This is a genomic window from Kribbella sp. VKM Ac-2566 (assembly GCF_004366005.1).
GTDB lineage: Bacteria > Actinomycetota > Actinomycetes > Propionibacteriales > Kribbellaceae > Kribbella > Kribbella pratensis.
The window spans coordinates 434382-492052 of sequence record NZ_SODT01000010.1 but is presented as its reverse complement, the minus strand read 5'-3'; the positions used below and the strand labels follow the sequence as shown (position 1 = coordinate 492052).

General features: G+C 68.2%; 51 protein-coding genes (1 of these 51 only partly in view). 31 read left to right on the top strand and 20 right to left on the bottom strand.

The annotated features are described in order from the left end of the window. Positions 1-2602 carry the 3' portion of a GH116 family glycosyl hydrolase gene (locus EV647_RS20715; protein WP_134005285.1) on the top strand. Its footprint begins 1019 nt before the window's first position, so the window shows 2602 of its 3621 coding nt (coding positions 1020-3621); the start codon falls outside the window, past its left edge; its stop codon occupies positions 2600-2602. On the opposite strand, the gene EV647_RS20710 is transcribed toward EV647_RS20715, so the two are convergent. The 7 genes from EV647_RS20710 to EV647_RS20680 all read right to left on the bottom strand — a co-directional run bounded on the left by EV647_RS20710 (position 2595) and on the right by EV647_RS20680 (position 10275). Continuing rightward, positions 2595-3542 (bottom strand): phosphotransferase family protein, encoded by a 948-nt coding sequence (locus EV647_RS20710; RefSeq protein ID WP_134005284.1) that lies wholly within the window; start codon positions 3540-3542, stop codon positions 2595-2597. The genes EV647_RS20715 and EV647_RS20710 overlap by 8 nt on opposite strands. Positions 3543-3618: 76 nt before the next feature. After that, positions 3619-4644, bottom strand: a complete 1026-nt coding sequence (locus EV647_RS20705; protein WP_238177310.1) for an ABC transporter ATP-binding protein — start codon at positions 4642-4644, stop codon at positions 3619-3621. Then, on the bottom strand, positions 4641-5627 hold the full coding sequence (locus EV647_RS20700; protein WP_238177309.1) for an ABC transporter ATP-binding protein: 987 nt from the start codon (positions 5625-5627) through the stop codon (positions 4641-4643). Before EV647_RS20700 ends, EV647_RS20705 begins: the two co-directional genes overlap by 4 nt. Further along, positions 5614-6540, bottom strand: coding sequence for an ABC transporter permease (locus tag EV647_RS20695; RefSeq protein ID WP_134005280.1), 927 nt, complete (start codon positions 6538-6540; stop codon positions 5614-5616). The genes EV647_RS20700 and EV647_RS20695 overlap by 14 nt, the downstream gene beginning before the upstream one ends. Positions 6541-6543: 3 nt before the next feature. After that, positions 6544-7542, bottom strand: a complete 999-nt coding sequence (locus tag EV647_RS20690) for an ABC transporter permease (RefSeq protein WP_134005278.1) — start codon at positions 7540-7542, stop codon at positions 6544-6546. Positions 7543-7594: 52 nt separating this feature from the next. Next, the gene (locus EV647_RS20685; RefSeq protein ID WP_134005276.1) at positions 7595-9310 is read right to left on the bottom strand and encodes an ABC transporter substrate-binding protein; all 1716 of its coding nucleotides are present in this window, start codon (positions 9308-9310) and stop codon (positions 7595-7597) included. Positions 9311-9342: 32 nt separating this feature from the next. Continuing rightward, the gene (locus tag EV647_RS20680) at positions 9343-10275 is read right to left on the bottom strand and encodes an ROK family protein (RefSeq protein WP_134005274.1); all 933 of its coding nucleotides are present in this window, start codon (positions 10273-10275) and stop codon (positions 9343-9345) included. A 131-nt stretch (positions 10276-10406) separates the two neighbouring features. Here EV647_RS20680 and EV647_RS20675 point away from each other — a divergent pair, with 131 nt between their 5' ends. Genes EV647_RS20675 through EV647_RS20665 form a run of 3 tightly spaced genes read left to right on the top strand, consistent with a single transcriptional unit; the run spans position 10407 to position 12430 of the window. Beyond that, a complete protein-coding gene (locus EV647_RS20675; RefSeq protein ID WP_134005272.1) occupies positions 10407-11609 on the top strand; it encodes an ROK family transcriptional regulator in 1203 nt (400 codons plus the stop codon). A gap of 41 nt (positions 11610-11650) precedes the next feature. Beyond that, positions 11651-12010, top strand: a complete 360-nt coding sequence (locus EV647_RS20670) for a VOC family protein (RefSeq protein WP_134005270.1) — start codon at positions 11651-11653, stop codon at positions 12008-12010. Between the two features lie 15 nt (positions 12011-12025). Next, positions 12026-12430 carry a hypothetical protein gene (locus EV647_RS20665; protein ID WP_134005268.1) on the top strand — a complete coding sequence of 135 codons (405 nt, stop codon included), beginning with the start codon at positions 12026-12028 and terminating at the stop codon, positions 12428-12430. Here EV647_RS20665 and EV647_RS20660 read toward each other — a convergent pair. Continuing rightward, a complete protein-coding gene (locus EV647_RS20660; RefSeq protein ID WP_134005266.1) occupies positions 12407-12913 on the bottom strand; it encodes a helix-turn-helix domain-containing protein in 507 nt (168 codons plus the stop codon). The genes EV647_RS20665 and EV647_RS20660 overlap by 24 nt on opposite strands. A 52-nt stretch (positions 12914-12965) precedes the next feature. Here EV647_RS20660 and EV647_RS20655 point away from each other — a divergent pair, with 52 nt between their 5' ends. From EV647_RS20655 to EV647_RS20635, 5 genes are all read left to right on the top strand, one after another. Further along, entirely contained in the window at positions 12966-13424 is a 459-nt protein-coding gene (locus EV647_RS20655) for a nuclear transport factor 2 family protein (protein WP_238177308.1), read from the top strand. 73 nt (positions 13425-13497) lie between these two features. Continuing rightward, positions 13498-14547: a M4 family metallopeptidase gene (locus tag EV647_RS20650; protein ID WP_134005264.1), complete on the top strand. Its 1050-nt coding sequence runs from the start codon at positions 13498-13500 to the stop codon at positions 14545-14547. Between the two features lie 308 nt (positions 14548-14855). Beyond that, entirely contained in the window at positions 14856-15692 is an 837-nt protein-coding gene (locus tag EV647_RS20645) for a hypothetical protein (RefSeq protein ID WP_134005262.1), read from the top strand. A 160-nt stretch (positions 15693-15852) separates the two neighbouring features. Further along, positions 15853-17604, top strand: coding sequence for an ABC transporter ATP-binding protein (locus EV647_RS20640; RefSeq protein WP_134005260.1), 1752 nt, complete (start codon positions 15853-15855; stop codon positions 17602-17604). Beyond that, complete coding sequence (locus tag EV647_RS20635) at positions 17597-19378, top strand: ABC transporter ATP-binding protein (RefSeq protein ID WP_134005259.1); 1782 nt, start codon at positions 17597-17599, stop codon at positions 19376-19378. The genes EV647_RS20640 and EV647_RS20635 overlap by 8 nt, the downstream gene beginning before the upstream one ends. Here EV647_RS20635 and EV647_RS20630 read toward each other — a convergent pair. Then, positions 19369-19773 (bottom strand): cupin domain-containing protein, encoded by a 405-nt coding sequence (locus tag EV647_RS20630; protein WP_134005257.1) that lies wholly within the window; start codon positions 19771-19773, stop codon positions 19369-19371. The two genes, EV647_RS20635 and EV647_RS20630, sit on opposite strands and share 10 nt — an antisense overlap. Positions 19774-19872: 99 nt before the next feature. On the opposite strand from EV647_RS20630, the gene EV647_RS20625 reads away from it, so the two are divergent. The 13 genes from EV647_RS20625 to EV647_RS42600 all read left to right on the top strand — a co-directional run bounded on the left by EV647_RS20625 (position 19873) and on the right by EV647_RS42600 (position 38059). Next, complete coding sequence (locus tag EV647_RS20625; RefSeq protein WP_134005255.1) at positions 19873-20889, top strand: ferritin-like protein; 1017 nt, start codon at positions 19873-19875, stop codon at positions 20887-20889. Positions 20890-20989: 100 nt separating this feature from the next. Then, positions 20990-21922, top strand: a complete 933-nt coding sequence (locus EV647_RS20620) for an ABC transporter ATP-binding protein (protein WP_134005253.1) — start codon at positions 20990-20992, stop codon at positions 21920-21922. Beyond that, the gene (locus EV647_RS20615) at positions 21922-23271 is read left to right on the top strand and encodes an ABC transporter permease (protein ID WP_134005251.1); all 1350 of its coding nucleotides are present in this window, start codon (positions 21922-21924) and stop codon (positions 23269-23271) included. The genes EV647_RS20620 and EV647_RS20615 overlap by 1 nt, the downstream gene beginning before the upstream one ends. 124 nt (positions 23272-23395) lie before the next feature. Continuing rightward, positions 23396-26038 carry a bifunctional YncE family protein/alkaline phosphatase family protein gene (locus EV647_RS20610; RefSeq protein ID WP_238175719.1) on the top strand — a complete coding sequence of 881 codons (2643 nt, stop codon included), beginning with the start codon at positions 23396-23398 and terminating at the stop codon, positions 26036-26038. Positions 26039-26063: 25 nt separating this feature from the next. Then, a complete protein-coding gene (locus EV647_RS20605) occupies positions 26064-26723 on the top strand; it encodes a DNA/RNA non-specific endonuclease (RefSeq protein ID WP_134005247.1) in 660 nt (219 codons plus the stop codon). 76 nt (positions 26724-26799) lie between these two features. After that, positions 26800-27192: an immunity protein YezG family protein gene (locus EV647_RS20600; RefSeq protein WP_134005245.1), complete on the top strand. Its 393-nt coding sequence runs from the start codon at positions 26800-26802 to the stop codon at positions 27190-27192. A 119-nt stretch (positions 27193-27311) separates the two neighbouring features. After that, on the top strand, positions 27312-29351 hold the full coding sequence (locus EV647_RS20595; protein ID WP_134005243.1) for an AAA family ATPase: 2040 nt from the start codon (positions 27312-27314) through the stop codon (positions 29349-29351). 54 nt (positions 29352-29405) lie between these two features. Further along, positions 29406-30677, top strand: coding sequence for a hypothetical protein (locus tag EV647_RS20590; protein WP_238177307.1), 1272 nt, complete (start codon positions 29406-29408; stop codon positions 30675-30677). Positions 30678-30714: 37 nt separating this feature from the next. Beyond that, positions 30715-32100: a glucose-6-phosphate dehydrogenase gene (locus tag EV647_RS20585; protein WP_202876247.1), complete on the top strand. Its 1386-nt coding sequence runs from the start codon at positions 30715-30717 to the stop codon at positions 32098-32100. A 90-nt stretch (positions 32101-32190) separates the two neighbouring features. Beyond that, positions 32191-33840, top strand: a complete 1650-nt coding sequence (locus tag EV647_RS20580) for a carboxylesterase/lipase family protein (RefSeq protein WP_134005239.1) — start codon at positions 32191-32193, stop codon at positions 33838-33840. A 61-nt stretch (positions 33841-33901) separates the two neighbouring features. Then, complete coding sequence (locus EV647_RS20575; protein WP_134005237.1) at positions 33902-36364, top strand: X2-like carbohydrate binding domain-containing protein; 2463 nt, start codon at positions 33902-33904, stop codon at positions 36362-36364. 163 nt (positions 36365-36527) lie between these two features. Further along, positions 36528-37454 carry a GTP-binding protein LepA gene (locus EV647_RS20570; RefSeq protein ID WP_238177306.1) on the top strand — a complete coding sequence of 309 codons (927 nt, stop codon included), beginning with the start codon at positions 36528-36530 and terminating at the stop codon, positions 37452-37454. Next, positions 37451-38059: a TetR/AcrR family transcriptional regulator gene (locus EV647_RS42600; RefSeq protein WP_202876246.1), complete on the top strand. Its 609-nt coding sequence runs from the start codon at positions 37451-37453 to the stop codon at positions 38057-38059. The genes EV647_RS20570 and EV647_RS42600 overlap by 4 nt, the downstream gene beginning before the upstream one ends. Before the next feature lie 18 nt (positions 38060-38077). Here EV647_RS42600 and EV647_RS20560 read toward each other — a convergent pair whose 3' ends face one another. Next, a complete protein-coding gene (locus EV647_RS20560; protein ID WP_134005233.1) occupies positions 38078-38878 on the bottom strand; it encodes an NPP1 family protein in 801 nt (266 codons plus the stop codon). A gap of 220 nt (positions 38879-39098) precedes the next feature. On the opposite strand from EV647_RS20560, the gene EV647_RS20555 reads away from it, so the two are divergent. Next, positions 39099-39386 carry a hypothetical protein gene (locus EV647_RS20555; protein ID WP_134005231.1) on the top strand — a complete coding sequence of 96 codons (288 nt, stop codon included), beginning with the start codon at positions 39099-39101 and terminating at the stop codon, positions 39384-39386. A gap of 11 nt (positions 39387-39397) precedes the next feature. Here the strand turns inward: EV647_RS20555 and EV647_RS20550 are convergent, their stop codons facing one another. Further along, positions 39398-40900: an FAD-dependent oxidoreductase gene (locus EV647_RS20550; RefSeq protein ID WP_134005229.1), complete on the bottom strand. Its 1503-nt coding sequence runs from the start codon at positions 40898-40900 to the stop codon at positions 39398-39400. Between the two features lie 54 nt (positions 40901-40954). Between EV647_RS20550 and EV647_RS20545 the strand changes: the two genes are divergently transcribed. Further along, positions 40955-42631: an alpha-amylase family protein gene (locus EV647_RS20545; protein ID WP_134005227.1), complete on the top strand. Its 1677-nt coding sequence runs from the start codon at positions 40955-40957 to the stop codon at positions 42629-42631. Between the two features lie 21 nt (positions 42632-42652). Here EV647_RS20545 and EV647_RS20540 read toward each other — a convergent pair whose 3' ends face one another. After that, positions 42653-43846, bottom strand: coding sequence for an MFS transporter (locus EV647_RS20540; protein WP_134005225.1), 1194 nt, complete (start codon positions 43844-43846; stop codon positions 42653-42655). Between the two features lie 80 nt (positions 43847-43926). Between EV647_RS20540 and EV647_RS20535 the strand changes: the two genes are divergently transcribed. Beyond that, positions 43927-44496: a putative glycolipid-binding domain-containing protein gene (locus tag EV647_RS20535; protein WP_134005223.1), complete on the top strand. Its 570-nt coding sequence runs from the start codon at positions 43927-43929 to the stop codon at positions 44494-44496. 7 nt (positions 44497-44503) lie between these two features. Here EV647_RS20535 and crcB read toward each other — a convergent pair whose 3' ends face one another. From crcB to EV647_RS20515, 4 genes are all read right to left on the bottom strand, one after another. Further along, on the bottom strand, positions 44504-44875 hold the full coding sequence (gene crcB, locus EV647_RS20530; RefSeq protein WP_134005221.1) for a fluoride efflux transporter CrcB: 372 nt from the start codon (positions 44873-44875) through the stop codon (positions 44504-44506). Further along, positions 44872-45363 carry a CrcB family protein gene (locus EV647_RS20525; RefSeq protein WP_202876245.1) on the bottom strand — a complete coding sequence of 164 codons (492 nt, stop codon included), beginning with the start codon at positions 45361-45363 and terminating at the stop codon, positions 44872-44874. The genes crcB and EV647_RS20525 overlap by 4 nt, the downstream gene beginning before the upstream one ends. A 161-nt stretch (positions 45364-45524) precedes the next feature. Next, positions 45525-47786, bottom strand: coding sequence for an FUSC family protein (locus EV647_RS20520; RefSeq protein WP_202876244.1), 2262 nt, complete (start codon positions 47784-47786; stop codon positions 45525-45527). Between the two features lie 71 nt (positions 47787-47857). After that, a complete protein-coding gene (locus tag EV647_RS20515) occupies positions 47858-48796 on the bottom strand; it encodes a hypothetical protein (RefSeq protein WP_134005219.1) in 939 nt (312 codons plus the stop codon). A 287-nt stretch (positions 48797-49083) separates the two neighbouring features. On the opposite strand from EV647_RS20515, the gene EV647_RS20510 reads away from it, so the two are divergent. Continuing rightward, entirely contained in the window at positions 49084-49500 is a 417-nt protein-coding gene (locus tag EV647_RS20510; RefSeq protein ID WP_134005217.1) for a hypothetical protein, read from the top strand. Here the strand turns inward: EV647_RS20510 and EV647_RS20505 are convergent. Beyond that, complete coding sequence (locus EV647_RS20505; RefSeq protein ID WP_134005215.1) at positions 49497-50462, bottom strand: zinc-binding dehydrogenase; 966 nt, start codon at positions 50460-50462, stop codon at positions 49497-49499. The genes EV647_RS20510 and EV647_RS20505 overlap by 4 nt on opposite strands. Before the next feature lie 69 nt (positions 50463-50531). Between EV647_RS20505 and EV647_RS20500 the strand changes: the two genes are divergently transcribed. Continuing rightward, a complete protein-coding gene (locus tag EV647_RS20500; protein WP_370343565.1) occupies positions 50532-51101 on the top strand; it encodes a TetR/AcrR family transcriptional regulator in 570 nt (189 codons plus the stop codon). Positions 51102-51127: 26 nt separating this feature from the next. On the opposite strand, the gene EV647_RS20495 is transcribed toward EV647_RS20500, so the two are convergent. After that, positions 51128-51703: a sigma-70 family RNA polymerase sigma factor gene (locus EV647_RS20495; RefSeq protein ID WP_134005212.1), complete on the bottom strand. Its 576-nt coding sequence runs from the start codon at positions 51701-51703 to the stop codon at positions 51128-51130. A 163-nt stretch (positions 51704-51866) separates the two neighbouring features. Between EV647_RS20495 and EV647_RS20490 the strand changes: the two genes are divergently transcribed. Then, the gene (locus EV647_RS20490; protein WP_134005210.1) at positions 51867-52313 is read left to right on the top strand and encodes a GNAT family N-acetyltransferase; all 447 of its coding nucleotides are present in this window, start codon (positions 51867-51869) and stop codon (positions 52311-52313) included. 57 nt (positions 52314-52370) lie between these two features. After that, a complete protein-coding gene (locus EV647_RS20485) occupies positions 52371-52868 on the top strand; it encodes a DUF2505 domain-containing protein (protein WP_166680395.1) in 498 nt (165 codons plus the stop codon). Here EV647_RS20485 and EV647_RS20480 read toward each other — a convergent pair. Next, positions 52860-53738, bottom strand: a complete 879-nt coding sequence (locus EV647_RS20480) for a LysR family transcriptional regulator (protein WP_202871246.1) — start codon at positions 53736-53738, stop codon at positions 52860-52862. The genes EV647_RS20485 and EV647_RS20480 overlap by 9 nt on opposite strands. A gap of 73 nt (positions 53739-53811) precedes the next feature. Between EV647_RS20480 and EV647_RS20475 the strand changes: the two genes are divergently transcribed. Next, positions 53812-54192 (top strand): hypothetical protein, encoded by a 381-nt coding sequence (locus tag EV647_RS20475; RefSeq protein ID WP_134005206.1) that lies wholly within the window; start codon positions 53812-53814, stop codon positions 54190-54192. Continuing rightward, positions 54185-55729, top strand: coding sequence for a multicopper oxidase family protein (locus EV647_RS20470; protein WP_134005204.1), 1545 nt, complete (start codon positions 54185-54187; stop codon positions 55727-55729). The genes EV647_RS20475 and EV647_RS20470 overlap by 8 nt, the downstream gene beginning before the upstream one ends. An 11-nt stretch (positions 55730-55740) precedes the next feature. Here the strand turns inward: EV647_RS20470 and EV647_RS20465 are convergent, their stop codons facing one another. Further along, positions 55741-57288 (bottom strand): mucoidy inhibitor MuiA family protein, encoded by a 1548-nt coding sequence (locus EV647_RS20465; RefSeq protein ID WP_134005202.1) that lies wholly within the window; start codon positions 57286-57288, stop codon positions 55741-55743. Positions 57289-57671: the final 383 nt, after the last annotated feature.

Sequence of the window (57671 nt, the reverse complement as noted above, 5' to 3'; positions counted from 1 at the left end):
GCGCCGGTACGTCGCGGTCGGAATGAGCGGGGGCCGTCATCCCGGCGAGACGTGCGTGAACGTGGTCGTCGACGGGCAGGTCGTGGCGTCGGCGACGGGTGACGAGAGCGAGCCGTTGGTCCCGCAGATGCTGGATCTGGCGGTGCACCGGGGGCGGACGGCGCGGATCGAGATCGTCGACGCGAGCACCGGCGCGTGGGGGCACCTGAGCTGCGACGCGATCGTGTTCACGGATCGGCCGGACATCGTGTTCGAGACCTGGGACAAGCCGACGTACGACGGCTGGACCGTGACGGGTGAGGCCTTCGGCGCGGGCCCGGTGACCGCGGCCGAGACGCCCGACGGGTTCCGGAGAGCGTTCGGGGTGCGGACCGAGCTGAACGTGAGCGGGCGGTTCGTCACGTCGTACAACTTCCGCGGCACCGGCGATCCGGACCGGTACACGGGCTCGTTGACCAGCCGGGAGTTCGTCATCGAGCGCCGGTTCGTCACGGCGTGGGTCGGCGGCGGGCACCACAAGGGGGAGACCTGCCTGAACGTCGTGGTCGACGGGCAGGTCGTGGCCTCGGCGACGGGGACCGACATCGAACCGCTCACCGCGGTGTCGATGGATGTGGGTGCGTTCGCCGGCCGCACGGCGCGGATCCAGATCGTCGACAACAACACCGGCGGCTGGGGTCACGTGAACGTGGACCGGATCCTGTTCAGCGACCGGCCGATCCGCCGGCAGCCCGTGGCGGACCGTCCCGACGGCGGCACGTTCGCGCTGGCCGCGTTGACGCCGGATGGGGTCGCGCGGCCGTCGATCGCGGACTGGTCCTCGGTCGATGCGCTCTTCGACTCGGCGACCGGTCCGGGTGATTCGGACAGTCCGCAGGCCGGAACAGTCGCCGTGACGGTGACGTTGCGTCCGGGGGAGTCGCGGACGGTCCGGTTCGCGTACGGCTGGTTCTTCCCGAACCCCGAACGTGAGCTGTTCGCCGAGCTCGTCGGCGCCTCGACCTTCCGCCGGCACTACGCGACCCGCTTCTCGTCGGCCCGCGAGGTCGTCGAGTATGTCGGCAAGCACGCGGACCGTCTCGAGCGCGACACGAAGCTGTGGGCGAAGACCTGGTACGACGACTCGTCGCTGCCGCACTGGTTCCTCGAACGGACTCTCGCGACGGCGTCCACGATCGCGACGAGTACGTGCTATCGCTGGGACGACGGGCGCTTCTACGCCTGGGAGGGAACGTACTGCTGCGCCGGCACCTGCGAGCATGTCTGGAACTACGCGCAGGCGATCGGCCGGCTGTTCCCCGACCTGGAACGCGACACCCGGGAGCGGGTCGATCTCGGGATCGCGTTCCGGCCGAGTGGCGAGATCGGCAACCGCGGCGAGGCCGGCGACGCATCGACCTCGTTCGCCGACGGGCAGACCGGAACGATTCTGCGGATCTATCGCGAACACCAGATGAGCAAGGACTCGGCGTTCCTGCGCCGCGTCTGGCCCCGGGTGCGGACGGCTGTCGAGTTCCTGGTCACGCACCGGGACGGCGCCGACGAGGACGGGATCTTCCGCGGCAGTCAGTGGAACACGCTCGACACCGAGTGGTTCGGCGAGGTGCCGTGGATCAGCGGCCTGTACGTCGCCGCGCTCCGGGCCGCTGCCGCGATGGCGGGCGAGGTCGGGGACGGGGCCAGCGCTGCTAGGTACGCGGCGATCGCCGATCGCGGGTCGGCGTACCTGTCTGAGAAGTTGTGGAACGAGGAGTACGGGTACTACGTGCAGAAGGTCGATCCGGCCCATCCGGCGGCCGAGAACAGCAACCGCGGGTTGTTCATCGACCAGATGTACGGGCAGACGTACGCGGCCCAACTCGGCCTGCCTCGGGTGTTCCCGGCCGACCAGGCGCGGACGGCGTTGGCGCGGTTGTACGAGTCGAACTTCCGGGCCGATCCGGGGACGTACCGGCCGCCGGGGATCGGGGCCGGGCGGGTGTACACGACCGAGGGGGAGAGCGGCGTGATCATGGCGACCTGGCCGCACGGCGGGTCGTCCGAGACACGCGGTCTGATGTACTTCAACGAGGTGTGGACCGGGCAGGAGTACCAGTTCGCCGCGCACCTGTTCTCCGAGGGCATGACGTCGGAGGGGCTGGCGGTCACACGTGCGATGTACGAGCGCTACTCGGCCGAGAAACGGAACCCGTACAACGAGATCGAGGCCAGCGACCATTACGCCCGCGCAATGATGGGCTACGGCGTCTACCTCGCTGCTTGCGGCTACGAATACCACGGCCCCCAGGGCCACCTCGGCTTCGCGCCACGCATCCACCCGGAGAACTTCCGCTGCGCCTTCACTGCCGCGGAAGGCTGGGGCTCATACCAGCAACGCCGTACCCCTGGCGCCCTGTCCGCGTCGATCGAGGTCCGCTACGGCCGCCTGACCCTCACCACCCTCTCCTTCGAAACCACCAAGCCACCACGCCAGGCCGAAGTCCGCCTCGGCCGAGACCGCATCCCGGCCAAGGTAGTTGCCACCGGCAACCGCACCGTAGTCACCCTGACCCACCAGACAACCCTCACACCCGGCCAAACCCTGCACACAACCCTCAGCTAGCGAGGCGACGTAGCGCTGTCTCGACAGCGATCTCGACCCGGGAAGTCATGCCGGGTACGTCGACGGGGCGGCGGCCGGCTACCTGGCCGTGGAGCCACTTCGGTGCGTTGGCGTCATAGTGCAGCAGGGCGTACAGGTCCCACCACGGATCGAGAGTCACCCCGGCGATCGACTCGTAGATCGATCGAAGCTGCTCCGCCCACTCGGGCGAGTAGAGCGTCGCCAAGTATCGCCGGCAGTGTCCGATGTCGATCGCGCGCGACCCCCGGTGGATGGAGTTCCAGTCCGTCAGTCCAGTGATTCTCCCGCGCGACCACAGCATGTTGACAGGCAGGAGATCGCAGTGCAGAAAGACAGCAGGGTCCTCCGGCGGCGGCGCCGTCATGACACCGAACGCCGCCTTCCATACAGCCGGCTTCTGTGCGTCGCCCGGCACCTGAAACCCGTCCCGAGGGGCGATCCAAGAATCCGTCCAAGGTCTGAACGTCTTCGCGGGAAGATCGAGGGAATGCAGCTGTACAGCAAGCTCCGCGATCCTCGTCAGCCACGACCGAGGTTCGGCCGGATTGAGGTGAACATGCCCCGGCAACCGTGTCATCAGCAACGATGGCGCGCCTCCCGTCGAAGCACCGGCGACGTCAGCAGCCAGGATGCTCGGAACCGGGAGCCCGCTTCCCGCCACCACGCCAAGGTTGGCGATCTCCTGCTCCAAGGGCTCCTGCAGGCCAAGCCCGCCCGGGTACTGCCGCAGTACGACGAACCTTCGTATTCCACGTCGCTCGACAGTCAGCCGATGTACGGCGGAGCAGACGCCACCGGTCATTCGGCGATAGCCAACGACGCGACTGCCTCGACCCATCGACGCCGCGACCCAGGCGAGAGTCTCCACGGAGGGCCGACGTTGTCTGAACCCGTTGTCCCTCCAGTCGCCGTCGGTCATGAGCGCGAGCCTATTCGTCAGGGGCTCGCGGCGATACGGGTTTTCCAACTGACTGCCAGAGGCAGCGACGGCTGCGTCAGTCCGTGTCGGGCTCCGCGACGTGGCAGGCAGCCTGGTGGTTCTTGCCGAGGATGCGAAGGAGTGGTGTCTCCACGTGGCAGCGGTCCACGGCGAGTGGGCAGCGCCAGCGGAAACGGCAGCCGGGTGCGGGGTCGATGACCTTCGGCGGTTCGCCGGTGTCGCCTTCGATGCCGGTGTTCAGCGGCGCCCGCGGATCGGGGACGGCGCCGAGGAGCAGGTCCGTGTACGGGTGCTTCGGGTTCTGCAGGACCGACTCGGTCGGACCGGTCTCGACGACGTGGCCGGCGTACATGATCATCAACCGGTCGGCGACGTACCGCGCGCTCGCGATGTCGTGGGTGATGTAGAGGAACGAGACGCCCTGCGACTCCCGCAGCTCCGCCATCAGGTTCAGCAGGCCGATCCGGATCGACACGTCGAGCATCGACACCGGCTCGTCGGCGAGGATCAGTTTCGGCTTGTGCGCGAGCGCCTGCGCGAACCCGATCCGTTGCCGTTGGCCACCACTCAGCTCGTACGGGTACCGGTGCATGACGTCGCCGGCCGGCGACAGGCCGACGGCCTCGATGACCCGCTCCGCCTCCTCGAAGCGTTGCGCCTTCGTCGTCAGGTCCCGCCGGTGCAGCTTCAGGCTCCGCAGGACTCCGTGCTTCACCCGGAACGCCGGGTTCAGCGAAGAGAACGGATCCTGGAACACCATCGGTACGTCGCCCCGGTAGGACAACTGGTCCTTCCGGGAGCGGTACGTCGACATTGCCCGCCCCTGGTAGAAGATCTCGCCGCTCGTCGGCTTGTAGACCCCCGCCAGCAGCCGCGCGATCGTACTCTTGCCGCTCCCGCTCTCACCGGCCAGTGCGACGATCTCCTGCTGCCCGATGGTGAAGTTCACCTCGTCGACCGCGTGCAGCATCTGCCGCGAGAACCCGCGCCCGACCCGGAAGTGCCGAGTCAGTTCCTTCGCCTCGAGCAACGGTGCACCGGCGGTGTCCACGCCGGCCTCTTCCATGTCCACCGACGTCATGATGTGCGCTCCCGGACCGGTTCCTTGACATGCAGCAGGCAGCGCGCCTGGACGGCGCCCACCTGGTAGAGCTCCGGCGCGATCTTCGGGCAGTCCTCGAACGCCTTCGGGCAGCGCGGCTGGAACCGGCAGCCCGGCGGCGGATCGGCCAGGTTCGGCGGACTGCCCGGGATCCCCGTCAACGGCACCTTGGGACCGCGGATCGACGGGAACGCGTCCAGCAGCCCGGCGCTGTACGGATGCTCCGGATGGTCGAACACCGCGCGCGTGTCGCCGAACTCGACGACCTGCCCGGCGTACATCACCACCAGCTTGTCCGAGAAGTGACTGACCAGCGACATGTCGTGGGTGACGAAGATGACCGCGAACCCGAGCTGCTTCTGCAGTTCCTTGATCTGCACCATCAGCGAGCGTTGCGCGACCACGTCGAGCGCGGACGTCGGCTCGTCCATGATGATCAGGTCCGGCGTGAACAGCAGCGCCATCGCGATCATCGCCCGCTGCCGCATGCCGCCGCTCAACTGGTGCGGGTAACTGCGAAGGTGGATCGGGTCGATGCCGACCAGCCGCAGTACCTCGGCCGGCCGTTCGTCGGCGACCGGCTCGTCGTGCGCCATGATGGTGTCCCGGAACTGCGCGCCGATGCTCTTCACCGGGTTGAGCGCGTTCATCGCGCTCTGCATCACGACCGAGAAGTCGCGCCAGCGCAACGCGGACAGTTTCTTCTCGTTCATCGTCACCAGGTTCTGTCCCTGGAACGTGACGCTGCCGCCGGTGATCGCGGCCGGCGAACTGAGCAGCTGCGCGATCGCGAACAGCAGCGTCGACTTGCCGCACCCGGACTCGCCGACCACGCCGACGAACTCACCGGCATGGACGTCGAGATCCACGTGGTCGACCGCGACGACCGGGCGGTCCCCGGTGTCGTACTCGACCGTCAGGTCCCGGACCTCGAGAAGTGGCCGGCCCTCAAGACTTGGCACGTCGCCTCCGAACCGGCCGTAGCGCGGGGTTGCTGATCTCGTCGAACGCATAGTTGAGCAGGGCGAACGACACACCGAGGAGCGCGACCGCGAGACCCGGTGAGAGCGCCCACGCGGGCAGGCCGTTCACCAGGGCGCCCTGGTTCTGCGCCCAGTAGAGCATCGTGCCCCAGCTGAGTGAGTTGGGATCGCCGAGCCCGAGGAACTGCAGGCCGGCGGCGGTGAGCACGGAGTACAGCGCCGCGCCGAGGAAGTTCGCGACGATCAGCGAGATCATCGTCGGCAGCACCTCGACGACGATGATGTACGACGATCGCTCGCCACGGACCCGCGCCGACTCCAGGAAGTCCCGGTTCCGCAGGGACAGCGCCTGTGCCCGCATCTGTCTGGCCCCGTACGACCACCCGGTCAGGATCAGCACGATGATGATCACGGTCAGGTTGCCTTTGCCGGCGTACGTCGCCAGGACGATGATCAGCGGGAACGTCGGGAGCACCAGGAAGATGTCCGTCAGCATCGACAACCCGTCGTCCGCGAACCCGCCGAGGTACGCCGCGGAGACGCCGATGATCACCGAGAGGATCGTGGCGCCGAGACCGGCGACGACCGCGATCACCAGCGACTCTCGGGTGCTGTAGATCAGCTCGGCGTACACGTCCTGGCCGAGACCCGTCGTACCGAGCCAGTGCTCGCCGGACGGTTTCGCCAGCGGTACATCGCCGATCGCGCGCGGATCGCCGTGCAGCCCGGGTGTGAACAGCTGCGGAAACGCCGCGAGCAGGATGAACAGGAGCAGCAGCGCCGCACCGACCATCGCCTTGCGGTTCCGCAGGATCGCCCGCAGCAAACCACCGCGCGGACGGCGAGTCACGCTCGGCGTCGGGGCGGCCGTGCCGGCAACGATTGCGCTCATCGGTTACCCCTTCGTCCGGGCGCGCGGGTCGAGCAGGAACACCGCGAAGTCGCAGAGCAGGACACAGATCAGCACCGCCAGTGTCACCAGCAGGAACAGGGCCTGGAGCAACGGGTAGTCGGTGCTCACCGTGGCGTTGTAGAACATGTAGCCGAGACCCGGGTAGTTGAAGACGTACTCGACCAGGATCGTTCCGGAGATCACGAAACCGAGCGACATCGCGAACCCGGACAGGTTCGGCAGGAACGCGTTCCGGCCGGCGTACCCGAACATGATCCTGCGGCCCGGGATGCCCTTCGCGCGGGCCATCCGGACGTAGTCCTCGGCGAGCGTGGTCACCATGTTGTTCCGCATCGTGAGGATCCAGCCGCCGACCGCGGTGATCAGGATCGTGCCGGCCGGCAGGATGCCGTGCTTGATCACGCTCCAGATGAACTCACCGGTGAACCCGGGCGTCAGGCTCTGGTCGTAGTTGAAGTCGTTCGGCAGCACCGGGTTGTTGCCGATCGCGAACAACGAGATCAGCAGCAGCGCCACCCAGAAGTACGGCAGCGCCGAGGTGACGATGAACACCGGCGGCACGATCCCGTCGATCAGGCCGCCGCGGCGCCAGCCCGCCACCGTACCGATCAGGGTGCCGAGGACGAACGCGAGCACGGTCGAGAGGCCGACCAGCCCGAGCGTCCACGGCAACGCGTCGCCGATCAGCGTCGTCACCGGTACGCCGAGACTGCTGCCGATCGAGACACCCCAGTGCCCGGTCACCATCGACCTCAGGTACTCGCCGTACTGCAGGAAGATGTTCTTGTCCGGATCGAAGCCGAACTCGGCCAGCACGGTACGCAGCTGCTCGGGCGTCACCACCGCGCCGCCCTTGCTCAGCCGTTGCCGCAGTGCTTCCTCGGGGCTGCCCGGCATCATCCGCGGGATGAAGAAGTTCAGCGTCATCGCCGCCCACAGCGTGAGCACGAAGAACCCGAGGCGTCGTATCAGGTATCGCACTCCCACCAGCTCCTCGTGCTCACGCTTCGCCAGTCCTCAGTTCTACGCAGACTTACTTCTGGGCGGACTTCGAGTACAGGTTCGTCAGGACCTGACCGACGTCCGGGATGTTGTACGGCGCGGGCTGCGCGTACGGGTTGTCCTGCGTCGGCCAGCCGTCCAGATCCTTGGTGTTGTACTGGTACCAGTCGACCGACTCGGTGGTCGGGATGATCGGCACGTCCTTGATCATGTACGACGAGATCTGCTTGATCAGCTTGACCTGCGTGTCCGGGTCCGCGCTCGCGTACTGGTCGAACAACTTGTCCACCTCGGGCTTCATGTACCGCGAGTAGTTGCTGTTCGCCTGCTTGCCGATCGGCGCGGAGTTCTTCGAGTACAGCAGCTGCCGCAGTTCGTAGTACGGCGACGGCCCGCCGGACAGGCTGGAGTACGCGAGGTCGTAGTCGCCGGTGTACAGCTTCTGGTTGTACGACTGCTGCTGCAGGTCCTGGATCGTCAGCTCGATCCCGACCTTCGCCAGTTGCTGCTTCACGACCGCCAGCGACGCGTCCCAGTCGGTGTAGCCGGTGACCGTGATGACGTTCAGCTTCAGTGGGTTCGACTCGGAGTACCCTGCGGTCTGCAGGAGTTGCTTGGCCTTGTCCGGGTTCGGTTTGTCGTACCCGGCTGCCGTCAGTGCGTCCTTGTCGAAGTACTTGTCGAACGTCGGCGTGACGACACCGGTCTGGTTCGCGGCCGGCTGGTACCCGCTCTCACCGATCTTGGAGATCTGTTCGCGGTCGAGTGCGTACGCGATCGCCTGCCGGACCTCGAGCTTGCTGGTCGCCGGACGGGACGGGTCGTTGTTCGGGACCAGGGCGACGTTCGCGGTCGGCGGGAACCAGTAGTTGTTCTCCGGCGACTTCGCCTTGTAGAAGTTGTCGATGTTCGGGATGTACTGACCGCCCCACTGCGCCTTGCCGCTGGCCAGGTCGAGGTTGGCGGGGTTGTTGTCCAGGTACGCCGGGTACTGGACCTTCTCGACGTACGGCTTGCCCGGCTGCCAGTAGTTGCCGTTGGCGACGTACGAGATGTTGTTGCCGCTGCAGGACTCGACCGTGAACGGCCCGGTCCCGACCGGCTTGGGGTTGGTCCAGGTGGCCGGCTTCGAGGCGGCCTCGCCGGCCGACCAGATGTGCTTGGGCACGATGCCGACCTGGCCGGCGAAGTTGAAGAAGTACGGCTCGGCCGCGGCTTTGAACTTCAGCGTGACCTTGTTGCCGGCGGCCGACACGCTGGTCAGCCCGGCGCCGGTCCACAGCGAGTACAGGTCGAGCGCGGGCTGCTCCTTCATCCGGGTGAAGGTGTAGACGACGTCGTCGGCGGTGAACGGCTGCCCGTCGCTCCACTTCACGCCGTCGCGGATGGTGAAGTCGATCGAGTCCTTCTTCGGCGACCAGGTGAAGGCGGTGGCCAGCATCGGCGTGGTGGCGCCGGCCTTGAGCACGTTCACGAACGTCAGCGGCTCGTAGACGAAACCGAGCGCGACCTGGTTGACCGCCGGGTTGAACGGGTTGAACTGGCACGGCCAGGTCTGCCCGCCGACGTTGGCGATCGTGACGGTGCCGCCCTTCTTGTGCTCGCCGGTGCTTCCGCCGCCGCTACTGCTCGACGACGACGGGTTGGACGACGCCGCGTTCCCGATCGGCTTGTCACCCCCGCCGCACCCGGCGGTCAGTGCGCCGACCGCCACAGCGGCGACGGCGATGCGTTTGATGCCCCTCATCGTCTTCTGCCTTTCACTACTGGAAATCCTGCTCATGCGAATGCTTCGGCGCCGAGGTCGACTCCTGCGGCCTCGACGCCGAGGGCGAGCGCCCCGATCAGCGGTGCGTCCGTGGGAAACCGTGCCACCGAGAGCTCCGGCGGAAACGGGACGGCCGCGTCGAGGGCGCGACGCAGGCCGGGTTCGAGCTGGTCCCAGGACCGGACCAGCCCGCCGCCGACGACGATCCGGGACGGATCGACGGCGATGGCCAGGTTGGCGAGGTGGGTGGCCAGCTCCCGGACGAATTGGTCGGTGAGGACGGCGGCGTCCGGGTGGGTGCGCGCCATCGTGAAGACGTCGGCGGCCGTGACCGGTCGCCCGAGCCGGGCGGTCCCGGTGGTCTCGAGCGCCTGGCCGCTGACGACGTGTTCCAGGATCGTGCGCCCGTCACCGGCGACGTACACGTCGGCGGGGGAGCGCAGGTTGTAGCCGATCTCGCCGGACGCGCCGTGCGCGCCGGTGATCACGGTGCCGCCGGCAACGATCGCGACCGCGAGACCGGTGCCGAGATTGACGTAGAGCCCCGGGTCGCAACCGGCCAGCGCACCCCAGCGCAACTCGGCCGCCGCGGCCGCCTTGACGTCGGTCGCCAGCCGCACCGGTACGCCGGGGAACGCGTCCCGGATCAACCGGCCGAAGGGGAGCTCGCCCCAGCCGGGAAAGGTCGGAGCCAGTTCCACGCGGTCGTCGTACGGGATGCCGAGCGTCGCCGCGCCGACACCGGCCAGTTCGTGATCCGGCGCGACCTCCGCGAGGAGTTCGCGGGCCGCTGTCAGGCAACGGCTCATCGCCTCCGCGGCGCCGGCGCCGTCCCGGCTGTCGATGGTCGTCGCGCCGAGGCGGCGACCGGTGAGGTCCCCGACGGCGACGGCGATCTTCGTGCCGCCGAAGTCCAGCCCGAGGACGACCGGTGTGGAAACCACGGGGTGGCACCTCCTCGCGCCGACCAATAGAATCGATAGGAAACTAACTTAACTATCAGCGGCACCACAAGGGATCGCCAGAACTTGTTGGCCGAGTTGTCCGAGTTGTTAGCGAGCGAGGGGGGTTCGGCGTGACTGTTATTGCCGGTGGTGCTGCCGGAGGCGCCGCGGCTGCGCGGCCGCAGCTGATCCGCGAGATCAACGAGCAGGTGCTGCTCGACCACATCCGGCGGTCCGGGCCGATCTCTCGCACCGAGCTCGCCGGGCTGACCGGTCTGTCCAAGCCGACCGTGTCCGCGGCGCTGAGCTCACTGGAGCGGACCGGTCTGGTCCACGTGACCGGTCAGCGCACCGGCGTACCCGGGCCGGCGGCCAGTCTGTACGAGGTACGGCCCGAGGCCGGGTTCGTGCTCGGGCTCGACGTCGGGCGCGAGTACCTGCGCGGTGGGATCGCGGATCTCGCGGGGACGGTGCGCTCGCGGTTGAGCGTGCGGACCAAGGCCGGGGACGCGATGGCCCGCATCCAGGAACTTGTGGATCTGACGGGGACGCTTGCGGCCGAGGCCGGCATCGAGGTCACGCAACTCACCCAGACTGTGCTCGGCAGTCCCGGTGTCTACGATCCCCGGCTCGATGCGCTGACGCTGACCGGCCGGCTGTCCGGCTGGGACTCGCCGGCGACCCTGGCTGCACTGCGGGAGCGTTTCGGGCCGACCTTGATGATCGAGAACGACGTGGACGCGGCGGCCATCGCGGAGCGGGCGCACGGGCATGGCCGGGACGTCGACAGCTTCGCGTTCGTCTCGGTCGGCACCGGTATCGGGATGGGCCTGGTGCTCGACGGCAAGCTACGGCACGGGTCGCACGGTGTGGCGGGGGAGATCGGGTACCTGCCGTTCACCGAGGGCAGCGGCAGTGATCCGCGGGACGCGCGGAAGCGGGGCGGGTTCGACGCGTCGGCGTCGGCGGCTGCCGTCGTACGGGCGGCGCGTCGGGCTGGTGTCCGTGGGGCGTCGACGGCGGAGAAGGTGTTCGCGGCCGCGGTACGGGGCGATCCGCTCGCGGCCGCGGTCGTCGCCGAGGAGGCGTTGCTGGTGGCCAAGGCGGTGTGCACGGTGATCACGGTCGTGGATCCCGATCTGGTCGTCCTGGGCGGCGGTATCGGGCAGGCGCCGGGCTTCCTCGAGGCCGTCACCAAGCAGCTGCGTCAGCTCGCCCCGGTGATGCCGGAGGTGAAGGCTAGTGTGCTCGGTACCGAGACAGTGGTGGCCGGCTGCCTCGCGGCAGGACTCGATCGCGCCTGGCAGACGCTCGCCGGGAATTCTGCCGGCTAACCGGACGCAAACCGTCCGCAATGGCTACTAGGGTGCGAGCCATGGCTATCGCAAAGTACCCGAGTTTTGTCCTGGACTGCCCGGACGCCGCTGTCCTGGGCCAGTTCTACGGTGAGTTGCTGGGTTGGAAGGTGGAGGCCCGTGAGGGCTGGGCCGACATCCGCCCGGAGGACGGGAGCAACTGCATCTCGTTCCAGCAGGTGGAGGACTACAAGGCGCCGACGTGGCCGACCCAGGACGTGCCACAACAGCTGCACCTCGACGTGATGGTGCGGGACCTCGACGAGGCGGAGCCTGAGGTACTGGCCATCGGTGCGACCAAGGCCGACCACCAGCCCGGTACGTCGTTCCGCGTCTTCCTCGACCCCGCCGGACACCCGTTCTGCCTGTGCGTCGACTGACCGTAGGGTGAGGGGGTGACGAGCTGGCGGGAGGAGCGACGGCAGGCGGCGGTCGAGCATGCGGCCGCGCTGGAACGTAAGAAGGCCGCCGAGAGCGCTCAGGCGCGGGAGTTGCTGGCCGGCTTCATCGCGACCCTCAGGGAGCGCGGCGTCGATCCCGAGCCGTTGCGCGCTCAGGTGATCGGCTCGAACGCCAGCTACCGCACCGATCTCATCGGGTGGTACCTGCGCCGCAACCGCTCGCTCGCCGTTGACGTCGACGGCAACTTCTACATCCTCGGCGTACCCGCCAGCCTGAAGTCCCGCGTCGCCGGCGTCCGCGTCCAGCCGTCCGATCCGCCGCTCGTCGTCGGACAGGGCGCCCGCGACGGCGAGTCGATGCCGCTCGCCGAGCTGCTACGACTTCGGCTCGAGTCCTAGAACGCTCGCTATCAATGCCGTACCGGGAGCTGTCCGCCCGCCCGGTCCCGGCGACGGCTCGACGTCGCCCATGTCCAGCGCCTCGCCGCATTCCGAGCAGCAGACCGTCGGGGTGGTGACCTTGCCGCAGGTCGAGTGCGTGAACCGGATCGGCTGGCCCGCCGGGGGAGTCGCCCAGCGGTCGCCCCAGGCGGTGAGAGCCATCAGGATCGGTACGAGCTCCCGTCCTGCCTCGGTGAGCTCATAGCTGTAGCGCACCGGGTTCTGCTGGTACGGCGTACGTCGTACCAGGCCGCCGTCGACGAGCGTGGCGAGCCGGTCCGTGAGCAGGTTGCGGGAGATGCCGAGGTCTTTGACGAACTGGTCGAAGCGGTTCAGGCCCAGGTAGAGATCGCGCAGCACCAACGGTGTCCACCAGTCGCCGATCAGCTCCAGGGACTGGGCGAGCGAGCAGTGCATCGAGGCGAAGCTGGTGTTCCGCATGCCCCGAGTGTAGTCAGTTGCGTCATTGAACTCACATGGTTACGGTGGCGGCATGGGCATCTACCACTGGATCGTGGCCCGGCAGGTACGGAACGCGTTCACGCAGATCAGCGCCGGCAACTGGGAGGCGATGGTGGCCGGGATGGCGCCGTCGTTCACGTACCGGTTCTACGGAGATCACGCCCTCGGCGGCGAGCGGCGTACGCACGAGGCGTTGCGGCGCTGGTGGGAACGCTGCTTCCGGCTGCTGCCCGGGACCCACTTCGAGGTCCAGGACGTGCTGGTCACCGGCTGGCCGTGGGACACGCGGGTCGCCACAGCGGTCACCGTGCACGTGAACGTCGTCGACGGGTCGACGTACGAGAACGTCGTGCACCAGTTCCTGCGGATCAAGTGGGGCAAGATCACCGAGGTCCGGACCCTCGAGGACACCGCGGTCCTGCAGCGCACCCTCGACCGCCTGGCCGCGGCCGGGTACGCCGAAGCGCACGCGGAGCCCATCGTCGGATAACGACATCTTCCGTCGCCGCGAACCAGGATCTACCGTGTGGAAACATTTCCCTGCGAACGATCCGGAGCGAGCCATGCGGTCGAAGACCTTGAAGGCCTCTGTTGCCCTGACCTCGGCTGCTGTGCTGACCCTGGCGGCTCTGGCCGCTCCGGCCGCCGACGCCAAGCCCCCGACGGGCGCCACGACGGCGAAGGCGCTGGTGTTCATTCCGAACCCGGTCCAGTCGAGCGGTAACGAGGGACTCACGGACCAGAAGGATTCGGCAACGGCCGTTCCGCGCGGCGCCTACTACGAGGTGACGCTGACCGACCTGGACGGCTCGGGCTACCTCAACGGCACCTGGGCGAACGTGAAGAGCGCCACCGGCACTCCGGCGTACACCACGAACGGCACCTACTTCTACGACCGGCACGACGACCAGTTCGAGCAGGTGATGGCGTACTTCTGGGGGACGCAGGCGCAGAAGTACCTGCAGTCGCTCGGTTTCGGCCGCGACCTCCCGGCGGTGAATGCGGAGAGCCAGGACTACAAGGTCGACCAGTACGGCGTGGACAACTCGTTCTCCTGGGACAAGCACGACACGATCACCCTCGGCAAGGGCGGTGTGGACGACGCAGAGGACGGCGAGGTGATCGTGCACGAGACCGGTCACGCTGTGCACGACGCGCAGGTGCCGGGCTTCGGGACGTCACTCGAGGCGGGCTCGATCGGTGAAGCGTGGGGCGACTACTTCGCGGTGACCGTGGGCGAGTGGGTGGCGAAGCAGTACGGCGTACCCGTCGCCGCGGACCTGGCCTGCGTGATGGACTGGGACGCGACGTCGTACACCTCGACCGTGCCGCACTGCCTGCGCCGTCTCGACGCCGGCAAGCACTACCCCGAGGATGTCGTCGGCGAGGTGCACGCGGACGGGGAGATCTGGTCCCAGGCCCTCTACCAGATCCGGACCGCTCTCGGCCCGGCGGTGGCCGACCGGATCATCGTCGACGCGCAGTTCGGCTTCGCGCCGGACACCAGCTTCGCGGCGGCGGCCCGGCAGACCGTCGCGACCGCGCGGTCGCTGTACGGCCCGAGCCAGGCGACCGTCGTCCAGAAGGCCTTCGCGGACCGCGGCATTCTGTGACCGTCCCGGCGATCGGACCAGAGCGACCGATATCCGGGGTCGGGTCGATGTCTCGGAAAGATCACGGTAGTGTCACGCGCCAGGCAGTGACGGGCGACCGATTCGCCCGTCAGTGACCGCCGCGTAGCGCGGGCTGTCGGCTGGGGCGCAGCACGAACACCGGCGGTGACCTGCCGACCCGGACGGACCCCTGCCGTCCGGTGTTTCCGTCGCGCCCCGAGAGGTTTCCGCATGCCCGCCTTCCCTCCTCAGCAGCTCCTGGCCCGATTCGCCACCCTTGTCGCGACCTGCGGCGAGAGGGGCCGCCCGTGACGCGCACCACCAAGATCGCGCTCGGCACCGGCCTGCTCGGGCTGCTCGCAAGTCTCGTCGTGGCCCTGACCGGCACGTCCGGCGGGGCTCAGGCCGAGGCGCAGACACCGACCCGGCACTTCGTCGCGAATCTCCAGGGCGGAACCGCACCCTTCGCCCTCGGCTACAACCTGGCCGACAAGTCCTCGGTGTCCAGCCTGAGCGCGCTGCCGACCGGCGTGCAAGCCGTCTTCTGGCTGGGTCAGAAGTGCCCGAGCCCGGCCGACAGCACCTTCAAGGCCAAGGTCGACGCCCTCGCCTCGAACCCGAAGGTCTTCGCCTACTACCTGTCCGACGAGCCGCACATCGGGGACTGCCCCGGCGGTCCGGCGGCGCTGCGGTCGCGAGCGGACTACATTCGCGCCGCGAGCGGTGGCCGGCAGAAGTCGTTCATCGTGCTCAGCAAGGTCGCCGACTACCAGCCGTTCGCGCCGGCCAACAGCCACGTCGACCTGGTCGGACTCGACCCGTACCCTTGCTCGGTCGCGAATCCTCAGTGTGACCTCGGCAAGATCGGGGAGAAGGTCAGCGCGGCTCGCGCGGCCGGCGTCCCGCTGGCCGCGATCGTGCCGGTGTACCAGGCCTTCGGCCAGGAGCGGGCGACGAGCCACTACTACAACCTGCCGACCGCAACGCAGGAGCACGCGATCCTGACGGAGTGGAAGCGGCTCGTGCCGTCCCCGGTGATGGACTACACCTACGGCTGGGGCAACCAGGGCAGCGCGAATCCGACCCTGGTCGACTCGTCCGCGCTGCAGAAGGTCTTCGCAACCTTCTTCGCCACCGGTAGCTGACGTACCGTACCGATCCGGCGGCCCGCTCCGGGCCGCCGGATTTTCCGGTCCGGCCCGGAAACTCGGGTGCGTTTTGTCGGTGCGGGCCGTTACGGTCGGTCGGGTGCTGACGCTGCTGCGGTACGGAGTGCGGGTTGCACCTGGAGGCACCCTTCTGACGATGGGTCTGGCTGTCCTCGGTTCGCTGCTGGGGATGGCGGTCACGTTGCTGACCGGTCGGGTCGTCGGGGCGGTTCCAGGGGTGATCGACGGCGGCCCGGACGCGATGCCGATCGGCGAGTTCGGGTGGCTGCTGGGCGGCCTGCTCGCGGTGTTCGTCATCGACAGCCTGACGCCCGCGGTGCAGCAGGTCGCATCGCTGGTGATGGACGCCGGCCTGGTCCGCGCGATCGGCACCGGCATCACCGAGCCGCTGCTCAAACCGCGCCGGATCGAGCACCTCGAGGACTCCCAGGTACTGGACGTCCAGGAGCGTGCGAAAGGAAAGGGCGGCTTCCATCTCGCGCAGGGGCTCGGGCAACTGCCGTGGTTGATCGCGAGCCGGGTGACGCTGGTCGGCTCCGCGGTGATCGTCGGCGTGATGTTCGCCTGGTGGGTGGCGGCGATGCTGGTCGCGGTCACGATGCTGCTGGAGTGGTACGGCGGTCGCTTGATCGAGCGCGAGGTCGACGTCTGGTGGGGCAACACCGAGGAGCAGCGCCGAGCCCATTACCTGTTCAACCTGGGCATGCGTGACGCTCCGAAAGAGTTGCGCGTGTTCGGTCTGCACAACTGGCTCGTGGAGCGGTATGTCCGCGAATGGACGGCGGGCTACCGCCCGGTCTGGGCACGCCGCCGGCGGAACGCGAAGTGGTCGTTGCTGATCGGCGGCGTCCACCTGATCGCCAACGGCGTCGCGATCCTCGCCGTCGGTCGCGCCGCCTACAACGGAACGCTGCCGCTCACGCAGGTCGCGACCACGCTGCCCGCGATCCTCGCGATCGGTCAGGCGAGCAACGGGTACGGCGTGGCACAGGTCCGCCGCGGACTCTCGGCGTACCGCGCGATGCGGGACCTCAGCGCCACGATCGAGGAACGCCATCCGGAGCCGGCCGTGACCACGAAGCATCGGATCGAGACGATGCCGGCCCGCGAGATCCGGTTCGAGAAGGTGAGCTTCCACTACCCGGGTTCGGACGTCGCCGTACTGCGCGACCTCGACCTCACGATCCGCGCGCGGGAAGCGCTCGCGCTCGTCGGCGTCAACGGTGCGGGCAAGTCCACACTGGTGAAGCTGCTCGGCGGCGCGTACAAGCCGACGAGCGGCCGGATTCTCGTCGACGGTGTCGATCTCACGGACCTCGACCTGACCGTGTGGCAGCGGCGGGTGGCCGCGATCGTGCAGGACTTCCTGCGGTTCCCGTTGTCGGTGACCGACAACGTCGTGTTCGGCGCGGTCGAACGCGCGGGTGACGAGCTCACCCTGGCGAAGGTCGCGCGTGAGTCCGGGATCGACGAGGTCGTACGGCGCCTGCCGAAAGGCTGGGACACCGTGCTGGACAAGACCTTCGACGGCGGGGTCGACCTGTCCGGTGGTGAGTGGCAGCGGGTCGCGCTGGCTCGGGCGTTGTTCGCAGTGCATGCCGGCGCAGGTGTTCTGGTGCTGGACGAGCCGGCCGCGGCGCTCGACGTACGGGCCGAGGCCGAGCTGGTCGAGCGGTACCTGGAGCTGACCTCCGGAGTGGCGTCGCTGATCATCTCGCACCGGTTCTCGGTGGTACGCAACGCGGATCGGATCTGTGTGCTGTCCGACGGCCGGATCGTCGAGGACGGCACCCACGAGGAGCTGCTGGCGCAGGACGGCGAGTACGCCGGGATGTTCCGGCTCCAGGCCGAGCGGTACGTGACGGGACCGGAGGCAGTCGATGCGTAGTCTGCGGATCCTCTGGCTGTGGCTGTCCACCTCTTTCCGTGCAGCACCGGGGCTGATGGCGATCTCGACGGTGCTGGTCGCGGCCCGCGCGATCACGGCACCGACCCAGACGTACGGCGTGAGTCGGCTGGTCGACGGGATCGCGTCGGACCGGTCGAGCACGATCGCGCTGGGCATCGGCATCATCGTCGGCGGCCTCGCGGTGTCGTTCGTCGCGGACGGGCTCGGATGGCCGCTCCAGGACACCGCGCAGGAACGGATGGCGGGCCGGGTGCACGCCGACCTGCTCGATGTGACGACAGCGATCCCTGGCCTGTCGCATCACGAGCGGCCCGATGTCGCGGACCGGCTCGAGCTCGTGCGCGAGAAGGCGTGGCGGATGGGGGTCGGCGCCGAGGTGCTGCTGTGGGCGTTCGCCACCGTGACGAACACCGCGACCGTGCTCACGTTGCTCGGATCGGTGCATCCGCTGTTGCTGGTGCTCCCGTTGCTGGGCGGTGCGCGGATCTGGTCGGCGTACCTGAGCAGCACGCGACAGAGCAAGGCGTGGGAGGAGTCGATGCCGCAGGAGCGGCTCGTCGACCGGTTGATCGAGGTGGCGAAGGATCCGCGGACCGGCCTGGAGCTGCGGGTGTTCGGGCTCGGAAAGGTCTTGCTGGACAGGATCTTCGCATTGCAGACGCAGCGTTTCGATCGCCGGGTCGCGGCCGCGCGGTGGGGCGGGAAGGTGGACGGCTCGGTGCGGCTCGCCTTCGGTCTCGCGTACGCCGCGGCGATCGTCTGGGTCGTCGCGCGGGCACGGAACGGTCAGGCGTCCGCGGGAGACGTCGTACTCGTCCTGCTGCTCGCGCCGCAGGTGGATCAGATGACCGGCGGTATCGCGCAGAACGTGTACTGGGTCGGTGAGGTCGTGCGCAGCTTCGGGCGGTACGACTGGCTGCGCGAGTACGCGAAGCAGAACTCGTGGCGGACCAGTGTCACCTCGGCGCCCGACCGGATCACCACCGGGATCGAGTTGCGGAACGTCGGATTCTCCTATCCTGGTTCGGATTCCGCGGTCCTGAGCGACCTGAACCTCAGTGTGCCGGCCGGGGCGGCGGTCGCGCTGGTGGGGGAGAACGGCGCCGGCAAAACGACGCTGGTCAAACTGCTCGCCCGGATGTACGACCCGACGACCGGCCAGATCCTCGTCGACGGCGTGGACCTCGCGACGGTCCAGCCGGACGCGTGGCGGTCGCAGCTGTCGGCGGGTTTCCAGGACTTCGTGAAGTTCGAGTTCACCGCGCGGGAGGTCGTCGGGATCGGCGACATCGAGCGGGCGGCGGACGAGGACGCCGTACGGGCGGCCGTGGTCCGCGGCGATGCCGAGTCGGTGGTCGCCGGGCTGCCGCGGGGGCTGGATTCCCAACTGGGCAAGAAGTTCACCGACGGGGTCGAGCTGTCCGGCGGGCAGTGGCAGCGGCTCGCGCTGGCCCGCGCGTTCATGCGCGAGCGCCCGCTGCTCCTGCTGCTCGACGAGCCGACCGCTGCTCTCGACCCGGAGGCCGAGCACCGGCTCTACGAGCAGTACGCGTCCGCAGCGAAGATCGCCGCGGCCGAGACCGGCGGGATCACCGTCCTGGTGTCGCACCGGTTCTCGACCGTGCGGATGGCGGACCTGATCGTCGTCATGCACCGCGGTCGCGTCGAAGAGGTCGGCACTCACGAAGACCTGCTCGCGGCCGGCGGCCGCTACGCCGAACTCTTCGAACTCCAGGCCCGCGCCTACCGCTGAACCCGACGCTCCGCCCGCTCGGCCAACTCTTCCTCCGGGACGAGTGTGAACATCTCCTGCCCGGGGGCGCACAGCATCGTCACGGTGAACTTCACCGGGACGTCCGACCGGTTGTTGCCGTCCTGGTAGTGGATGACGTCACCGCCCGGCTCCCAGAACGCCTCGCCGGCCTTGATCACCCGCGGCGCTTCCCCCTCCAACTCGAACAACATCTCGCCCGCGACGACGTACCCGAACGCCGGACCCGAATGCCGGTGCGGCGGTGCGCCGGGGTCACCCGCCGGGTACTCGATGTCGACGGTCATCACGTGGAAGCCCTCGGGAACGAAGGGCGGCTCCACCTCCTGCAGCATCGTCAACGCGGTCTGCCACGCGGTGGAGGTCGTATCAGTCATCGAAGCTCACCTTCCAGTTGATCGGTCTGTAGTGGAAGACAGTTCAGACCGGCGAGCTGTGACGGTCACAGGGGAGGTGGTTGTGCTGTCTCAACAGGTATGAACCAGCGCATCGAGACAATTGACAGTCTTCACCAGCACCTGCAGTGGGCGATCGAGCTCGAGCACGCCACGATTCCGCCGTACCTTTGTGCCCTCTACTCGCTGGATCCGGCGCGGAACCCGGACGCGGTGGAACTGGTGAGCAGCGTGTTCGTCGAGGAGATGATCCATCTCTCATTGGCGGCCAACCTGCTGAACGCCGTCGGCGGCGAACCACGGCTGGACGTCCCCGCGATGCTGCCCGGATACCCGCGGGAGTTGCCGCACGGTTCGATCGAGCTGTCGCTGCTCCCCTTCGGGCCGGATGCTCTGGAGATGTTCCTGCGGCTCGAGAAGCCCGAGGCGCCCGGTTCACCCGCCGAGAGCGATCACTACGAGACCATCGGGCAGTTCTATGACGCGATCGAAGACGGGCTCCGGTACCTGTGCGAGACGCTCGGCGAGGACAAGGTGTTCTCCGGCGACCCGGCTCGTCAGGTGACCGCAGGACCGTTCCACCACACCGCCGGCACGCTTCAGCCGGTCACCGACCTGGCGTCGGCGCTGGCCGCATTGGAAGAGATCGTCGAGCAAGGAGAAGGTACGTCGCGGGGAGAGGTCTGGGACGGCGACCACGACATCTTCCACTCGGACCGCGACGAGGTTGCGCACTACTACCGTTTCGAGGAACTGAAGCTCGGTCGGCGCTACCAGCGGGGAGACACGCCGCAGTCCGGTCCGACCGGCGAGCCGGTCACCTTCGATCCCACCGGAGTGTCGCCGATGCAGGCGAACCCGCGCCGGTCGGACAACGCGCAGATCCGCGCCGCCCAGGAGCAGTTCGACAACACCTACTGCACGCTGCTGTTCCTGCTCGAGCAGAGCTTCACCGGCGAGCCCGCGCTGATCCGCGACGCCGTCAAGGCGATGTTCGGTCTGAAGGCCGAAGCCCTGAAGCTGCTGCAGCTGAGCGAGGACGATCACACCACGGCCGGACCGACCTTCCACTACATCGATCCGCAGCAACGCAACTGAGAGTCCGCTGAGAGCTTGGCTGAAAGGAGTTCACGCTAGTTCGCCAATAGTTAACCTTTGCTCTTCACGTGACCGTACATTGCTTTCTAATGTATTCCCCATGGACGCACCGCCCACTGTCCGTGCCCGCGGCATCACCAAGTACTTCGGCGAGGTCGTCGCACTCGACGGCGTCGACCTCGACGTAGCACCCGGCCAGATCCACGGCCTGGTGGGACCGAACGGAGCCGGCAAGACCACGCTCCTCGGCCTGCTGCTCGGCCTCGCCGTTCCCGACCGCGGCGAACTGGAGATCCTCGGTACGCCGGTCGGCCGCGCACTCGCCGTCCCCGAAGGTGTCGCCGGCTTCGTCGACGGCCCCGGTCTGTACCCGTCGATGACCGCCAAGCAGAACCTCGCCGCCCTGGCCCAGCTGCGCGGCGACCGCACGATGAACATCGACGACGCGATCGACCAGGTCGGCCTGACTGACGTGGCCGACGACCGGGTCCGCGGGTTCTCGCTCGGCATGCGCCAGCGCCTCGGCCTCGCCGCCGCGTTGCTCACCAAACCTCGGCTGCTGATCCTCGACGAGCCGTCCAACGGCCTCGACCCAGCCGGCAAGAAGCACGTGTACGGCGTCCTCACCCGGCTGGCCGCCGACGGCACAGCGGTGATGCTGTCGAGCCACCGGATGGACGACGTCGAGGCGCTCTGCTCCGAGGTGACGATCCTGTCGACCGGACGGGTCGCGTTCTCGGGCCCGATCAGCAAGCTGGCCTCGGAGGACAGCGAACTCGACTACCGCGTCCTCACCTCCGACCCGGTAGCGGCTCGTCGACTGGCCCGCGAGACCAAGGGCATCCGGCTACGCGACCCAGGCGCCGTACAAGAGGGTGTCGAGCTTCTGGTGATCTCGGCAGCCGTGCCGGCAGTGGACGAGTTGGTGAAGCGGCTGGTCCGTGACGACATCGCCGTCCGCGAACTCGCGCCGGTGGTGTCGCCACTCGAAGCCGCGTTCATCGCCCTCACCGAGCAGCAGGAGACCAACTGATGACGGCCACCGTGGCTGCCCCCGAACCCCGTGAGGTCGCCCGCCGGGTGCCGATCATCCGGGGGTACCGCTTCGAACTCGCCAAGCTGCTCACGCAGTGGCGCGTCCGCGTGCTGATCGTTGCATGCTGGCTTGCGCCCGCCCTCTTCGTGGCCGTCATCAGCCAGCAGGCGTCGCTCCCGGTCGACACGTTGTTCGGTCGCTGGATGCACGCCACCGGATGGGCCGGTCCGCTGGTGCTGCTGGGCTTCTCCGGTTCGTGGGCGTTGCCGTTGCTGACCTCGTTGATCGCCGGTGACGTGTTCGCGTCCGAGGACCGCCTCGGTACCTGGCGTCATCTGCTGGTGGCGGTCCGCTCGCCGCGCCGGATCTTCGTCTCGAAGGCGCTGTCCAGCCTGACCGTGATCCTGGTGCTGGTGATCGGGCTGGTCGTGTCGAGCACGATCAGCGGCCTGTTGGTCGTCGGCAACCGGCAACTGATCGGCCTCGACGGTCACCTGCTCTCACCGGGCAACGCGGCCGGCACTGTGTTCCTCGCCTGGCTCTGCGCCCTCGCACCGACTCTCGCCCTTGCCGCAATCGGCCTACTGGGCTCAGTTGCGCTCGGCCGATCGCCGATGGGCCTCCTGCTCCCGGCGGTCGTGGCGCTTGCGATGCAGCTCGTCCAGCAGCTTCCGGTCCCGGTTGCCTTCCGCCTCGCGCTTCCCGGCTACGCGTTCATCAGCTGGAACGGCCTCTTCACCAGCCCGGCACAACTCGGCCCGCTGCTGATCGGCGTGATCGTCAGCCTGGTCTGGGCCCTCGTCGCGACCGGCCTTGCGTACTTCATCTTCGTACGCCGTGACTTCACCAACCCGACGCACGACGGCTCCGGTCGTCTCGCGTTGACGGCCGGCCTCCTGCCCCTCGTCGTACTGCTCGGTGTCACCACCGCGGCCGTCGCTCCGGTGACCGGCTTCGGGTCGGGGATCGATCAGGGCAAGGTGCAGCGCGCGGTTGCGGTCGAGTTCGCGCACCTGTACCGGTTGCAGACCAAGCAGCTGAACCGGGCCGACGTGACCGAGCAACAGCTGCAGAGCGCCGCCGAATGCACCAAGGGCGGTGACCAGGTCGCCGCGCAAGGACCCGGCAACGACTGGCGCTGCGTCGTCAGCTGGCACATCCCCGGAGTGGAAGCGGCCGGCTCCGCGATCTACCAACTCGACATCAATCCACTCGGTCGGTACGTCGCCGACGGGGACGGACCGAAAGAAGTGAACGGCTTCTTCCTGGTCCGCACCCCGTCCGGGGACGAACCGAACCCCCTGTGGCAGTTCGACGGCAACATCGAACTGCTACCTGTCAACTGAAGCCCAACCCGAAGGGACAACTCCCATGCAGGTAACACGCCGCCGCAGGCGTGACGAAGAGGGCTCGCCAAGTCCCCTCCGGCGCAGAGTACCACTGGTCACAGCGGGCGCTACCGCCGTCGCGGTGGCCCTGGCCGGCACCGCGGTCGCCTCGACGACCGGCTTCGGCCACGACCAGGTCGGGCAGGTGACCGACAAGGGTCAGGTCGTCTCGGCCGACCAGTACATCAAGCCGATCGGCGACCGTCTCGTCCTCCAGAAGGGCAAGATCATGTCGTCCTCGGTCAGCCCGGACGGCAGTCACATGGCCGCCTCGGTGACCGACGGCGGGATGGCGCTCGCGATCATCGACCTGAAGAACTGGAAGGTCCAGCAGTACATCGGCAACAACGCCGCGGCGGATCTCAAGATCCCCGGCAACGACGTCGGCCAGGAGGGTCCGACGTACTCGCCGGACGGCTCGCAGGTCTGGCTCGGGCAGGCCGACGGCTACCGGAAGTTCACCGTAAATGCAGACGGCTCGCTGGCGAACCCGACGTTCGTGGCGATCCCGGCTGACGGGACGAAGCGCGCGCTGGCCTCCGAGGCGGTGTTCTCGGCGGACAGCTCGACGGTGTACTCCGCGGTGAACGGCCAGAACAAGGTCGTCGCGATCGACACCGCGACCGGCGCGATCAAGCAGAGCTGGGCGACCGGCAACGCGCCGCGCGACCTGGTCATGGTCGGCGACAAGCTGTACGTGAGCAACGAGGGTGGCCGGACCGCGAAGCCCGGCGACACCACGATCAACTCGTACGGCACCGACGTCGTCGCGAACCAGAACGCGATCACCACGACCGGTACGGTCAGCGTGATCGACCTGAAGAACCCGGGCGCCGCTGTCGCCGGCATCGACGTCGGGCTGCATCCGACCGCGCTGTACGCGAAGAACGGCGCCGTCTTCGTCACCAACACGGCCACGAACAACGTGTCCGTCATCGACACCAACCGTGACAAGGTCGTCCAGACGATCGCCACGCAGCCGTGGCCCGAAGCGTCGGTCGGCTACGAGCCGGACGGTGTCACACTGACCGACGACGGCCACCTGCTGGTGTCGCTCGGTCGCGCGAACGCGATCGCGGTCTACAAGTACCGCAACCCGCTCGAGCCGGTCAGCTACGTCGGCCTGCTGCCGACCGACTACTTCCCGGCCGAGCTCGCGCAGGTCGGCAAGGACATCGTGGTGTCGAACACCCGAGGCATCGACGCCCGCCGCACGACGACGGCCGCCGGGCACAGCACGCACGACACCACGTCGAGCCTGACCAAGTTCCAGCTGCCGGACGACCACGCGATCAAGAAGTACACGCAGACCGTCTTCGACCAGAACGGCTGGACGAAAGGCTCGGCCCAGGTCGCCACGGACCAGGGTCGGCGTCAGCCGGTGCCGGTCCCCGCGAAGCTTGGCGACCCTTCGACGATCAAGCACGTGTTCCTGATCGTCAAGGAGAACCGGACCTACGACCAGGTGTACGGCGACATCCCGGAGGGCAACGGCGATCCGGCGCTGGCGCAGTACGGCGAGAACGTCACGCCGAACCAGCACGCGCTGGCCAAGCAGTTCGGGCTGTACGACAACACCTACGACATCGGCACGAACTCCGCCGAGGGCCACAACTGGCTGATGCAGGCCGACAACCCGGAGTACACCGAGTCGTCCGCCGGTGAGTACCTGCGCAGCTACGACACCGAGAACGATGCCCTCGGCCACCAGAAGAGCGGCTTCCTCTGGACCGGCGTCCAGGCGGCCGGCAAGTCGGTGAAGAACTTCGGCGAGTTCCTGTCGATCGAGCAGAAGCCGGCCGACGGCACCTGGCAGAACTACTACTGCGACACGAAGAACATCATCGCGACCGGGGCGGACACCAAGTATCCGATCAAGATCGGGTCGGCGATCCCGTCCCTGAACGACGTGTCGGTGCAGGGCTTCCCGCAGTTCGACACCAGCGTCCCGGACATCTACAAGACCGAGATCTGGCGCAAGGACTTCCTGAAGAACGGCCCGGCGAACCTGAACATGTTCTGGCTGTCCAACGACCACACCGGCGGTCCGGCCAACGGTCCGGCGCAGGTTGCCGACAACGATCTGGCCACCGGCCGGATCGTCGACCAGATCACGCACAGCAAGTACTGGAAGGACTCGGCGATCTTCGTCGTCGAGGACGACTCGCAGGCGGGTCTCGACCACGTCGACGGTCACCGGGCGCCGATCCAGATCATCAGCCCGTACGCGCAGCACGGTGCCGTGGACAGCCACTACTACACGCAGATCACGCTGCTCCGGACGATCGAGCAGATCCTCGGGATGAAGCCGATGAACCAGAAGGACACCGCGGCCACCCCGATGTTCGGCGCGTTCACCAGCAAGCCGGACTACACGCCGTTCACCGTGCTCCCGAACCGGGTCGCGCTGACCGACGGCCTGAAGACCCCGCCGCCCTGCGGTCTGGACGTGCCGGCGGCGCAGAACCCGGCCGTCGCGGCTGCGCCGGCGGTGACCGTCCCGGCCGGCATGGAGTCGATGGCGGCGCAGTGGTCGGCGTGGAAGGACCAGCAGCGGACCACCGGCCCGAACGCCCGGGCCGACTTCGCGAACCCGGCCCAGATGAACCACTACAACTGGTACGAGGCGCACAACTGGTCCCTGCCGTACCCCGGTGAGGACAAGATCGTGGCGCCGCAGAACGTTCCGGGTGCGGTCATCCCCGCCGCCGAGAACGACGGCTGACACCTTCAGCCGGTAGAAAGAACGTATGCCTGAACGACCGTCGCGGGCGTCGGCCCGGATCGAGCAATCCGCCGATCCGGCCGACGTCCGCGCCGTCGGTTACGGCCCGGGCGACGTACCGGTGGTGCCAGAGAAGTACGCCGGGCTGCCGGTGCACAAGGAACAGTCCGGGCGGGTCGGCCACTGGAACACCGACCTGATGAACCCCGAGCCGTCGGCCGTGTACGTCGTCGACGACCGGTACCTGTACACGACCGACAAGGCCGGGCGGGTCACCCATGCCGAGGGCTGGCTGGGCTGGCTGCCGGCCGACCAGAACGACGAGCGGCGCAACGTGTCCGCGCAACGGGAGGCCGGCGAGCCCGATCGCCAACGCACCGACGACGGCGGTCACCTGTTCGCGACGGTGTTCGACGGTCCGGGGGAGTCGATCAACCTCACCGCGCAGTCGCAGGAGCAGAACCGGGCGCGCGCCGGAAGCAACAACTGGCGCGCGATGGAGCAGACCTGGCAGGCGATGCGCGCCTCCGGCATCCAGGTGCACGCCGCTATCGACGTCCGCCACGCGAACAGTACGACGGACCGGCCGTCCTCCCGCACCGTCGTGGACCGGCACGACGGCAAGCACTCACCCCGGCGTATCTTCAGAGAGACCAAGCCGGTGTCGTCCCGGGAGCGCGCATGAGCGAGCGCAGCGAGCGAACAATGGGTAGAGCCGAGCATCTCGCTCATGCCGGAGACGAGCGTAGCGAGGCGGAGGCATGAGCGAGATCGGCATCATCGACACGATCGCCCGCGCCCTGGTCGCGGATCTGCCCGCCGGGTGGCGTGAGGTCAGCGCGGTCTACCGGGCAACGACGTCGTACGCCGAACTGGATGCGGACGTGGTGCTGCCGTCGGGGGAGACCCAGCTGGACCCGTTGCCCGAAGGTCTCGAGGATCACTTCGAGGAGCTGCGGCGGTCGATGTACCAGCCGGGCAAGGGCACCTGGCTCACCGCGAAGGTCACGGTGACCTCGACCGGGCACTTCGCGACCGACTTCGACTACGACCACGAACCGGCGTGGTCGATTGCTGTCGACCGGGCGATCTACCCGGCCGATCTGGCCGCGTTCCCCCGGGACGCCGAGCACACGCCCGACTGGCTCAGATAAATCGGTGGCAGGCCACCGGCCTCGGTGGTAGCGTCGCCGGTCTGTCTTTTCGGGATCGAATCGAACCGGATGGATCTGCTCCGGGGCGGGACCCAGCTCACGATTCGAGGCTCTCACCGATGGTCGAACCTGAATTGGCGTCCGAACGCGCCTTTCTCGCCACCGCCCGCACCGCACTCAGCAAGATGTACGCCGAGGTCGTGGACCGCGACGTCCAGGTCATCGGCGGCGAGGACAACGACGAACGCTTCACCAACGAGGCCAACCAGCGGGCCAAGGAGATGCGCACCCACGCGCTCCTCGACCTGCCCGACGTACCACTGTTCTTCGGCAGGCTCGACTACGAGCACGGCACGATCGAGGACCTGGACCAGATCTACATCGGCCGCCGGCATGTCCACGACGGCTCCGGCGTCCCGCTGGTGATCGACTGGCGCGCACCGGTGTCGGTGCCGTTCTACCGCGCGACCGCGAGCGACCGGCGGCGGGTGGTGATGCGACGGCGGTACGGCTTCTCCGATCACGCCGACCTGACCGGGTTCGAGGACGAGCCGTTGATCGGCGGCGTCGAGGGCGGTGTTGATTCTGGTCAGGCGGACAAGTTCCTGCGGTCCGAGATCGAACGGCCGCGCACCGGCCCGATGCGCGACATCGTGGCCACGATCCAGCCCGAGCAGGACGACCTGGTCCGCGCGCCCCTGCATCCGAGTGTCTGCGTGCAGGGCGCACCCGGCACAGGTAAGACGGCGGTTGGTCTGCACCGCGTCGCCTACCTGCTCTACACCGAACGCGAACGACTCGGCCGCGGCGGTGTCGTGATCGTCGGCCCGAACCGGTCGTTCCTCTCGTACATCCGCAAGGTCCTGCCCGCGCTGGGCGAGGTCGACGTCCGGCAGATCACGATCGACGAGCTGCTGACCCGCCCCACCGCGGCCACCGACGCCACGGAGGCTGCGCGGTTGAAAGGCGACGCGCGGATGGCCGACGTACTGCGCCGTGCGCTGTGGTCGTACGTCGGTACGCCGACCGAGGGAGTCCTTTACAGCAAGGGGTCTCGGCGCTACCGAGTGCACGACTACGAAGTCGTCGACATCGTGTCGGACCTGCGCGAGTCGACCCGGTACGCGCCTGGGCGGAACGCGCTCGCGCAGCGGATCGCGCACGTCGTGCTGGTCCGGATGGAGGAGCGCGCCGAATCGCCGGACGACCGCGTGCAGAACGCGGTCGCGCGCTCGAAGCCGGTGAAGGACGTCCTCGACTCGGTCTGGCCGCGGGTCTTCCCCGAGCAGGTCCTGCACCGGCTCTTCTCGGACGCGGACTTCCTGGCCGCCGCGGCCACCGACCTGACAGCCGAGGAGCGTACGGCGTTGCTGTGGCCGAAGCCGGCACGCTCGTGGAAGTCGGCGAAGTGGTCATTCGCGGACACCGTCCTGCTCGACGAGATCGAGGACCTGATCGAGCGGCGTACCGGCTCGCTCGGGCACCTCGTCCTCGACGAGGCGCAGGACCTGTCGGCGATGCAGTTGCGGGCGCTCGGTCGGCGCTGCCGCACAGGATCGGCCACAGTGCTCGGTGATCTCGCGCAGGCGACGACGCCGTGGGCCGCCGGTTCCTGGGACCGTGTGCTCGGTCATCTGGACAAGGGCGACGGCGTTGTCGCCGAGCTCGACCGCGGGTTCCGGGTGCCGGCCAAGATCATCAACTTCGCGGCGAAGCTGCTGCCCGAGATCGCGCCGACGCTCGGCACACCCAGCGGCGTACGAACGGTCGCCGACGCGCTGAGCATCGTGCCGGCCGACGCGTCCACGTTCGCGGACCAGGTGGTGGCCGAATGTCGTGCGGCGCTCGCGGGCGAAGGTTCGGTGGCACTGATCGCGGCGGACGACCAGGTCGTGGCACTGCGGGACGCGATCGCCGCGGCCGGGCTAGAAGTGGCCCTGATCGGCGAGACCGAGGACGAGATCGACACCGTGCGCCTGGTGTGCGTGCCGGCCACGCTGGCCAAGGGCCTGGAGTTCGACGCGGTCGTGGTCGCCGAGCCGGCTCATATCGTCGCCGCCGAGCCCCGTGGCCTGCACCGCTTGTACGTCGTCCTCACGCGAGCGGTCAGCCGCCTGCAGATCGTCCACGCCGAACCGCTGCCGGCTGCCCTCACCTGATCCTGTCCCGGCGCTATCGTCCGGTGTGCAAGCAGCCGGATCGGGGAGGCCTACGTGAGCAGTTTGATCGTTTTCATGGTGCTGGCGCTGCTGCTGGCCGTGGCTGCGATCGTGTGGGGGATCGTCGCGCTCGTCCGCCGGCAGCGGTACATCGGATCGATCCGGGAGCGTGGCTGGAGCTTCGTCAACAGCCCGACGTTCGACGCGGTGGCCCGGCTGAGCAATCCGCCGTTCGGGCTCGGGTTCGTGCGCAAACCCGACGACCAGATCACCGGGCGGACGGCGACCGGGCGCACGTTCCAGGTGATCGAGTACAAGTCGGCGTACTGGTCCGGCTGGGTCGGCATGGTGACGTTGTCGCGGCGGCTGCCCGAGCTGTGGATCACGGGCGGCCGGACCGCACCCCGGTACGGCGTTCTCGCGCAGGGCGTCGTCACCCCGCCGCAACTCGGGCCGGGATGGCAGCTCGGCGCGATGGACCCGGCGTTCGCGCAGGAGGTGATGACCCCGGAGCTGTGCGTGCAGCTGAACGCGCTGGCGGCCGGCCGGCCGGGCGTGAACCTCGGCGTCGACGGCGACCAGATCGTCGTACTGAATCCACCCCGCAAGGATCTCGATCAGCTCGGCCCGTGGCTCGAGCAGCTCGATGCGATCGCGGCGGCGATCGACGCGACGCCGCTCGACCACTGGATCCAGCCGGAGCCGGAGCCGCGGCTGCGGTTCTACCACCACCCGGACTGGTACTGGATCGGCGTCGACGACAGCCTGCTGCAGTACACGCCGGTCAACCGCGGCGGTTACGGTCACCGCACCGACGAGGTGATCCGCGGGCGGGATGGTGACGGCCCGCCGTTCGTCGCGTTCAAGCACCACTGGAAGACCTCGCGCACCGAGACCTACACGGACAGCAACGGCAACTCGCAGACCCGGACCGTGGTCGAAAGCCACTCCGAGCCGATTCTCGGCTTCCAGTTGCCGGTCCGGATGCCCCAGCTCAGCGTCGGGCCGAAGGGCCTCTTCCGCAACGGCATCAGCTTCGAGAGCGCGGCGTTCAACGATCGGTTCGCGGTCACCGCGGCGGACACCAAGTTCGCCTACGACGTGATTCATCCGCGCCAGATGGAGTACCTGATGGCGACGCCGGGCGCGCCGTTCCGGATCGTGGAGGACTGGGTCTGGTTCACCCCGGGGGAGCACAGCCAGCCCGCGATCGCGTTCTGCTCGGCGTACCTGCGCGGCTTCCTGGGCCGGGTCCCGCGGTTCGTCTGGCGCAACCTCGGCCTGCCGGACACGCCGTACCCATCCCTCGAGACAACCGCCGGGTAGGGGAATGCGGTTGCCGCTCACGTGGTTGAGTTTGACCGTGTTGACTCAACGTACCGTCGTCATCTTCGGCGCCAGCGGCGACCTGAGCTCCCGGTTGCTGCTACCCGGCCTGGGCAGTCTGCTCGCCGGCCCGCGCGCCACCGCCGTGCGGATCATCGGCACCGGCCGCTCGCCACTGGCGGCGGACGAGTGGACGGATCGCGTCCGGACAGCGTTCGAGTCCCAAGGGGAGATCGGTCCGGTTGCGGCGGAGACCCTGGCAACCACGCAGTACGTCGCCGGTAACCCGACGGACCCGGCGCACCTCCGCGCGCTCCTCGAGCTCGCCGGTCCGGCGCCGGTGCTGTACTTCTCGCTGCCGCCGGCCGTGACGACCTCGATCGTCGAGACGCTCCAGCGGGTCGAGCTCCCCGAGGGCACCGAGCTGGCGTTCGAGAAGCCGTTCGGCACCGACGCCGCGTCCGCGGCCGCGCTGAACAAGCTGGTCGGCTCGCTCGTGCCCGAGGAGAACGTGCACCGCGTGGACCACTTCCTCGGCCGCACCGCGGTCCTGAACCTGATCGGCCTCCGGTTCGCCAACCGGCTGTTCGAGCCGGTCTGGAACGCCGAGCACATCGAGAGTGTCGAGATCGTGTACGACGAGACACTCGGCCTGGAGGGTCGCGCGCAGTACTACGACAACGCGGGCGCGCTGGTGGACATGATCCAGAGCCACCTGCTGCTCGTCCTCGCCCTGCTCGCGATGGACGCCCCGGCCACGATGGACGCGGTCGAGGTCCGCAGCGAGATGGCTCGTGCCCTGCGCAGTACGCACCTGTATCGCGGCTCCGCGATCGAGGCGAGCCGGCGAGCCCGGTACACCGCGGGTATCGCGAACGGTCGCGTGGTTCCGCCGTACGCCGGTGAAGCGGGCGTGGACCCGGCCCGCGAGACCGAGACGCTGGCCGAGGTGACGGTCGAGGTGGGCACGAACCGCTGGGCCGGTGTCCCGTTCACGCTGCGATCGGGCAAGGCGCTCGGCGCCGCGCGCAAGGAGATCGTGATCAAGTTCAAGCCGCTGCGGCACCTGCCGTCGGGCCTGCACGGCGGGCGCGACGGCGAGACCCTGCGGATCGGTCTGAACCCGGGGGAGCTGTCGCTGTCCGTCCCGGCGCTCGGCGTCGACGGCCCGTACACGATGGGTCAGGTCTTCCTGGACGCGACGCTGCCGTCGTCGGCGGTGCTCCCGTACGGCGAGGTGCTGAACGGCATCCTGCGCGGCGACCCGCTGCTCTCGGTGCGCGGTGACGTCGCCGAGCGCTGCTGGGAGATCCTGGAGCCGGTGATCGACGCCTGGCACACCGATGAGGTACCGCTGGAGGAGTACGAGGCCGGGTCCGACGGCCCCGCCGAGTGGCAGACACCCAGGGAGTCCGCCGCCTGAACCAGGGATTCTCCCTGGGGCGACGGGTGGTCGCGGGCCGGAGAGTGGTTGCGGTAACCAACCACTCTCCCCGAACGAGGTACTCAAATCGTGAGAACCATCCGTCCCCGCCTCCTACTCACTGCGGCGGCGACCGTAGCTGCCACCGCGGCCGCCGCCGTGACACTCGGCTCCGGCAGTCTGCCCGCAGCCAACGCCACCACCACGGCCACCACCACGGCCTCCATCGCCGGTCATGATCCGGTTGTTGCTACGGGCAACGGTGCTGTGCGTGGTGTGAGTGTTGACGGCACCTACTCGTTCCGTGGTGTGCCGTTTGCCGCGGCTCCGACCGGGAGTCTCCGGTGGCGGCCACCGCAGCCCGCGGCGAGCTGGCAGGGCGTGCGCGACGCGACGTCGTACGGGCCGGGCTGTCCGCAGGCACCGAGCGTGGTGACGCCTGCCCAGTTGTCCGAGGACTGCCTCTACCTGAACGTTTCGACGCCGGCCCAGCACTCGCTCACCAAGCGCCCGGTGCTGGTCTGGATCCACGGCGGCGGCCTGGTCGGAGACGCCGGCTCGAACTACGACGGCACGAAGCTGACGAAGGCCGGCGCCGTAGTCGTGACCATCAACTACCGGCTCGGCGCCTTGGGCTTCCTCGTCCACCCTGCGCTGGCGGCGAGCCCCGGGGGACCGGCCGGCAACTACGGGCTGATGGACCAGCAGGCCGCGCTGCGCTGGGTGCAGCGCAACATCGGCCAGTTCGGCGGCGACCCGCACAACGTCACGATCGCCGGTGAGTCGGCAGGCGGCCTGTCCGTACTCGCGCACGTCACCTCCCGCAGCTCGAAGGACTTGTTCCAGCGGGCGATCGTGGAGAGCGGCGCGTTCGCCCTGGAGCAGGAACCGCCGGCCAAGGCTGAGACGTTCGGCGAGGAGTTCGCCACGAAGGTCGGCTGCCCCGACCAGTCGGCGGACTGCCTGCGGAAGGTCCCGGTGCAGACGCTGGTCGACAACATCTCGACCGCGACCGCCCTCATCCCGGGCGTCGTCGACGGCGCGGTGCTGAAGGAGTCGATCGGTACGGCGCTCGCCGCCGGCCGCTTCAACCACGTGACGATCCTCAACGGCAGCAACCACGACGAGGAAGCGCTCTTCACGCTCGGCGGTCGCGTCGTCAGCCGCGGGTACAACGTCCCCTACACCAGCCCGGTCACCGCGGCGAACTACGAGAGCAACATCGCCACCGCGCTCCGGATCACACCCGCCCAAGCCGCAGCCATCGCCGCCGACTACCCGCTCTCCGCCTATTCATCACCTGACAAGGCGTTCGGCACCTTGATCGGAGACGCAACTTTCGCCTGCGGTGCAGCTCAGGTCAACAAGTGGACCGCCCGCCACGTCCCGACGTACGGCTATGAGTTCGACGACGACACGTCGCCGTTCATCTTCGCGCCTCCGGGGTTCCTCTCGGTCGCGACGCACGGCTCCGAGATGTGGTACCTGTTCGACCTTCCGAACGCTCCCTTCCCGGCCGCGCTGAACGCGGAGCAGACCGCGCTGGCGGACTCGATGCGCGCTGCCTGGGTCAAGTTCGCGGCGACCGGCAACCCGTCGACGCCGGCGGTGCGCTGGCCGTCGTCCGGCCACAACGGCACGGTCCTGTCGCTGGAGCTGCCGGGGTCGCAGGTCTCGACGGACTTCGCGGCGCGTCATCACTGTGCCACTTTCGCACAGAATCTTGACAAGGTTAAGTAATAGACCCAATATCCTATCCGATTCGGTTTTCTCCTGAGTTCTCTGGGAAGAGGTCACCGCCATGACCAGATCCGTTCGGAGCAGGGTGTTGCGGGCCGCGCTTGCGGGGCTCGTAGTCGCCGGGCTGCTGCCGGCAGGTTTGAGTACGTCGACAGCAGCACCGGCACCAGCTACCACGAGCGTGACCACCACGACCTCCGCCACCGAGCTGTCAGGGCCGGCGGGGGACAAGGCTGCGCACCCCTACATGGGCTGGAGCAGCTACAGCATGCAGGTCTACAACCCGAACGGCGGCAGCTGGATCACGGCGGATCAGCTGATCGCCCAGTCCGACGCGATGCACGCGAAGCTGCAGCCGTACGGGTACGAGTACATCAACATCGACGCCGGCTGGAACGACGGCATCGACGGGTACGGCCGGCCGACGCCGAGCAAGAAGCTCTACCCGAACGGCCTGCAGGCGGTCATCGACCACATCCACGCCAACGGCCAGAAGGTGGGCCTCTACACGATCCCGGGAATCAGCAAGGCCGTCATCGACGCGAAGCTGCCGATCTACGGCGCCCCGGGCTGCACGACCGGCGACCTGCCGGTGCTGCCGCTGCAGAAGGGCGACTACTGGGGCATCGGCTACCGCATCGACTTCTCGAAGCCGTGCGCACAGAAGTACATCGACTCGATCGCGGACCTGTTCGGCTCGTGGGGGCTGGACTTCCTCAAGTTCGACAGCGTCACCCCGGGCTCGGGGATCAGCGACCTGTCGGTGGACGCCCGCGACGACGTGAAGGCGTGGTCTCAGGCCCTGAAGCGGCACAACATCTGGCTCGAGCTGTCGTGGGCGCTGGACATCAACTACGCCGACACCTGGAAGCAGTACGCCAACGGCTGGCGGATCGAGTGGGACGTCGAGTGCTACTGCACGGGTACGGCGCTGACCGCCTGGCCCAACATCAACCGGTTGTTCCCCAAGCTCGCCGAATGGTGGCGGCACGCGGGACCGGGCGGCTGGAACGACCTCGACTCGCTCGACGTCGGCAACGGCCAGATGGACGGTCTTACCCAGGACGAACGGCGTACGGCGGCAACGCTCTGGGCCGTGTCCGCGGCGCCGATGTACATCGGCAACGACATGACCAGGCTGGACTCGTACGGCCTCGAACTGCTGACGAACCGCGAGGTGATCGCGGTCAACCAGGCCGGCCGTCCGGCGCACCCGCTGTCCATGAAGACGAACCGGCAGGTGTGGTTCGCGCTGAACCCGGACAGCTCGTACACCGTTGCCTTGTTCAACCTCGGCCAGACCGACGCCGACATGACGGTGAACTTCGCCGACCTCGGCCTGAACGGCGCCGGCAAGGTGCGTGACCTGTGGGCCCGCAAGGATGTCGGCACGTTCGCGTCGAGCTTCACCGCCAAGGACGTCCCGGTCCACGGCGTCCGGCTGCTGAAGGTCACGCCGCAGAAGGGCGCGGCGATCAGCGTGAACGACGACGACCTCCGGGTCTCGTACGACGGCGCGTGGCAGCGCAACAGCAACTACGAAGTACCCGCTGTCTCGCAGGCGCTGACCGTCGGAGTGACGGACTCGTCCGCGAAGTCTTCGTCGGCGGCCGACCTCCCGACCCGGACCGTCGAGGTCAACAACAACAGCCCGGAGATCGCCTACTCCGGCAACTGGAACTACAGCTCCGGGCGGGGTCTCGGCGACTACCAGGACGACGTGCAGTGGACGGAAGGCAACGGCGACTCGTTCTCGTACAGCTTCGTCGGCACCGGCGTCGACTACGTGACCGAGACCGACCCGGGTCAGGGTGACGTCGACATCTACATCGACGGCGAATTCAAGCAGACCGTGAGCACGTACCTGGATCCGGCGCAGGGGCACAACAAACCACAGCAGGTCGTCTACAGCGTCTCGGACCTGCCGAACGGCAGTCACACGATCCGCGGTGTGAAGAAGTCCGGCCAGTTCATGCTGCTCGACAAGCTGAACATCCGGCAGGAGAGCCTGCTGAACCCGGACACCGCGGCGTTCGACAAGAACGCGCCCGCCGATGTCAGCGTGCAGCTCGGACGCGATCCGGGCGAACTCGCCGGCATCTCGAAGGCGGGCCAGGATCTGGTGAAGGGCACCGACTACACGGTTGACGGGAACGTGGTGACGATCAGCAAGGCGTACCTCGCGACGCTGCCGGTCGGCAACACGGCGCTCGACGTCCGGTTCCGTGGTGACTACCGCGACGACATCCATGCCACCAAGGCCGACGGTGCGTCGGTCAGCCTCACCTTCACCGGGACCGGTGTCGACTGGAGTACGGCGCTCGCACCGGATCAGGGCGACGCGGACGTGTATGTCGACGGCAAGCTGGTACGTCGGGTGAACCTGCACAACGACACCCGGGTGACGAACCGGACGGTGTTCTCCGCGACCGGACTGAAGAACGCGCCACACGTCGTACGCATCGTCAAGGTGAACGGCGACGTACTCCGCAACGACACAATCCGCTACACACTCGCGAAGTAGACCGGACAACAGCGGGTGGTGGTCCCTCACGGCTGCCACCCGCTGATCTGTTGCCGGGGTCACAAGGTCTAACTGACTGATCAGTCAGTTACTTTGTTAGGCTTGCCTCTGGGGGGATCGAGCGCGCATCCCTGTCGAACGAGCGAGGTGCCGCCTTATGTCGTTGAGCGATCTGAAAATCCCGCGCCGGCGAGGCCGCCGGCGCGAAGACTCCCGGCTGGCCGACCACGTCGATCGGCTCGGTGAGGAGCACCCGCCGATCCCGCTCGGCAGCGTCGACTACTCGATGAAGAAGCCCGGCCTGCTGGCCGAGCGGTTCGGTCCGGTGCTGGCCTACATGACCCGGGTCGAGCTCGAGGTCGAGCGCAACGTGCTCGAACTGAACATCCTGCTGCCCGATCCGCCCGAGGTCGACCGGCACTTCTACGCCGACGTGTGGATGCCGCAGGAGACGCGCCACGGGCAGATCCTCGACAAGCTGCAGCACCTGATCGGCGTGCAGCCGCACGAACCGAACCTGGCCGACGTCTCGTTCAGCCTCAAGTTCCTCGGCGCGCTCGGCCGGATGCCCGGCGTCCAGGACGTCAGCCGGATGCTCTACTACCTGACCGGGCTGGCCACCGAGCGTTCCGCGGTCATCGCCTACAACAAGTTTCACGCCGGGCTCGTCGGGCTGGGTGAGCGGGCCATCGCCGCCACGGTGATCGCACCGATCCGTCGCCAGGAGCCGGGGCACTTCGCGTACTACCAGATGGCCGCGCAGCAGCTGTGGGACCAGTTGTCGGGATGGCAGAAATGGCTGACGCGCGAGCTGCGGAAGCGTACGTTCGAAGTGGTCGGTGCCTACAACAAGCGTCAGGTGGCCGATTTCGGGAACGTGATGGAGGCGCTGAAGATGAGTGACGGCGGCGAGGCGGAACTGCGCGAGTACGCGCGGCAGGTCGGACGGGCCGAGCACGAGCTGATGTGGGCGCACCGGCAGGGGATGCGGGTGCCGGACTATGTCTTCAAGTCCCTGAAGCGAGCCGCCGTGCTCGCAGCCGAACGGAAAGGTGACATCTGGCCGGCCGCCCAACCGGCAGGGTCATGACCGCTCCCGCGCACACGCGCCATGCGACGCGACCGTCGAAACGGCAGCTCATCATCGAGACCGCCGAGCGGCTGTTCGCCGAGCACGGGTACGACGCCACGTCGACGGCCCGGATCGCGACCGAGGCCGGCGTACCGTCGGGACTGGTGTTCTACCACTTCGCGACCAAGCTGGACCTGCTGCTCGCGGTAGTGCAGGAGCGCCCGGCGCCCAGTGAGGTACTGCGGTCCACGGCGCGCGGCCGGACGGTACGGCGGCGGTTGCGGGCGATCGTGGCGAGGATGGCCGAGGAACTGGAGCACGATCGCGCGGCCCGGATCATCGTGTTCCGCGAAGCGCAGGGGAGACCGGAGATCGCCTCCCGGGCGGCCGAGTTGTTCGCGGAGGCGACCGAGACTGTGGCCTGCGTCCTCGCCGGCGCCGAGGACGTGGTGGCCGATCCTGCGCGGGTGCAGGCGGCCGCGGAACTTGTGGTCAGCCGGGTGTTCCTCGACACGGTCGCGCTCGGGCCACTCGGGCAGGCCGAGACGGCGACCAATCGGCATGCCGCGATGATCGACCTGATCGCTGAGTCGCTGACGGACGGCGTGAGCGCCCACGAGTGAGCGCGCACGCCGGTCCGGTCAAGCCCAGGGATCGAAGGGGATTCCGGACGGCTTGGACGCGTTCAGCAGGTTGCGGAACCGGTCGTCCTTGTCGGTGATCTTGATCGTTGCGGACCCGAAGTCCGCGGTCATCAGGGTGTCGCGCAGCGCCGTAGTGGGGTAGCCGTTCCAGTCGACCAGCGGCGGGTATCGCCAGTTGTGGTAATGGTTCTCGGGCGGTTCGTCGTTGCTGTTGGCGAGCCGGAAGAAGTGGGTGCTGGCGCCGTCCTTGTGGTAGACGACCTTCGGGTGCGAACCGTCGAACCGGACCTGCGAACGGGTGTACGTGACCTGGCTGGAGTGCTGGGTCGTGGTCACGTAGTCGACCTGGTTGGTCGACTGGTTCACCCAGGAGATGACGTGCTCCCAGTCGTGCCGGTGGCCGCCGAGGCTGCTGCCGGGGACCGCCTGGTCCTTCTCGAAGTAGTTGGCGTACACGATCGCGCACCAGCCGTTGTTGCACTTCGAGCGCGCATAGGTCTGCGAGTTGTCGAGGTCGGACTGATCGTGGCAGTTGCCGTTCACAGCGCCGGTCGGGTTGAGGCCCGGGTTCAGCGTGCCGTCGGCGCCGATCGCGGGCGTGGCGTAGCAGCCGTCGGTGTCGTAGTCGTACGCCGGCGAGAACGACTGCTCGTACCCTCCGGCGTTCTGCGGCAGGCTCGGCGGCGGAGCGGCGTACGCCATCGCGGCCGAGGTCACCATCAGGGCGGTTGTCCCGAGGACGATACCGAGCGTCCGGCGGAAGGTTCGTGGTCGAGGAGGCGGGGCGGAATCCTGCATCGATCGCTCCTTGTGTTACTTCAGGGCGGAAAGGAACGATCCGAGAATGCCAGGGCGGAACCACTTCCGCCTATACCTCACGTGACTACTGGTCGACGGTCCGTCAACGGCGGAAATCGATACGTGCCAGGCTCGATGACGGTGGTGCAGAGTGGGACCTGACGCTTGCTGCCGTGGGGAGACCGTGAGGAACGACCGGCGGGCGTCACCGGAGGAACAGGTGTCTGTTGAGGATCAGGCCAGTCTCGGTCAGCCGCCGCCGGCGCTGCCCGACGGCTCGATACCGACGTACGTCGGTCACCCGTTGCCAGGAACCGGCGACGGTGGGCCACTGTCGCCGCCATTCGGCTGGGGGCCGGATCTCGACCGGTTCGATCAGCTCGACAGTGTCGACGGGGCCGGCCACGAGCCGCCGCGGGCGGAGAGCCCGCTCCTGATCGTTGCCTTGATCATCCTTTCCGGCGTTGCGGTGTCCGTCCTGATCGCCGCCATCGCCGTCCGGGTGTGAAGTCCGAGGCCCTAGTCCTCCGGCTTTGCGAGAGGTTTGGTCGCCGGGCCGTCCAGGACGGCGCCGTTGGGGGCGAAGCGGGAGCCGTGGCAGTTGCAGTCCCAGGTGGAGTCGCCCTGGTTCCAGCGCAGCGGGCAGCCGAGGTGGGTGCAGACCGGTACGACGGTGTGCAGCCGGCCCTCGAGATCCGTGTACGCGCCGACCGTCTTGCCGTCGACGTCGAACAGGCCGCCTTCACCGACCTCCACATGGTCGAGCCCGGGGCCGAGCAGCCGGCGGAGATGGCCGGCGGCGAACTCCTTGCCCACCTTCAGGTTGTCCTGGACGAGCTTCGCCACCGACCGCGCGTCGCCGATCCGGCCGGCGTCGAACACCTCGCTCCACGGGTTGTCCCGGCCGAGCACGGTGTCGCGAAGGACGCCTGCGGCAACGGTTCCGTTGCTGAGTCCCCACTTGTGCATGCCGGTCGCGATCAGGGCCGGCGAGCCCGGCGCCTTGCCGACGTACGGCAGTTGGTCCGGGGTGCTGTAGTCCTCGGCCGACCAGCGGTACTCCGGCTGCACCTTCGTACCCCACACCTCGTCGACCCAGTCGACAAGGCTCTGGTACGACGTGTTGGTGTCCTCCTGCCCACCGGTCTCGTGGTTCGCGCCGACCACGATCAGGCCGCTCGGCCCACCGCCCGGCCAGGGCCGGGTGGACCGTGTCGGTGCGTCGGCGGAGATCGTCATCGCCGTGGGCGCCTCGACAGGTAGCTGGACGGCGATGCCGTGGGACTGGTTCGGGCGGCTCCGCGCGAAGTACCCACCGATCGTGCCGAACGGCAACAAGGTCGCGACCACAGCATGGCGGGCCACGACACGGCGGCCGGCTGCCGTCCGCGCCTCGACACCATCGCCCTTGCCGTCCAGGTCGGTCACCCGTGACTGCTCGAAGATCCGTCCGCCGGCCGCGCTGAAGGCGGTCGCCAGACCGGCGAGGTAGCGGGCCGGGTGCAGCAGCAACTGGTCGTCGAAGCGAACAGCGGCCGCCGCGGTGATCGGTAACCCCATCTCCGCCGGGTCGGCCGGATGCGCGGGAAGACCGAGCTCGCGCGCCACCTCGGCCTCGCGCGCCAGGTCGGTGTCACCTGTCGAGTAGACGAAGGACGGTCCGCGGCTGAGCTCACATTCGATGCCGAGCCGGCGTACCAGCTCCTCGACCCCGTCGACGGCTTCCTGGTTCGCCGTGGCGTACTGCTGTGCCTTGTCGCGCCCGTGCCGGTCCAGCAGTCCGGCATAGATCGCACCGTGCTGAGAAGTGACCTTGCCGGTGGTGTTGCCGCTGGTTCGCGTACCGATGCGCCCACCCTCGAGCAGGACGACGCCGAGGCCCTCCTGCTGCAGGTAGATCGCGGTGGTGAGCCCGATCAGGCCGCCGCCGACGACGAGCACGTCCGTCTCCTGATCGGTATCGAGCACGTCGTACCGCGGCAGGTTCGCGGTGCCCAGCCACACCGAGTTCTGAATCGTCATGACCCGCCGGTTCCCGGGCGTGTACTCCGCCAACCGTCGGGTACCGGGCCTGACATGCGCCTGACCGAAACAGCAGACGTCTGGTGGAAGAACGCGGTCATCTACTGTCTCGACGTCGAGACGTTCTTCGACACCGACGGCGACGGGCGGGGAGACCTGCGTGGGGTGTGCCAACGGATCGATCACCTGGCCGAGCTCGGGGTGACGTGCCTGTGGCTGATGCCGTTCTACCCGACCCCGGACCGCGACGACGGTTACGACATCGCCGACTTCTACGGCGTCGACCAACGACTCGGCACCCACGGCGACCTGGTCGAGCTGATCACGCTCGCCCGGGACCGCGGCATCCGGGTGATCGCGGATCTGGTGGTCAACCACACCTCGGACAAGCACCCGTGGTTCCAGAGTGCGCGGGCGTCGCGCGAGTCGCCGTACCGGGGCTGGTACGTCTGGCGCGACGAGCCGCCGCCGGATGCGGACAAGGGCATCGTCTTCCCCGGACAGGAGACGAGCCTGTGGCAGTACGACGAGGAGGCGGGTCAGTACTACCTGCACCGGTTCCGCAAGTTCCAGCCGGACCTCGACATCGCGAATCGTGAGGTTCGCGAGGAGATCGAGCGTGTCGTCGGCTTCTGGTCAGAACTCGGGCTGTCCGGGTTCCGGGTGGACGCGGTGCCCTTCCTGATCGACACGGCCGGCGCCGAGGACGCGGCCGCCCTGCCGGATCCGCACGACTACCTGCGGGACCTGCGGGCGTTCCTGCAGCGGCGGCACGGAGACTCGATCCTGCTCGGCGAGGTCAATCTGCCCTACCCCGACGTACGGCGCTTCTTCGGTGACGAGGACGGCGACGAGCTGACGATGTGCTTCGACTTCATCGGAATGCAACGGCTCTACCTGTCGCTGGCCCGCAACGACCCGGCCGAGCTGGTCAAGGCGTTGCGGGAGCGGCCGGACCCGCCCGAGGAGGCGCAGTGGGGGACGTTCGTCCGCAATCACGACGAGCTGACGCTGGACAAGCTGTCCGAGGACGAACGGCAGGAAGTCTTCGACGCGTTCGGGCCGGAGAAGGACATGCAGATCTACGGCCGCGGGCTGCGCCGGCGGTTGCCACCGATGCTGGGCAACGACCAGGCCCGGCTCCGGATGGTCTACAGCCTGCTGTTCTCGTTGCCGGGTACGCCGGTGCTGTTCTACGGCGAGGAGATCGGCATGGGGGAGAACCTCGCCGCCGAGGACCGGCACGCCGTCCGGACGCCGATGCAGTGGACGGCTGATCCGTCCGGCGGCTTCTCGACGGCCGACCCGTCCCGGCTGCCTGCCCCGATGGTCGAGGGCGAGCTGGGCCCGGAGAACGTGAACGTGGCGGCACAGCGGCGTGATCCCGAGTCTCTGTTCAACTGGATGAAGCTGCTGATCCGGCGGTACCGCGAGTGCCCGGAGTTGTCGTGGGGGTCGTGCACGATCCTCGAGACCGGAGTGCAGTCGGTGTTCGCGCACCGCTCGGACTACGAGGACGGCACGATCGTCGCCGTTCACAACTTCGCCCCGGAGGCGGTCCGAGTCAGCCTGGCGGTCGCCGGGAGTGCCATCGGCCTGCGTGCGATCGATCTTCTGGAGAACAACGGTACGACGGACGTCGGCGACGACGGTGCCCTGTCGCTGGAGCTCGCGCCGTACGGCTGCCGCTGGCTCCGGATCGTGCACCCGGGGGACCGCTACCTGGTGTGACTCGGCCCGCGTGGTCGTCGGTCAGGTGCTCTCGCGGGTGCTGAGGATCGTGAAGGCGACGATCGCGAGGGCGGTCAGGCACGCCGGGATGAAGAAGACGTGCGGCAGGCCGATCGCGGCCACGCCGATGCCGCCGATCGTTCCGCCGATCGCCGAGCCGAGTGGGATCGCGCTCAGGAAGATCCCGGACGCGGTCCCGACTCCTTCGGGGTAGAGCCGCTGGGCGATCGAGACGCCGAGGGCGCCGACGCACGCCCACAACCCGGCGGTCAGGGCCTGGCCGACGAACAGGCCGACGACCGAGGTACTGAGCGCGTAGGCGAGGTTGCCGGCCAGCCCCAGTACGGCACCCGCCGTCATCGCCCGGATCGCGCCGAACCGGTCGGCGAGCCGCGCGACCACCGGGAGCAGCAGCAGTTCGAGGAGCGGCTGGATGCCGATCACGGCGCCACGCACCGCGTCGGACACGTGGAGTTGCTCGGCCATGTAGATCGGGAGGTAGCCGAACTTGATCGTGTCGCCGGTCATCGCGAGCACGCAGACCGCGGTGAAGATCAGCAACGGCGCCATCTGGTCGATCCTGCGGCGCTCGTCGGACGTCCCGGCGCGTGGAGCGTCGTACCGCTCGACGCGTTGCCGGCCGAGCGGGATCATCTGGGCGAACACGCAGGCAGCCGTTGCCACCAGCAACGCACGGAGCCCGAAGACGCCGCCGAACCAGCTGCCGAACACCGGGCCGAGGATCCAGCCCGTGGTGAATGCCATCCGGACGGTCGCGACGACCCGGTTCTCGGCCCGGGTCGGATGCCGGCTGAGCTCGTCACGGCAGGCCGCGAACAGCTGCGCCATCGAGCCGCCGGCCACGCTCAACGCCAGCGCGCTGATCACGAACGGCATCCAGACCGCGGTCGCCCCCGCCATCGCGAGCCAGCCGGCCGCGCCGATCACCGAGCAGATCCGGAACCACAGGAGCCGGTCCTGGGTCCGGTCCGACCAGCGCCCGACCAGGAACCCGGCGAGCGGCGCGGCCAGGTTCGTGACGTAGTACAGACCGGCGACGGGGAGTGGGGTGTGGAGCTCCCGCACCAGGAAGAGCGTCAGCTGCGGAGTCGCTGCCGACAGCCCGATTCCAGCCACCAGCAAAGACAAGAACGCCGAGCGGTAGAACCGCGACCGAAGAACAATCCCCAACGCGGACTCGGACCGGTCCAGCATCACTCTGAGTACTCCGATGCCAGCTGCACCTGTTCGTCCGTCACGAGGACCAGTCCATCACGTCCGGCTAGGGTCTGAACATGCTGCTCAGCCCACTGCCCACCGCGGCCTCGTGGACGCATCGGGGAGTCCGCGTCGGATTCGAGGTGCTGTTCGCCGGTGCCGGCCGGTTGAGAGGTCGTACGTCGGCTCGCGAGGACGGTTCGATCTGGTACGTCGGGTATGACATCACCGTCGACGCCGACTGGGCGACCGAGTCCGTGCACGCGGTGAACTCGACGGTCTCCGGTGATCTCGAGGTTGTGTTGACACGCTCCCCGGATGGTCGCTGGACCGTGAACGGTGTGGCTCGGCCTGATCTCGACGGCTGCCGGGACGTGGACTTCGAATCCTCGGCGGTCACGAACACGCTCCCGGTTCACCGCCTCCCGTTCGTTCCCGGTACTGCGGTCGACGTGCCGGCTGCCTTCGTGCAGGCCGAGGATCTGACGGTGGTGCGACTCGAGCAGCGCTACACGCTCACGAGCTCCGGCGAGCACGGACACGTGTTCCACTACGAGTCCGCGACGTTCGACTTCGAGTGTGAGCTGACGTTCGACGCTTCGGGTCTGGTGCTGGACTATCCGGGGATCGCGACCCGGGATCGCTGACGGGCTGTCAGCCCCAGATCGCCTGGCTGACAGCTACTCCGAGGAACACGCTGCCCAGGCCGGCCACGATGCTCGCGGTGACGTTCGCAACCGCGAGGAACCGCGCCCGGTCCTCGTACAGCCGGATCGTTTCGTACGAGAACGTCGAGTACGTCGTGAGCGCACCGCAGAACCCGGTGCCGACGAGGAGCTGGACGCCGTGGGGGAGAGCGGAGGACGCGCCGGCCAGGAAACCCAGGATCAGCGATCCCACGATGTTCACGCTGAATGTGCCCCACGGGAACAGCGAGTCGTGCCGGGACTGAACGGCGCGGTCGGCGACGTACCGCAGCGGCGCTCCGACCAGGCCGCCGGCGATCACCAGCAACAGCCGGGTCATCGCGTTCTCCAGGTGATCAGCGCGCGCGTCGCGCTCACCGTCGCCCGGACCGCGAGCAACGCGCCGACGACGGTCGTGGCGAGGTAGAGCAACGCGATCCCGGCGTTCCGCCCGGTGACGAGCTGCTGGATGTCCACGGCGCACGTCGAGAACGTGGTGAACCCGCCGAGCACACCGGTTCCCAGAAACGGGCGCAGGAGCCGTTGCCGGGTGAGAACGTCGGTGACCAGCACCATCAGGATCCCGATCAGACCGCAGCCGACTACGTTGATGATCAGCGTGCTCACGGGGAAACCGCCCGGGGGAGTCGGCCAGCCGAGCCCGACCAGGTACCTCGCGGCGGCGCCGATCGCGCCGCCGACGGCGATGGCGCCGAGGATCACCGGGTCGTGCACACGCTGCGCCCGGCCGTCGATCCGCAGGTCGACGTCAGAGTCGACCGGTCCCCTGGGCAAGGGTTCGACGGGGTGGTGGTGCTCCACAGACATGCCTCCTACCTGGACCGTGCCTCCCGGCGTGGCGCCGCGAGGTTCCTCAGGTAGGGACTGTTGGCCGCCGAAGGCGACAGTTGGATCCGGCGAGCCCCACCGCCGGTCAAACTCCGAACAGCATAACGGTCGCCGGTCGGCGACCGTCTCGGTGGTCCGGTTCAAGCAGTGCGGCTGGCTGCGGTGGCGAGGCTGGGTTGGAGACGGCGGAGGACTTCCAGGTGGTCGCTGGTCCAGAGGATGCGGATGGCGGTGGGTGTCGCTCTGCCGTTCTCGTCGTGGAGGTCCCGGCGTACCGCCTCGATCAGTCGCTCCTTCGTCGTGAGGTCGGCTGCGATCGGCTCGGGCACCTGCCCGCGATCTTCCAACGCGTCAGCGAGGCCGTCGTACCACTGGCGTACCCGTTCAGCGAGCACCAGGAGCTCGTCGTGCGCGGCGATCCGATCAGCTGGTGGCAGCTCGTCGTCCACGAAGCGTTCCCAGAGCTCGAGTACTGCGTCAGCCGCCAACCGGACCCCGACAACGCCGGTGACCAGCGTGGTCATCTCGCTGAGTGGAGCAGATTTCGTACCGCGTTCGGCGAGGTAGGTGCGGAAGGCGTCGTCCAGCCGCCGGGCCGAGGCGGCGGCTCGGCGAGCGTCTCGTGGAGATCCGGGGACAGTCCCCGGGTTGCAGCAGGCGACGGCGTAGTCCACCGCGTTGACGAGGTACTGGGCGCTGTCGGCGTACGCCTCGGAGAGCGCCTTGTCGACGGCGGACGTCGCACCGCGCGGCCAGAAGAACAGGCCGACGACCAAGCTCACAGCACAGCCGAGCGCGATGTCCTCGATGCGGAAGAGGATGAGCGACCAGCCTTCCGGCTGCGCGATGTTGAACAGGATCACGAGGGTGACGGTGAACGCAGCCTGTCCGGTCGCGAACGAAATCGCGGCCGGCACGATCCCTGCGATCAGCACCGCCACCGGCAGCAGGATCCACAGCACGGTGGCGTTGTTCCCGATGAGCTGGAGCAGACCGGCGCCGACGATCGAGCCGACGACCGTGCCGGCGAGGGCCCGGAACGCGTTCTGCCCGGTGTTGAGCGCATTGGACCGCAGGACCGACAGGGCGCCGAGGATGACCCAGAACGCGTGCTGGACGCCGGTCACGTCCGACAGGGCGACGGCGATCGCCAGGCCGACCGCACCGCGGATGCTGTTGTGCAGCCACACCGAATGGGGCTCGATGTGCGCGGCGGCGCGTTCCACGGCGCTGGCGAGAGGCCCGGTCAAAGAACCGGGTTCGCGGCCGAGGAGGCGATCCGGCCAGCTGCGTCGGTCGGCTGCCCGGTGGGTCTCGACGTTCTGCGCGATCTGCAGGACTCCGAACGAGATCTCCTGCGCCCGGAAGGAGACGTCGAGGCTGCCGAAGAACAGGTGCAGGTCCGGGTCGGCGACGTCGTTCCCCGGCAGCCTGCCGACCGCGCTCGCCTCGAGCGCGGTGACGGCACGGCGCAAGTCGTCAGCCGCGGCGCGCAGGTCGGCGGTGCCGAGACGTGGGTCCTCCAGCACCTGCGCGCAGAGGTCCAGGACGGTCGCGGCGGCCAGACGGACCGCGGAGGACTCGGGATCCCGCGCAGACTCGGGCAGCGTGGCAGGGGACGACTCGTCGAGAATCGTGCTCAGCCAGGTCAGCTCGTCGACGAGCCTGACCAAGGCCCGGGATCCTGTCGACAGGCCGGTTGGCCGGTACGGCGTCGCCGTGAAGGTACTGCGGAGTGCCGCAGTCGCGTTGGTGGTCGCCTCAGCCACCACGCGGCAGGTCTGCAGGTTGGACCCGGCCGAGAAGTGCTCGGCGTCGGCCCGCACTTGCTTCGCGGCAGCCCGGCAGACCTGTGCTGCGGGCGCGATCAGCGGGTCGACGGACGCTCGCGGCCAGAGCAGCCAGACCGCGATGACCGCTGCACACGCGGCGATGGACACGCCGGCGAGCCGTTGCGGCAGGAGCGCCAGTGGGGCGGGCGTCGACACGGAGAGGATGAATGCGAGCAGCAGCGACGTACCCGCACCCGCGAGAACCGAGCTGGCCGCGCCGCAGAACAGCACGACGAACGCTACGACCACCGTGGCCGCGACCGCGGTCCACACCGACTGTCCCGCGAGTGTTCCCAGCGAGACGAGCACCAGCCACGCCACTGCGAGCGCCACCTGGGCCCGCAGCCGCTGAACCGCCGTGCCGGAGAAGTCGACCAGGAGCAGCATCGCGAACGCACCGAAGGCGGCGAACGTCGCCACGATCGGCGCATGCAGGACCTGAGCGCAGAACGCGAACAACGACGGCATGATCAACGCTGTCCGCGCCGCCCGCCGAGTAGCGGCCAGGCCAGGATCTCGGCGCCGCAACCATCCCACGAGGAGCCCACCGGGGGCCGTCACGCTAGCCACCCCCGAAGGATCGCACGAAGGGACGCCGTCCCCCAGGCGTTCGCGCTGGAGGACGGCGTCCCGACAGTTGATCAGCCGCCGTTGAGGACGTCGTACTTCGGGGCGATGCGGAAGTACTGCGGGTCGGAGAAGGTCAGCGGGACCTTGCCCAGACTCTTGACGGCGGTGCTGGTGCCGTTGGCGTGGCCAACGGCGTACAGGTAACCGGACTTGGTTTCCTTGTCGATGCCGAGCAGCAGCGTGCCGCTCGCGCCGCAGTTGGTCGCGATCAGCTGCTCGAAGCCCTGCCAGGTCGTACCGCGGACCACCTTGCTGGTCGGCGCGGCCAGGTACTTCGTCGGCCAGGTGACGGTGACGAGTGCGCCGGACCTGGTGTTGGCGAGGAACGTCTCCGAGGTCGCGGTGCGGCCGATGAGCGCGATGCCCTTGACCGTGCTCAGACCGCCGACGCCGGAGGTGATGCGCCAGCCGCTGCCGTCGGAGATCCAGCGCTGCGTGATGCCGTCGGTGCGCTGGCCGTACAGCAGCGTGCGGGCCGGGTCCCCGGCGTTCGCCGGACGCAGGATCGACTGCTCGATCCAGCGGTAGTTGGACCAGCCGCCGCCGATCCGGAGATTGTTGTGCGGGTAGTGCGGGTCGAGCTGGCTCTGGCCGTCGACGACGAACGAGCTGGAGTACAGCGCGCCGCCCATGACGGTGAGACCGGACCGCGACTCGCCGCTGCCGAGCGGCGTGCCGGTGAACGTGCTGATGTGCTGGACCTGGTTCGCCGGGAACACCCCGGCCGTCCCACGGACCCCGCCGATGGTGATCGGTGCGGTGGCGTTCACCATCCGGCTGGTGAACGCGCCGGTCGACGTGACCGACCCGAGCCGCAAAGCGCAGGCCGCGGTAGTTGCCGTCGCGCTGCCCGCTGTGGACTGTGCAGCCTGGGCCGACGGCACCATGGCCGCCCCGAGGCCCAACGCGAGCACGCCGGCCGAGGCCAGACCTACGGTCTTACGAAACATCTGGATCGTCCTCCCCATTCACGCGGAGGCACCCCAGCCTCCGTCGTACCGCATTGGAGTCCGGCTGCCGCCGAAAAGTTGCCGATCGTGGTGGAGCGAAATCTCCCGGCCCGGCAGCCGTTTGCCGGCCGGAAAATGTAAAGGCGATGTGATGTCCCCGACAACGCATGAGGGGCTCGGTCGGCCGGGCTTCCTGGTAGACACGGGCGTGAGGACGTGTCGCCGACAGGGAAGCGGATTCGATGGTCATGGCGTGGCGGTTCGGTGCCGTTGACGTCGATGCCGTCATGTCGGTACTTCGTGACGCGACAACCTTCGCAAACTGGATGGTCGCCGTACCGCCGGAGCTTCGCCCCGGCCTCAACTGGCCGCAGGTGGGCAGCGTCATCCTGCGGGACGACGGTCGCGAACCGCGCGCCCGGCACGCCCACAACCGGCAGTTGCTCGTCGCGATCGTCGAGCGTTGGCGACCCGACAGCGAACTCGTCGTACGACTGCGCAGTGGACTGGGGGGCTGGGTCCAGGTAGCGGTCAAGGTGCAGCCACGCCCGGGCGGTTCGCTGATCGAGGTCCGCTCCGAACCGCTCACCGCCACCGCCCGTCTCCGCTACACCGGCACGGCCCGCGGCCGCGCCGAGGAACGCTGCGCCCAAGTCGCCGAGAACCTGATCGCTTTGGCCACCGTCGACGAGCCCGAGGACTAGACCGGCTCCAGGACGATCCGCCCGAAGACCTCGCCGTCCCGCATCTTCTGGTGTGCCAGTACGGCGTCGTCCAGCGGTAACTGCTCGTGGATCACCAGCGGCAGCCGACCCTCCGCCGCAGCGGCGAACTGCTCGGTTCTCACAGTACGGCGTTCTGCGGGCGACACCGTGTCCGCGCTTAAGGTTGCGAAGGACAACGACTTGCGGAAGTTGGCCATCAAGGCCGCACTCAGATCGGGCGGTGGTGGGCCGGCGATCGCTCCGACCGCGACGAGCCGGCCGTTCGGTCGTAGCTTGTCGAGGAACACCGGCAACTGCGGGCCGGCGACGACGTCGATGATCACGTCGTACGCCGGGGGAGCGGTGGGATCGCCCGCCCCGGACCGGTCCAGAACGTGCGTCGCGCCGACCGCGCGCAACAGTTCACCGCGTGCCGCTGACGAGGTCGTGACCGCGACCGCCGATGCACCGCCCTGCGCGGCGAGGTGGACCGCGAGGATGCCGATGCTTCCGGCAGCGCCACGCACCAGAACAGACTCGCCGTGGCTGAAGTGCGCGTGTTTCAAGCCGAAGTGCGCCACGATGCCGGAGTTCCCGAGCGTCACCGATCCCGCGGCGGACAGGCCGGTCGGCAGCGGTACGACGTCCTCGACCGCAGCGATCGCCTGCTCGGCGTACCCGCCACCAAGACCTGTGAACGCCCAAACGCGTTGGCCGATCCACGAACGGTCCGTGTCGTGGCCGACGGCAACTACCGTCCCCGCAACCTCCGAACCCGGTATGAGACCTTCGCGGAATCCCCACGCGGCAAGGGAACCGCTGCGAATCAGCGCATCGACACCTCCGACACCGACCGCCTCGACCGCGACGAGTACCTCACCCTTGCCGGGCTCCGGCGCCGGTACCTCGACGACGCTCAGCCCGTCGGGACCGCCGAACGCCTTGATTTCCACTGCCTTCACTTGTCGTCTCCTCTCGATCTGTTCCGAGCCTAAGTGGACGCACCCGTCCGGTTGGCTAGAATGAGAGGAGTGAAGGATCGATTGCCTCAGAAACTGCGCGCCGACGCGGAGGACAACCGCGAGCGGATCCTCGCCTCGGCCCGGACGCTGTTCGCGAGCGAGGGACTGGCGGTGCCGATGCGCGAGATCGCCCGGCACGCGGGCGTCGGGCCCGCGACGTTGTATCGCCGCTATCCGACCAAGCAGGCGCTGGCGACCGCGGCCTTCGCCGAGCAGGTCCGTGCCTGCGAGGCGATCGTCGAAGAGGGGCTTGCGGCAACGGATCCGTGGCAGGGGTTCTGTCTGGTGATCGAGCGGATCTGCGAGCTGCATGTCCGCAATCGAGGGTTCACGGATGCGTTCCTGGCGACGTACCCCGACGCGGTCGACAGCTCGGCGAGTCGCGAGCTCACACTGAAGTCCGTGGCCATTCTTGCGCGGAGGGCGAAGGCCCGGAGTCAGCTGCGGCGGGACTTCGAGTTGAGTGATCTCGTCATCATGCTGACCGCGCACCGGGGGCTGCAGGCGTCGACGCCGGCTCGGCGGCTGGCTGCGTCGCGCCGGTTCGCGGCGCTGACCGTACAGGCCTTCAGCGCTTGAAAATCCCTCCGCCCTTCACGAGCCGGTCATCCGATGATCCGGCGGAGCCGGTTCGTCGCGCGGAACTGGAGTTGTTTGACGGCGCCGTCGGTCCGGTCCATCGCGGCGGCGGTCTCGCTGATCGACAGGCCCGCGAAGAACCGCAGGAGCAGGCACTCGCGTTGGTCGTCCGGCAGCAGCGAGAGGGCGCCGCGCAGCGACGCCTCGCTCACGGATGCCAAAGCGGCCTGCTCGGGTCCCACGGACTCGTCGACCCGCGGGTCGATCTCGTCGGTGACAATCGCCAGCCGGCTCCAGCCGGAGCGGTGATGGTCGATCACCACGTTCCGGGCGATGGTGACCAGCCAGGCCGCGAAGTTCAGATGCGCCCGCGGCCGGCGGGCAATCGCGCGGAAAGCCCGGAGGAACGTCTCGCTGGTCAGATCCTCGGCCGCGCTGCGGGACGAGGTCTTGCTGTAGGTGTACCGGTAGATCGACGGCAGGTAGCGATCGTAGAGCCGGCCGAAGGCCGCTGCGTCACCCGCTTGCGCGAGCCGGATCAGTTCATCCTCGTCGTCGAGATCGTCGGAAACTGCGACAGATGTGGCGGTGTGTATGGACATGTTTCGGTTACGCACCGCCTGGTGCGAAGGTGTTGATGGCCATGCGCTTCCTAAGCCCCGTTCTCAGTCAGCTACGCGGTGAACATCACGAAAAGGTTACACAAAGTCGCCCACCGTGTCACCACCTATCCGCTCCGTAGCTTCAAGCAACAGTGTGGGAGCTATGGAAGACGTCCACCTCAGACCGGCCACTGCCGCCGACGACGAGTTCCTCTACGACCTGCACCGTCGCACCTTGGGCGACGTCATCGAGGCGACCTGGGGTCCGTGGGACGACGACGTACAACGGGAGTTCCACCGGAAGTGGTTCGCGCCGGAGACCGTCGAGATCGTCTTCGTCGGCGGCCGCCCGGCCGGGATGGTGCAAGCGGCGATGACCGATGCCACGACGTTCTACATCTCCCGCATCGAGATCGCACCCGAGGTGCAGGGCGGTGGCGTCGGTACGGCGTTGTTGCGTGGTCTCCTCGATCGCGCTCGCGCATCGGGTGCGAACGCCGTCGAGTTGCACGTGCTGCAACTGAATCGTGCGCGTCACCTGTACGAGCGTCTCGGCTTTCGGGTGGCCAACGTGGAGCCTCCCAAGCTCAGGATGCGCTTGGCGCTGTAAGGCCGGAAGCTGCAGTGGTCGGGACCGTGTGCCGGCGGGCGGTGCAAGATGGGGCGCATGGATCTGTCTCTCGCCACGTCGTACGACGCCTCTCCGGAGGAAGTGTTCGCGATGATCACCGACGTCACGTTCCAGGAGCAGGTGTTCGAGCGGCTGCAGGCGCCGTCGTACGACGTGGTGGTGGGCGACGACGGTGACGACCTGGCGGTTCAGCTCCACTGGCAGACGCAGGTTTCCGACGTACCGATGGTGGCCCGCAGGTTCGTCGGGAACACGCTGGAACTCGAGCAGTCCAAGGTCTGGCATCGCCCTGACGTCGACGGTGCGCGGCTGGCGGAGGTCGGCGGAGCGCTCACCGGCGTGCCGGTGAAGCTGACGGGTACGACGCGGATCGCTCCGGAAGGCCGCTGGACCACGCAGGCCTTCGATCTGCAGGTGACGGCATCCGTCCCGGTCGTCGGCACCCGCCTCGAGTTGCTGGTCGCGGAGGCGGTGCGATTCCGGCTGGAGAAGAAGTTCGAGGTCGCCTGGTCCTGGCTGTCCGGCTCACTCTGACCAGTTCCAGGTGGTGATTGCTGTGCGCATCAGTTGGGCGGCAGTGGTCAGGTTGGCGTCGGCGCTCCAGAGCAGGGACAGGGTACGGCGGCACTCGGGGTGGTCGACCGGGATGGCGGCGACGGGGTAGCTGGGGATCGAACGGCGGGCGAAGTCGGGGTTGAAGCCGATGCCGAGACCCGCGCGGATCAGCTCCTGGATGGCCGCGGCCTCGTCGCTCTCGCAGACGATCCGCGGTGTCACGCCGGTGTCGGCGAACAACCGGTCGAGAAGCCGGCGTTGCCAGTGGCCCTTGCGGGCGATGACGAACGGCTCGTCGACGAGATCCTCGACCGTCACCGACGTACGGCTCGCCAGCGGATGGTCGAGTGGCGTCACCACCCGAACGGCTTCGTCGAGCAGGACGGCCGATTCCAGGCCGGCGCTCGGCACCGGCTGGGACGCGACGCACAGGTCGATGTCCTGGGCGCGGAGCCGGCGCGGCATTTCGTCGGCCGACATCTGCTGGAGCTCGATCTCGACGGCCGGGTGGTCGCGTTTGAAGCCGGCGACCGATTCGGTGAGGGCGAGGAACGTCTCGGCGGCGAGCCGCACACTGCCTGAACCCTGCACGGTCGCCTCGGCGACGGCTCGGCGGCCTGCGTCGAGTTCGCCGAGCGCGCGTTCGACATACCCGCGGAACAGGACGCCTGCCGGGTTCAGGCGGAGGCGTGCGGCGCGGTCGAACAGCGGCGTACCGAGTTCGCTTTCCAGGCGCGCGATCGTGCGGCTCAGCGACGGTTGCGCGACGTGGAGTTCCTCAGCCGCGCGGCTGAGGTGCTCGAGGCGGGCGACGACGACGAACTGGCGGAGCGTGGTCAGGTCCATCATGACTCTTCCGTCATAACGAGATAGCGATATTGGTCTTGGACTCTCATAACGTTCGAATCATAGTGTCGCTCGCATGGTCAGTGGCTGGGTGTTGCGGGGCGTCGTCAGTGCGCACCTGGTAGCGGTGTTCGGTCAGCCGGTCTTCGCCGGGGTCTATCTGAGTGGTGACTTCGACGGGCTGCGAATGCACGCGGTGGGTGCGGACGTCGTCACCTCTCTTGGGTATCTGCAGGTGATCGCCGCGGTGGTGGTGTGGGTGCGGCTGCGGCAGGTCTGGCCGTTCGTCGCGTCGTTGGGAGTGGTGGTGGCCGAGACGGTGCAGTACATCGCGGGGGAAGGCGGCGCCTTGTGGTTGCACCTGCCGCTGGGAGTGGTGACGGTTGCGGCTGTCGTCGTGCTGTTCATCGGGGTCTGGCGGCAGCCCGTCGTACGGCGGGAGGTTGAGCATGCGTGACCGGATGAGTCGGCGTCAGGTGCTGGGGATCGGGGGAGCGCTCGGAGTGGTGGCATTGGGCGGGCTGTCGAGTGCTGCTGCACTGTCGCGACGTCCGGCGTCGACGGGTGCCGTATTGCGTAGCGCCGTACCGCTGCCGCCGGCGTTTCAGGTGCCGTTACCTCTTCCGCCCGTGTTGTCAGGTGCAGAGATCGAGATCGTGCAGAGAGAAGTCACAGCGGAGATCCTGCCCGGTGTGCCGACCCGGTTGTGGACGTACGGCGGGACGTTCCCGGGACCGACGATCGAGTCGCGTCGAGGCCATGCGGTCACGGTTGCCCACCGCAACGAGTTGCCGGTGCCTACCGTCGTACATCTTCATGGTGGGCGCACGCCGGCGGAGTCGGACGGGTATCCGACCGATCTCGTGCTGCCTGCCGGGTGGGGGCACGCGGGGCACGGGATGCATGATCCGCGGGCGGTGACCAGCGAGGTCACACGCTCGTATACGTTTCCTTTGGATCAGCGGGCGACGATGCTCTGGTATCACGATCACCGGATGGACTTCACCGCACCGGCGATCTGGCGCGGGCTGGCCGGGATGCACATCGTCCGGGACTCCTCGGAGGAATCGCTCGAGATGCCGTCCGGGGTGCGCGAGCTGCCGCTGATGATCGCGGACCGGGCGTTCGCTGCTGACGGGTCGTTGGCCTATCCATCGATCGATACGACGTTGCAGATGCATCCGGGTGTCCAGGAGCCTTATATTGCTGGGGTTCTGGGTGATGTCATCCTGGTGAACGGGGCGCCTTGGCCGGTGCATGAGGTGGACGGCGCGCGCTACCGATTGCGGATTCTCAATGCGTCGAACGCGCGGCACTACGACCTCGAAGCGGTCCTCGACGACGGCCGCCGCCTCGACCTCGTGCAGATCGGCGCCGATCAGGGGCTGCTTCGTGCACCCGTCATTCATCGCAACCTGCCGATCGCACCGGCCGAGCGGTTCGACGTGATTCTCGACTTCGGTCAGGTGCCCGTCGGGAGCCGGGTGCGGATCGTCAACCGGATGGGATCCGGGCGCGCGCGCGACGTGATGGCGTTCAGCGTCGTACGGAAGGCGGCCGATCGCAGCCGGATTCCTGAGGTGCTGTCCGACGATCTGCCGGTTTGGCAACGATCGGAGGCATTGCGGGTGCGGGACTTCTCGTTCCGTGCCGGGAAGATGGGGGACGGGCACGGCTGGCTGATCGGCGGGCAGCCGTTCGCGCCGGATCGCACGGACGTCACCACCCGGCTCGGCGACGTGGAGATCTGGCGGTTGGTCGCCGACATCCACCATCCCGTACACCTGCACCTTGTCGGCTTCCAGGTGTTGTCACGCGGCGGACGTGCTCCTTTGCCGCATGATGCGGGCCTGAAGGACACAGTGTCGCTGCGGCCGGGGGAGTCTGTCGAAATCATCACCCGCTTCGACGGCTATCGCGGGCGCTACCTCTTCCACTGCCACAACGCCGAACACGAAGACATGGGCATGATGGCCAACCTCGAAATCACCTGATCCACCGCGGTTTATTCGCGCCAGCCGGTGAGTTCCACGGATTTGGCGGTGTCCACTCGGAACGCGAGTTTGACGGTGGTTTCGGTGTCGGGGGCGAGGTCGAGTTTCCAGGTGATGACGCCTAGGTCGGTGGTTTCCGTCGGCTCGGGGTCGGCGGTCAGTCGCTTCACGGTGATCTCGTGGTCACGGGACACGGGGAACTGGTCGAGCACGGTGATCCGGGCGGTGCGCGGAGTGTGGTTCTCGATCTTCGTCTCGTACTCGACCTGCCGACGGCGCGTCGACCCGAGCGTCGCCTTCGTCGCGTCCCGCCGTACCAGCTTCCGCTCGACCCGGATGCGGTCGTCCATGCCAAGAGCGAGCTCGACGTCCTCCCCGGGCGCCCACAACGGCAACGCGGCCGAGCCGACGAAGTCCGCCTCGTGGAAGACGGCGGCCTTGCCGGCGGGGAGCGTGTGGGTGGAGGAGTTCACCACAGTGGCCCGCAGATGTACGTCGGTCGATCGCACCGGCGCCGTGATGTAGTCCAGGTCGGCGTCGAGCTCGAACGCGGCGATCGTTGCGCGGTGAGTGGCGGCGTCAGAGGGTACGGCGACGGGTCGCGGCGGGGTGTAGGTCGCGGCTGTGACGCCCTGTTCGACGGTCGCGTCCAGATCGACGAACTGGGCCGATTGCTCGATGAAATCCGCCTGTTGACCTGCTCCGCGAGCCAGTGGGAGGCCGGCTGGTGCGTGCGGCATCGGCGGACGCGTGCGGTCGAGGTACCAGGCGTCGAGCTCCGGCACCTTCGCGGTCACGGTCGGTCGAGCCGTGGACAACGTGAGGTCGCACTCCGGCCAGTCCTCGCCTGTTCGCTGCGTGATCAGGCCGTACCAGTTCAACGTCAGCCGATCGCCCTTGAGACGTACGTCGTACGAGCTGGTCCACCCTGCCGCGGGCACAACGTACGAGAGCTCGATCTCGACCTCCGCCTCGGACTCCAGTGCCAACGCGACAGCCGCAGTACGCCGGTCGGGCGCGCGCTTCTCCGTGAGTGCAGCAAGCCGACGGCCCACTGCAGCGAGCCGCTCTTCGATCTCGCGGCGCTGCACAGTCAGCTCCCGGCGCGTCGCCCGTACGGCGGACAACCGGCCCGCCAGCGACTCAGTGAACTCACTGAGCTCCGCCCCCGGATCACCCGACGCGAGCGTGCGCGCAAAACTTCCACCGGCCCGCTTCGCCAACTGCGCCAGGAAGGCCTCGAGCTGCACCTGTACGTCGTCCGCGTCGGTGAGCGCCGCGACCTCGTCCTGCGCCGCACGCTGAACCCGCTCGAGCTCAGCGACCGTCTCGTCCGGCGCCTGCGGATGATGCCGCGTCGCCACGTCCACCCCGAGTACCGTGGCCGGCCCCCGCCCCGACACCCGCACGGAGTCCTCTTCCAGCAACAGCGGCAGCGGTTCGACGTACACAACCTGATCCCCACCCGGCACCGTGATCCGCCCCCGCCGAGTAACCCGCGCCCGATCCGGATAAACAGTCACAGCAACAACCGGCGCCTCCACCACAAGCTCACTCATCCCACGACAGTAGGCCCCCAGAGGACTAACAGCCCCAGCCACCACCGCCCGGATCCGCCTCCCTTCGCATCGACCACCCTGCCCACGCACGCACCACGTGCACGCCCCACCCACCGCCCCGCCCCCCGCACCGGCCCATGCACCGCCCACGCGCCGGCCCATGCACCGCCCACCGCACCGGCCCACCGCACCGGCCCACGCACGGCCCACGCGCCGGCCCATGCACCGCCCACCGCACCGCCCCACGCACGGCCCACACGCCGGCCCATGCACCGCCCACCGCACCGGCCCACGCACGGCCCACGCGCCGGCCCATGCACCGCCCACCGCACCGGCCCACCGCACCGGCCCACGCACGGCCCACGCGCCGGCCCACCGCACCG

Coding starts and splice junctions, on each gene's coding strand:
- EV647_RS20560 (WP_134005233.1), bottom strand. CDS start 38,878: ATGCAGGATTCCGCCCCGCCTCCTCGACCACGAACCTTCCGCCGGACG.
- EV647_RS20465 (WP_134005202.1), bottom strand. CDS start 57,288: ATGAGTGAGCTTGTGGTGGAGGCGCCGGTTGTTGCTGTGACTGTTTAT.
- EV647_RS20535 (WP_134005223.1), top strand. CDS start 43,927: ATGCTGCTCAGCCCACTGCCCACCGCGGCCTCGTGGACGCATCGGGGA.
- EV647_RS20605 (WP_134005247.1), top strand. CDS start 26,064: ATGCCTGAACGACCGTCGCGGGCGTCGGCCCGGATCGAGCAATCCGCC.
- EV647_RS20600 (WP_134005245.1), top strand. CDS start 26,800: ATGAGCGAGATCGGCATCATCGACACGATCGCCCGCGCCCTGGTCGCG.
- EV647_RS20695 (WP_134005280.1), bottom strand. CDS start 6,540: ATGAGCGCAATCGTTGCCGGCACGGCCGCCCCGACGCCGAGCGTGACT.
- EV647_RS20550 (WP_134005229.1), bottom strand. CDS start 40,900: ATGACGATTCAGAACTCGGTGTGGCTGGGCACCGCGAACCTGCCGCGG.
- EV647_RS20670 (WP_134005270.1), top strand. CDS start 11,651: ATGGCTATCGCAAAGTACCCGAGTTTTGTCCTGGACTGCCCGGACGCC.
- EV647_RS20710 (WP_134005284.1), bottom strand. CDS start 3,542: ATGACCGACGGCGACTGGAGGGACAACGGGTTCAGACAACGTCGGCCC.
- EV647_RS20525 (WP_202876245.1), bottom strand. CDS start 45,363: ATGTCTGTGGAGCACCACCACCCCGTCGAACCCTTGCCCAGGGGACCG.
- crcB (WP_134005221.1), bottom strand. CDS start 44,875: ATGACCCGGCTGTTGCTGGTGATCGCCGGCGGCCTGGTCGGAGCGCCG.
- EV647_RS20650 (WP_134005264.1), top strand. CDS start 13,498: ATGCGGTCGAAGACCTTGAAGGCCTCTGTTGCCCTGACCTCGGCTGCT.
- EV647_RS20495 (WP_134005212.1), bottom strand. CDS start 51,703: ATGTCCATACACACCGCCACATCTGTCGCAGTTTCCGACGATCTCGAC.
- EV647_RS20685 (WP_134005276.1), bottom strand. CDS start 9,310: ATGAGGGGCATCAAACGCATCGCCGTCGCCGCTGTGGCGGTCGGCGCA.
- EV647_RS20475 (WP_134005206.1), top strand. CDS start 53,812: ATGGTCAGTGGCTGGGTGTTGCGGGGCGTCGTCAGTGCGCACCTGGTA.
- EV647_RS20540 (WP_134005225.1), bottom strand. CDS start 43,846: ATGCTGGACCGGTCCGAGTCCGCGTTGGGGATTGTTCTTCGGTCGCGG.
- EV647_RS20510 (WP_134005217.1), top strand. CDS start 49,084: ATGTCGGTACTTCGTGACGCGACAACCTTCGCAAACTGGATGGTCGCC.
- EV647_RS20615 (WP_134005251.1), top strand. CDS start 21,922: ATGACGGCCACCGTGGCTGCCCCCGAACCCCGTGAGGTCGCCCGCCGG.
- EV647_RS20485 (WP_166680395.1), top strand. CDS start 52,371: ATGGATCTGTCTCTCGCCACGTCGTACGACGCCTCTCCGGAGGAAGTG.
- EV647_RS20630 (WP_134005257.1), bottom strand. CDS start 19,773: ATGACTGATACGACCTCCACCGCGTGGCAGACCGCGTTGACGATGCTG.
- EV647_RS20640 (WP_134005260.1), top strand. CDS start 15,853: ATGGGTCTGGCTGTCCTCGGTTCGCTGCTGGGGATGGCGGTCACGTTG.
- EV647_RS20705 (WP_238177310.1), bottom strand. CDS start 4,644: ATGACGTCGGTGGACATGGAAGAGGCCGGCGTGGACACCGCCGGTGCA.
- EV647_RS20660 (WP_134005266.1), bottom strand. CDS start 12,913: ATGCGGAACACCAGCTTCGCCTCGATGCACTGCTCGCTCGCCCAGTCC.
- EV647_RS20655 (WP_238177308.1), top strand. CDS start 12,966: ATGGGCATCTACCACTGGATCGTGGCCCGGCAGGTACGGAACGCGTTC.
- EV647_RS20635 (WP_134005259.1), top strand. CDS start 17,597: ATGCGTAGTCTGCGGATCCTCTGGCTGTGGCTGTCCACCTCTTTCCGT.
- EV647_RS20490 (WP_134005210.1), top strand. CDS start 51,867: ATGGAAGACGTCCACCTCAGACCGGCCACTGCCGCCGACGACGAGTTC.
- EV647_RS20480 (WP_202871246.1), bottom strand. CDS start 53,738: ATGATGGACCTGACCACGCTCCGCCAGTTCGTCGTCGTCGCCCGCCTC.
- EV647_RS20620 (WP_134005253.1), top strand. CDS start 20,990: ATGGACGCACCGCCCACTGTCCGTGCCCGCGGCATCACCAAGTACTTC.
- EV647_RS20515 (WP_134005219.1), bottom strand. CDS start 48,796: ATGTTTCGTAAGACCGTAGGTCTGGCCTCGGCCGGCGTGCTCGCGTTG.
- EV647_RS42600 (WP_202876246.1), top strand. CDS start 37,451: ATGACCGCTCCCGCGCACACGCGCCATGCGACGCGACCGTCGAAACGG.
- EV647_RS20595 (WP_134005243.1), top strand. CDS start 27,312: ATGGTCGAACCTGAATTGGCGTCCGAACGCGCCTTTCTCGCCACCGCC.
- EV647_RS20575 (WP_134005237.1), top strand. CDS start 33,902: ATGACCAGATCCGTTCGGAGCAGGGTGTTGCGGGCCGCGCTTGCGGGG.
- EV647_RS20545 (WP_134005227.1), top strand. CDS start 40,955: ATGCGCCTGACCGAAACAGCAGACGTCTGGTGGAAGAACGCGGTCATC.
- EV647_RS20625 (WP_134005255.1), top strand. CDS start 19,873: ATGAACCAGCGCATCGAGACAATTGACAGTCTTCACCAGCACCTGCAG.
- EV647_RS20470 (WP_134005204.1), top strand. CDS start 54,185: ATGCGTGACCGGATGAGTCGGCGTCAGGTGCTGGGGATCGGGGGAGCG.